The following is a 57671-nucleotide window of genomic DNA, read 5'->3' as shown; positions in this document are numbered from 1 at the left end:
TATTGGGAATACCGGGAGCCGCTGTATGCACCGAACTTGCATGTAGGCGCACATGAATGCCCGGATTTGTTCCGGATGGGAGATTGGTGGTATCTGATTTATTCTTCCTATACGGGGCGATTCGGTACCTTTTACCGGATGAGTCGTTCCTTGAACGGGCCATGGGTTACACCGCCGGAGGAAGCCTTTGATGGACGGGCATATTATGCGGCGAAGTCGGAATCCGATGGAGAGAAGCGGTATTTATTCGGCTGGAATCCGACAAAGAACGACGATCTGTTTGGCTGGAATCCGCCTAAAGCTTCAGGCAAAGATTATGACACATGGGATTGGGGCGGCAATCTGGTTGTGCATGAGATCGTACAGCGCCCGGACGGGACACTAGGGGTAAAGGTTCCGGAGACGATAGACTCTGCCTTTACCAAACAAGTATCCACGAGCTTTCAGGAAATCGCCGGAGATTGGTCGATTACGAACGATGTGCTGCGCAGCGATTCCCCTTATTCCTTTGCAGGCTGCATCACAGAGGAAGAATTGCCCGATCAGTGCAAAATTTCTACAACTGTACGTTTCTCGGAATCAACCCAGGGTCTGGGGTTCATGCTTCGTGCAGGTGAGGCTCTTGATTTTGCCTACTATATCATGCTTGAGCCTCAGCGTGGCAGGATTACCTTCCGGGGGCCGATTATGCAGTCTGAAGAAGGAGGGAAAACCTTCCCTTATGAGGTGGAGCTGGAACGTCCGCTCAAGCTGCTGCCGGATCAGGAGTATGAAATGAAGGTATTCGTGGACAACACGATTTGTGAAATCTATATCGGTGGAGATGTGGCGATGAGTGCCAGAATGTACGACATCCGGCAAGGAAAGCTTGCCGTATTCGTCAGTCAAGGTGCAGCGGAGTTTAAACGGGTCAAGATAGAAACGCTATAAGCGTATTTAGAATAAACACCTGAAATATACTCGTCTATAAAGGGATTAATCTTTTTTTTGTCAACCTTTAGATGCTATGCGAATAACCCCTTCATATTGATAACTTAAAATCGGTATGTCTATAATAAGCGGTATGAAGGGGGGAGCAGACGATTCGCTATTTATACGAATTTATTCAGCATCAGGACGATCTGCCGATGAAGCTCTTCGTGAATTCCGTACAGCATATTGATTTTCATTGGCATAAGGAAGTTGAGATCCTGTATCTTCTCCACGGCTCGATTAACATGTATCTGGACCAGAAGCAATATACGCTCCAGGAAGATGATATTCTCGTGATAAACAGTATGTCGGTTCACAAGATTGAGCGGACCCATCAGGAAAATGTGTTGTTAACCCTGCAGTTCGGACCCGAGCTGCTGCATAATAATGCGTTCATCTCCTGTAACTCTGCCGGTCATTCCGGGCAGGACCCGTCGAGTCTGCACAGCATCAAGCACAACCTTGCACAAATGGTCTGGGAGATTAACAAGAAATCGCCGGGTTATCACAGCTACACGATAGGCCGATTACAGATGTTATGCGGATGCCTGCTGCGATATTTTGCAGACGGTACGAATCCGGCGGTGGCAGAAGGAAGCAGGGACAATGATTATAAAAGACTGAACAGTGTCCTCACCTACATTGACCGCCACTATAATGAAAAGATTACGCTGCAGGATATGGCGGACTCCGAGCATTTAAGCCTGCATTATTTTTCCCACTTCTTCACGGACAAAATCGGCATCCCCTTTCAAAAGTATCTGACGCTTATCCGCCTGGAAAAGGCCCAGCTTCAGCTGGCAGAAAGCGATAAGACCATCTCCGAAATTGCCCTGGATTGCGGATTTGCCAACGTGAAGCTGTTCAACAAATATTTTAAGGAAAAATACGGCTGCACGCCGGGCTCCTACAGGGAAGCTTCACTTGCACCGGAACCGCACCGGCTGAACCGGAACCGCAAGCCCAAAACGTATGAGGAATCCTCAAGCGGGGACTATTATGAGATGGACACAATGAACGCCATAGGGTCACTGTACCGCTATCTGGACGTCACAACGGATAACGGTCAGTCCGGCGTTCCGCTGTCGGCTGCTCTTACGGCTGCCCCTGAACGGATTGAGGTTCGTACAGATCAGACAACGGCTAGCTACAAAAAGCACTGGAATATCACCACAACGGCCGGAAGAGCCGTAGAAGGATTGCGCGAGGATTGGCGGAAGCAGCTGATTGCTTTGAAGGGAAGCATCCCGTTCCGGTATATCCGGTTTCACGGCATTTTTAATGATGAGATGATGGTATACAGTGAAAAGGATGACGGCACACCGGTCTATAACTGGTCTTACGTGGACAAGCTGTACGATTTCCTTCTGGAGCAGGGAGTCCGGCCGTTTGTTGAATTGAGCTTTATGCCGGGACAGCTGGCGAGGTCCAGAGAAACGCTGTTCTGGTGGAGAGGCAATATCAGTCCGCCGGCAGATCCTGCCAAGTGGGAAGCGCTGGTCCGGGCCTTCATCCGTCATTGTCTGAACCGTTACGGGGCGGATGAGGTGAAGCAGTGGTATTTTGAAGTGTGGAACGAGCCGGACCTGGCAGGGGTCTGCTGGGCAGGCAGCAAAGAAGAGTACTTCACTTTTTACGAATCCACCGTTCATGCGATTAAATCAGTGCTTCCGGAGCTGAGGACAGGCGGGCCCGCTATGGGGTACGGCTCAATCTGGAACGATACCTGGGCAGAGGACTTTTTAGCTTACTGCCGCTCGCGGGAAGTGCCGCTCGATTTCTTTTCGTTCCATATTTATTCGGAATATCCCAAGCTAAAGACGGAAGAAGGCCGTTTGACCCGGATCATGCCCCCGGCATTTTTCAAAGAAAGCATTGACCGTGTGCGGCACAAAATGAAGGCAGCCTCCTACAGTGACGTTGAGCTTCATATTACCGAGTGGAATTTTTCGCTGTATGACCGGAATCTGCTGCACGATACGATGTTTATGGCCCCGTTTGTCATCTACCATACAATGAATACGCTCGGGGACGCGGAGGCGATGGCCTACTGGTCCTTTACCGATGTTTTTGAAGAAAGTGTCGTTCCGGCTTCCCCGTTCTATGGAGGCTTTGGCCTGATTAACCGCGACGGGCTGAAGAAGCCCGGGTATTATGCGTTTGAGCTGATGCAGAAGCTGGGTGAGGAGCTGCTGAAGCAGGGGGATGGTTATGTCTTTACCCGGAAAAGCGACGGAAGCCTGCAGTTCCTGTTCTATCACTACGTCCATGTGGATCAGCTGTTTGCGAGCGGAGACTGGTCTGAGCTGTCCGGCTCCACCCGTTATGATGTATTTGAGGAAAAAGGCAGCAAAGCCTTTGAGATCACGCTAAACCAGCTCGCAGGACCCTATAAATGCACCAGCTATCAACTGGACCGGGAGCATGGGTCGGTATTCGATGAGTGGATGACGATGGGATCGCCTGATTTTTTAACGCAGGAGGAAATTCAGTATTTAAACAGCAGAAGCGGCCCGGTCATCCGGACAGAGCTTGTAGTGCAGGAAGGCTGGCGCAAAGACATTGTACTCCCGCCCCATGGGGTGCTGCTGCTCCAGCTCGAAAGACAGTTTTAATTGAAAATACACCGCGCAAACATCCCTTTTTGCTGAAGGGGTGTTTTTTGCTGTTTATTTTGAACAGAAGCAGACAAGCTAGTACAGGAGGCAGGAAGTAGGCAAAATACGAACCCGGATGCGGCAAGTTACAACAAGAAAACGGTATCATAAAACACTATACTAGGGTTGTATCAGCATCAGCTAAGAGAAAGACAGGGGGAATTTAGATGAAGCGTTTCATGAAGTGGATGACAGAATCGTTTGCACCTAGATTGGAGGCGTTTACAAATAATCTCTGGGTGGCATCCATTCAGGAAGCCATTATGGTGGCGATTCCGATGATTTTTATCGGCTCGATTATTACACTCATTTCAATCTTGAAGGATTTCATTCCGGGGATGCCGGATCTTACACCCATCACGACCTTTAGCTTCGGGCTATTGGGGTTGTTTATTGCTTTTTTAACGCCGTATACCGTCATGGAAAAAAGAGAGCGTCACAAAATCAAGCTGCTGGCGGGAATGAGCGGGGTCTCCCTTTTCGTGATGCTGCTTAACCCGACCCTAAATGAAGACGGTACCATCCAGTTCATTCTGGAACGGTTTGGACCTTCGGGGATGATCACGGCACTCCTGGTTGGTGTGTTTGTGGCTCTTGTCATGAATCTGTGCAACAAATTTTCATTCTTCAAAAAAGGCTCCTCCCTTCCGGAGTTCATTATGGACTGGTTTGATTTTCTCGTGCCGATCGCCCTTATCTTAACTACAGGCTGGGTTCTGGTCTATCCGCTTCATTTCGATATTTTTGCACTGATTGTCAATGTGTTCGAGCCGATCAATGCCATGGGTCAAAGTCTGACCGGCTTTGTATTGTTCAACTTTATCGGCGTGGTGCTGTATTCCTTCGGTGTAAGCCCTTGGGTGATGACTCCGATCTGGTACGCTATTTGGATTCCTGCCATTGAACAGAATGCAGCCCTCGTCGCAGCCGGTCAGGACCCGGTCAACATCAATACGTTCGAAACCTTTTTCTCCGGCTGGCTGGGTATCGGCGGGATGGGCGCTACGCTGCCTTTAGTGGTCTGGTTCCTGCTGGCCCGGTCCAAAAAATTGAAGTCTGTCGGCAAAGCGACAATCCTCCCGTCCTTGTTCAATATTAACGAGCCGGTTGTGTACGGGGCACCGATTGCGTTCAATCCGCTGCTTATGGTGCCGATGTGGATTAACGGGCTGATCACGCCGATTCTCGTGTATATCGTCCTCGATATGGGGCTGGTCCGGATTCCAAGCCAAATCTTCCAGCTGTGGTATACCCCGATCGGGCTGTCTACCTACCTGATGAGCGGATTCAACGGGCTCATTCTGCTGGCGGTGGTTCTGCTGATTGTGTTTGCGGTCTGGTTTCCGTTCTTCAAGCTGTATGATGCCCAGGAGCTGAAAAAGGAACAGGAAAATTAATCTGACAATAAAGGATGGAGCAGCATGAATAAATCACCTGATGAATTGTTGAAGGCAATGACCCTTACCGAAAAAGCCTCGCTTGTTGCGGGACTGAATATGTGGATGACCAAAGGGATCGAGCGGCTGAATATCCCGCCTGTTCATATGTATGACGGAACCAACGGGATCCGTAAGACGAACAGTAATGAAGAGATGGGAATTACCACGGAAAATGTACCGGCGACCTGTTACCCGACAGGCTCTGCGATTGGCTCCTCCTGGAACACAGCGCTGCTGCATGAGGTAGGCGTGGCGCTTGGACAGGAGTCCAAGACGATGGAGGTAGAACTGCTGCTCGGTCCTGGCGTCAATATGAAAAGAACACCGCTAGGCGGAAGAAACTTCGAATACTATTCGGAGGACCCCTGCCTGACGGGCGAGCTTGGCGCAGCCTTCATTAACGGTATCCAAAGCGAAGGCGTCGGAGCCTCGGTCAAGCACTTTGCGGGCAACAACCAGGAGTTCGAGAAAATGGTGACCAGCTCGGAAATCGATGAGCGGACACTGCGTGAAATTTACCTGAGTGCCTTTGAACGGATCATCAAAAAGTCCGATCCATGGACGGTCATGTGCTCCTATAACCTGCTGAATGGAACCTATACCAGCGAGAACGAGCATTTATTAAACGATATTCTCAGAGAAGAGTGGGGTTACGAAGGTGTGGTCCTGTCCGACTGGACAGCCGTTAATGACCGGATACGCGGGCTAAAGGCCGGACTTGACCTTGAAATGCCGGGCCCGGCCCACTATAATGCCAAAGCCATAGTAGAGGCGGTTCAGGACGGGAAGCTATCCGAAGAGCAGCTGGACAAGAGTGTGCGCCGTATCCTGAAGCTGGTTGAACGGGTTACCGGAAACAAAGCTATAGAACAAGAGGATACAGATTACCATACGCTGGCCCGTAAAGCGGCGGCCGAAAGCATCGTGCTGCTGAAGAACGATAACGCGATTCTCCCGCTGCGGCCGGAAACGGTTTCGTCGATTGCGGTAATCGGACGGTTTGCGAAGAAGCCCAGAATTCAGGGAGCCGGCAGTGCCAAGGTAACCCCTGCCCGAGTCGATATTCCTTTGGATGAGATCAAAAAGCTGGCCGGTACTTTAGCTACTGTGAGCTATACAGCAGGATACCCGGAAGATGACTCCGTGAATGAAGAGCTTATTAAGGAAAGTGTAACGCTGGCCAAGAACGCCGATGTGGCAGTGCTGTTCGTAGGGCAGCCGGAATATGCCGAATCTGAAATGCATGATTTGAAGGGCATCGAGCTTCCCGAGCATCAGGTCAAGCTGATTCAGGCGGTTGCTGCTGTTCAGCCAAAATGTATCGTGATAACCAGCAGCGGCTCGGCACTGGTCATGCGTCCATGGGTGCAGCATGTTCCTGCCGTTATCCATTCCTGGCTGTCGGGTCAAGGCATGGGCAGATCCATAGCAGAGATATTGTTCGGTTACACCAATCCTTCAGGCAAGCTCTCTGAGACCTTCCCTGTGAAGCTGGCGGATAATCCTTCGCATATGCGGATCCGCGGAGAGAACGGCAAGCTGTATTACCGCGAAGGCCTATTCGTGGGTTATCGCTACTATGACCGTAAGGAGCTGGCGCCGCAATTCCCTTTCGGACACGGCCTGTCCTATACTTCTTTTGCCTATACAGATCTGGAAGTGGTTCAGCACGGTACTTGCGTCAAAGTATCTTTTCAACTGACAAACACAGGCAAGTCCAGAGGGAAAGAAGTCGTGCAGCTGTATGTACACGATGAAGAGTGCAAGTGGACCCGGGCGGAGAAGGAGCTGAAGGCCTTTGCCAAGGTGGAGCTTGATCCGGGCGAACAACAGACGATTGTCTTTGAGCTGGAGGAGAGAGATTTTTCATACTTCAATACCAGGTACAACCGCTGGGCTGCAGACACCGGATATTTTCAGATTCTGCTGGGCAGCTCGTCCAAGGACATCCGGATCACGGAGAGATTGCTCTGTGACTTCGGGAAGGAAGAAATCACCTTCCACAAATTCAGCCTTCTCAGCGAATGGGTCAGTGACCCGGCCGCAAAAGCTGTATTGGAAGAGCGCCTGAATGAAATGAATGAGCATGTCACAGACAAGGTATATCTTAATGAGGAGTTCGTCGGCTTCTGGGAGGACTTCCCGATGATAAAGGTCTTTCAGATGTTCGGCCAGACCTGGATGAACGAGCGCTCACCGGATGAAGTGATTCAGGAGCTTATTGAACGGGTTCACAGCCGATCTTCCCTCTCTGCTGTTCTAGTACCAAATGACACTTGCCTCTAAATATAAATAGTTAAGCAAAATACCCCCATCATGTGGCTTGCCGGAAGGCAGCACAGAGCAGCCATTCTCCTATTGCTGGAGAATGGCTGCTCTGTTGTTCTTTTACGGTTTATGGTTACATTTCAAACCCTTATATTGATTTAGTCAGCGTGATAACCCAGTTGCTGTCCACATTAAAGTTCCAGCCCAGCAGTCCGGTTATGAAGCGCAGAGGCACAACGGTTCTACCGTTCTCATCTGCAAATACTTTGCGCCCTACCGGCTGTCTGGTACCGTTAACTTCCATGTAATCCTTGCCCAGCCAGAAGGTCAGAGTGTCACTGCCTGCCATGACTGTTACAGCATTAGTTTTCTTGTCCCATTTGACCTCGGCACCAATGCCCTCGCTCAGGAAGCGCAGCGGTACGTAAGTGGTGTCACCCCATACACGTGGCATGGTATCCATCTTGGTCATTTTACCGTTCAGCGTCAGATTTTGACTACCAATCTGCATGATGACAGTTGTCATACTGCCGGTGTCCGGATTAGCGGGGACGGGTGTTGGTACAGGCACGGCAGGCTCCTGGAACTTGGAGTTGAATTGATCTACAATTGCACCGCTCAGCAGCTTGCCTACATCGAACATAAGAGCATAGCCCTGGCGCTCTGTCTGATAAGAGCCGGAGTAGTTCTGAACTGCATATTGGTCAAGGACCTGCTGTACCTGATTTTCGTGTGCGGTGAGGCCTTCAAGCGCACCAGCCTCCGGAATACGGCCTTCGGTCGCTGTACTCAGGAAGGAGGCCAGGTCTTTTGTGAATTGTGTGATTTGCATTTTGGCTGCCGCTACTCCCTCCAGGTCTCCGTTTTTCACGGCTGCTGCGTACTGCGCCTGCAGGTTTATGTGGTTGGTTGTCCAGATTTGCTCGAACTGATCAGCTCCTGCACTGCCATAGACAGAGGCGATTGCTGCCTTTAGATCCTGGGTATTGCCGGTTTCGGCTGCAATAAGTGCATTGCTGCTGTTGCCCGCACCATCATATTGCTCCTGCATCTGCAGGGTTGCAAGTGCGAAATGTTCGGCAAGGAGATAGTTCAGGGCAGATCTCAAATCTCCTGCAGGTGTATCGGACTTGGTGTTCTGAAATTTCTCAGGCATTTGTGTCACGATGGCCATTGACAGAGCTTTGCTGATCGTGAACATTTCGTTTAATCCGGCACGGTATGCCGAATAGGAACCGGCATAATCTCCGGATACATATTTATTGAAGGCATCCTGAACCTGATTCTCATGAAGACGGATTACTTTCTCGGCAGCAGCTTGAGGCAGGTTGCCCCCGGTTGCTGTTCCCAGGAAAGCGGAGAATTCCTGGACGAATTTCTCAACATTGGCTTCGGCCGTCTGGCGTGCTGCTGTATCACCGGACTTTGTTGCCTTTACCAGATCATCGGTATACTTGTTGTGGGCGCGGAAGATACGTCCGAATTCTGCTGCGCCTTCCTTACCGTACAACGATTCAATCGCCGGCAGCATATCGGCCGCATTCTGGTCCAATGCCGCATATGCAGCGGATGCATCAGGCGAACCTTCATACGCCTTAATCATAGCGTCTACCGCCAGCTGGAAATGCTCGGAAAGCAAATGATCCAGAGCCGCTCTCAGCTCAACGGCAGGAGTCATAATGGAAGCCTTCATCATAGTCATTTGTGCTGCCGTTACCGCCGTCGGAGCTGCCGCAGCATGTACTGGAGACATACCGGTTAGGGCCGGAACAATCAGAGCCAGGCTGAGCACAGGGACAGCCAGCTTCTTAACATCGAACTTCTTGGAATCCAGATTATTCGTATTGTACATTTTAAACATTGTAATCCCTCCATTGTGTGTGTAACATCAGGTGCGTAGGATTTGTGATTTAAGTTTCATGAAAATTTCATGAGGGGAACTTAAGTTTCAGCTCTCTTTATATAAACCTGGGACATAAGGACCAATCACCAAAAAATATAAAATTTAAAATATTATTTTTTTGGTAATATCCATTTTTATGAGTCTATAGTCATAATATTGAAGTTTTGGGCAAATGGAAGCTAGGTTGGATGGAGGCGCCCCGCTTCTTGTTCGATAATGCAGTCTTATTCTTACTCTCAATCCGCAGCTTGCTCAAGAATTGCCCGATAATCATTCACCCTGTTGCGGCCGGCCGCTTTGGAATAGTAAAGGGCCTGATCCGCCTCTGCAATTAGCTGCTCCGCAGAGGCGCCGGTGTGGGGCAGGCAATGGGATACACCTATGCTTATGGTCACCATACCGCTGATGCGGGAACCTGCATGGGAGAGCTTTTCGTTCTCGACGGCCGCCCGGAGCTTCTCAGCCAGAGCCAGTGCCCCGGTCCGGTTCGTATCCGGCAGGATCACTGCAAACTCCTCGCCTCCGTAACGCGCAATCAGATCGGAGGGGCGTCTTACGGCATCTTTTCCGAGCAGGGCTATTTTGCGCAAGCATTCATCCCCGGCCTGATGCCCGTATAGATCGTTGTAGGCTTTGAAATAGTCGATGTCAAACATAATCAGAGACAAGCCTTCCGGACTGCCGCTGCGCTGCGCACGTTTCCATTCCTTTTCCAGCGTTTCGTCGAAGTATCGCCGGTTGGCAATGTTTGTGAGCCCGTCCATTAGAGACAACTGCTGCAGCGTATTCTCCATTTTTTTTCGTTCTGTAATATCGGTTGCGGTCCCTATGAATCCGGTAATTTCGCCATCCAGCCAAAGCGGCGTGACGACAAGCAGAACAGTCAAGCGTGAACCGTCCTTGTGGATATATGACCATTCCCGTCCTTCCGGAGGCTGTTCCATTGCACAGTATTTGAAAACGTCCAATCCGTTGTAGGGTTTATGCGTTAAGCTGGACAATTCTCCGGCATAAACGGAAATTTCCTCCTTGTCATGGAACAGAAGCGGGGTTTCGCGTCCGATTAATGTATCCGGGGAATAGCCAAGTACCGTCTCCACTGCTTTGTTAATGTGAGTAATTTTCCCTTCAATATTAAAAACCGTAATGACTGTGCCTGCCGAGGACTGGAAAATAGCTTCCTGCAGCATGTGCAATGAACGGTACCGCCGTTCGCTGTTCTCCAGCTCTTGCCCGAGCTGGTTGGAATAAGTAAAGAAGGCAATCAGCCTGGCCGAGAAGAGGCCTCCGGAGCCAATTAGTGCCATATATGTAAATAACGCTGTATACGATACCTTGTCCAAAGAAGGCCCCATAAGCAGTGAAGCAATGGAAATAAGTGTAAGGCTTAACAGCAGCGAAAGGAGCCAGCGCCGCCAGTACTGGTCAATATACTGCATGATCAGACCGCTGCCGATGCCTGCTGTTATGATAGTAATGCACGCAGCAATCGTTGTAAGGGTAAACTCGCCAAACAGGGTTGTTCTGGCGATGACAATAAAAAGTACAGTCATTAAGGAGGCCGGCAGCCCTCCGAAATAAGCAGAACAGATGACTATTATATGCCGGAAATCTATCATGATATTTGGAGATACCTTATAGCTGAACAGCAGGAGAAGAAGGGCGCATAAGCCGTGCAATACACCAATCAGCAGCTTGAACTGCAGAGGACGGCTCGGTTTTTTCAGGTAATGGCGGAACAGCAGATTGAACAAAAAGAGAAATGCGGTCAATAACGCAAAATTGGCTATCATAAATCGGAACATTGGGATCGGCACCGCTTCCATTAAAAGTTAGGGTAGTCTTCTTATTCTACTACGTTTTTTAACGGCATAAGGCTGAGATTTGTGAATGGAAGCTTTTTCAATGGCAGCGGCAGGGGAAAGCTCAACTATGTCGATGTTATGACCTTTCATATAAAGGGCCAGATAGCCAGGGGACGTATTGTTGTACGGAAACAGCTGTTATGGGAAAAGCCGGCGCTGACGCACCGGCCTTTTCGCATTTCATCCCTCTTTACTCAATGCCTTCTTCTTGTGCGTTAGGAAACAGCTTGGTATCAAGATAACTGCAAGCACAACAGCAGACACAAGGAACCCGGCGTGGTACCCTTGTAACCCGTTCGCGACGGTCGGCTGCAGGCCTTGGATGACTGTTGCGACAACAGTGGCGATTACAGCTGAGCCGAAGCTTGCGCCAAGATTCTCGATAATGTTAATCCCGACGCCTGCCTCCGGCAGCTGCCTGCCGTCAAGTCCGGTGTAGGCCTCACTTGTTAGCGGAAGACTGATGCCCCCGATGCTGGCACCGCGGATGAACAGTACGATAGAGATCCAGATCATGCTTGTTGTGCCGGTAATAAAGATCAGCGGTACCGAACCGATCAGGGACAGAACGATGCTGACAAGGACAACGTATCTGGCACCGATTGTATCGATCATTTTGCCGAGGAAAGGCCGGGTAATGAGCATTCCGGCTCCCTGTGGAATCAGGGCAACTGCTGTTTGGATGGCCGTAAAATGACGGAAGTTCTGAAAGAACAGGGGCAGAATCAGCATGGGCCCCATGATGGCAATGTTGGCCAGGAACAGGCCGATGCTGGAGGCAGTGAAGCTTTTATGTGCGAATAAGTTCAGGGGCAGTACGGTCTGATTCTTTCTGATCCGGTTGTAGGCCAGATAGATGACAGCCAAAGCAAGGCCAATCCCGCTCCAGAGTATGGTTTCACCATTGTTGAATGAAGCATGGTCAGCTGCTTGGGTAATGCCGTATATCAACGCCGCACTCATAGAAGACAAAACAATGATCCCGAACAGATCGAGCTTACTTTCTTTGTTGAAGGGTTCGAAGTCAGGGATCTTGTTCATCATCAGCGGTGCAGTGATCAGAACAATGAACACATTGATGAAGAAAATCCAGTGCCAGGACGCTCCTTGAATGATGAAGCCGCCAATTACCGGTCCCAGGATGGGGCCGAAGATCATCGGGGTACTGACAATAGCCATGACCCGGCCCAGGTTCTCCTGACCGGCGGTTTTAACCAGCAGGGTGAACATTAAGGTCGTGATCACTCCGGCGCTAAAGCCCTGCAGCAGACGGAAGCAGATGAAGTTGGAAATGTCCCAGCTGAATCCGACAAGTGCTGAAATGATGCCAAAGGCGGCAACAGCGCCGATGAAAACTCTTTTACCGTTAAATTGATTCATCAGCCAGCCGGATACGGGGACTGCAACCGCCAGGGCCAGAACATAACCTGTAATCGCCCACTGAATGATATGGAGGGATGTGTTGAAATCCCTGGTTAGCTGATCTATAGCGATGTTCACCATCGTGGAGTCAAGCATCGGGGCGATCGCTCCAAGGGCAATGGCCCAGGCCGCCATAAGGATTTCTTTGGGTAATGCTGTTATCGGTACGTTTTCTTGTGCCATGATAGGTGTGCTCCTTTAAAAGCCGTTTGGTTTCCTTGTCAACAAAACAATAACCTTAAAAGGTTTCCTTGTCAACAAAAAAAGAACAAATAAAAAACAGCCCGTTCTTAGTGAATTGGGCTGCTTTTATGTAATGCTGCATGTGGTTTTGATAATCATCACCCGGAGCTGTCAGATGTATGATTATCCAGACCCTGTTTCTTTATTTCTCCATCCAGATGCCGGCTGTACTTCTCAATGAAGCTGAGCATACTGTCGTATTGCTCCCCGGTTACCTGTTCAAATACGGCTTGATCCCGCATGCGGAACTCGTTGTGCAGCTCCTCGTGAATATGAAATATGGTTCTGCCCTGCTCCGTCAGCCGGAAATAAACCTCTTTCTTGTTCTCCGGCTTCTGATAGCTTTCGATTAGACCTCTGTCTGTAAGCTTTTTAGTTAATTTGCTTATGGCACCCTTGGTCATATACAGGGACTCCGCGAGCTTTGTCACATTGGAATCTGCATTTTTCTCAATACATTCCATACAGTGAACCTCAGACGGCTTACAGCCTTTAAGTCCTTCTTCCATCTTTCCTTTGTTAATCCAAGCCAGCTTGTTAAATAAGTCCCTGAACTGCAGCATGACCTGATCCTGTTTATTAATGGCTAGTCGCCCCCATATGCGGTATAAGATATATTTGAGCCGAAAAGATACACTTCATTAGTATACCTAATAGGCTTCCGCGGGAAAAGCTCTGCTGCTGGCGTTATTCTTTAGCCAGAACAATGTAGCTTGTACATAAGCTGCCGGACATAATAAAAAGCCCTACCTCAGGGTAGGGCTGCATGAATCTTGGTTATTCGCGGATTAATGACCCATCCCGTGGTTGTTGATTGTGAATGAGCCTCCTGAGGAACCTTTATTAACGGATACTTCATCAGCGCTTGCAGCAGTAAGTACGGCAAATGAACTAATCAGCAATACGGTGGTCAATAACAAAAGCTTCTTTTTCATCATTGAACTCCCTCTCTATGATTTTTTTCATTATGTAGTGATACTCTTGTTGCTGGGAAGCATCGGCATCGGCGCGGATAAGCTCGTAAAAGGCAGTGGCCTTTTTAAAGCCTGTCTCATCTCTAAGATTACCACTTAATACGATATTTTCCAATGTTAAATTTACTGCATCACTGGATTTCCCGCGTTTGAACATGTAAATAGATAGTAGAAGGATGTAATCTATGTAGTAACGGACATTTTCTCTCGATTCATTGTCTTTAATTAGCTCTACGTCACTCTGCAGCTCTTCCAATGCCCAATCTACTGAATAGTTATGATTCAGCGCGGACTCCAGAATTGTAATTAAACCGGCAAGCAGTTCCTCTTTGCCGTTCTTCTTAATGAACCATACATACTCCGGCAGAACCGTTCGATTCCCCAAAAGAAGCTCGATAACAAAACTGTTTGCAGCTGCGGTATTCTGGTAATATTCTATTTCCGCCAAAGCATCTTCATCCTCAAGCTTAAGCCAGCTTAAATCCGCGTACCGCTGGATACACTCTTTGGCTTCCAGGTAATATCCCAGTTTTTGCAGCGCTATACCCTTGGCGCATAGGCTGAATCCGACATAATAAGCGGATGACCGTCTTGGCCTGCAGGCATCGAAGCCATATGATTTGGTCGCATGAATCACTGCAATGGTTCCGAAAAGCTTGTCTGCAATTTCGATCATTGCTGTCCAGTTATCTAATGAGAATGAAGCCTTTAACATATCTGTTAGTGCATCAGCGCTCATATCATCAAGCTCCAGCAACTCCTAATTCACTCCTTAAAATTACATTATATTACAAACATACTCTCATTTTTTCCAATGGTCAATTAGATTTCATACCTTCTTTCCGCAAAATAGGGTATTTGGTATGCTAGAGTTAGATTGCCGTATTTTTTTATCGCTGATAATTTGATTTACCCGGGAGGGAATATACTAGATGGCCCATATATTAGTAGTCGAAGATGAACAGCCGATCAGCGATCTGATCACAATGAACCTTAAATTGGTCGGGCACACCTATGCCAAAGCATATACCGGTCTGGAAGCGGCGGAGATGCTGGAACACGGGCATACCGATCTGATCCTGCTTGATGTGATGCTTCCGGGACTGGACGGTTTTACGGTGATGCAGCGGATTGCCCACTTGCGGATTCCGGTTATTCTGATTACGGCCAAAAATGCGCTGGCTGACCGGATCAAAGGGTTCGAGCTGGGTGCGGAGGATTATATCATCAAGCCCTTTGAAATGCTGGAGCTGCTGGCCCGCATCAATGTCGTATTGCGCAGGAATGAACAGTCCGCCCCGGCCTTTATCTGCGATGAGGTGGAGGTACGCTTCGCAGAGCGGAAGGTTATGGTGGACCGGCAGCCGGTGGATTTGACCGCCAGAGAGTTTGAGCTGCTCGAAGTGCTGATCCGTAACCGGAATATTGCTCTTTCCAGGGAAAAGCTGCTGGAGCTGGCCTGGGGCTATGATTTTGCCGGTGATACCCGTACTGTAGATGTCCATATCCGCCAATTACGCAAAAAGCTCGGCTGGGAAGATACGATCAGAACCGTATTCAAGCTTGGCTACCGACTGGAGGTTGAGGTCTGACCATGCGCTTCTGGCATAAGAATCTGCTTGCCGTGCTGATCCTTTTCATTGCCGCACTTGATATAAGTGTCATTATGGTGATGAAAAAAAGCTGGCGGCTGAATATGGACAGTGAAACCAGACGGGCCGCCAGTGAACAGATGTTAATCGTAAACAATATATTCGAGAATCTCGATTCGATCCGTGCACGCGGCAGTACGCTTACTCCAGTCCTTCTGGCCAGTGTGGCCCAGTCGAACGGGGATTATTACCTCAGCCAGGGAATCGGCCTTGAGCTGCGTGAGAACGGACGGTTACTCTATCCCAATACAGGCGGGGGACAGAATAGGCAAGTTGGGCAGACTATCGTGCTATCGAAGCCGCTGCCGGCCCCGTATCAGGATATGGAGCTAACCTATAGCAGGGATATCAGCGGGCTGTATGCCCAGCAGCAGGAGCTTAACCGCTTCTTTGTGATGATTAACTGGATTGCCGGACCGGTGCTGGCACTGCTGCTCTATCTGCTGATCCGCCGGCTGACGAAGCCGCTCAAGCAGCTGTCGGAGACTACCCGGACCATTGCCGGAGGGGATTATTCTAACCGGGTAGAGCTGCGCAGCAGGGATGAATTCGGGGAGCTCGCGGTTCACTTTAACCGGATGGCTGCTGCAGTGGAGCAGCGGATGACCGAGCTCTCTGATATGGCTGAGGAGAAGCAGCGGATGGTCGATAATCTGGCCCATGAGCTGCGCACACCGCTGACCAGCATGCAGGGCTTTGCAGAGTTTCTTACCTCGGCCAACATCGGCCGGGAAGAACAGATTAAGGCGGGCCGCTACATCTGGAGCGAAACGGTCCGGCTGAAGAATCTGGCCTTTAAGCTGCTGGATTTGTCTGTTCTCAGGCATCAGCCTATGGTGCTGTCAGAGGTAGGGGTAACCGGCCTGTTTGAAGCAGTGAAGCAGACAGAGGAGCATCAGTTAAAAGAAAGCGGAATCCCGCTGGAGATTGTCAGCTCTATCCCTGCAGTACGGGGAGATGCTGATCTGCTGGCAGCTTTTCTGGTGAACCTGATTGAGAATGCCATTCATGCCTCCAAGCCGGGAAGCCCGGTACATTTGCTCGCCTATGAGCAGAATGGGGAGGCTGTGCTTGAGGTACGGGACAGCGGCAGGGGAATGACGGCGGAGCAAAGTAAACGTGCCTTCGAGCCGTTCTACCGGGCAGACCCGGCGCGCTCGCGCCTCTATGGCAATGCCGGCCTCGGCTTGTCCCTGTGCAGGCAGATTGCTGAGGCGCATCAGGCAAGAGTGGAACTGGAATCGGTGCCTGGGCAGGGGACGGGTATCCGCCTTATTTTACAACTTCCTAACAACTGGCCTCTTACTCTATAACATCCCGGGATTATGCTGAAGACAGATTTAACATCCCAGATCCCGATGGAGGTCATTCAATTGAACAAAAAGAAATGGTATACCGGAGCTGTTGTTGTATTCTCAGGAGGCGTGCTCACGCTAAGCGCTTTTCTCGTTCCTGGTATTGTTAATTCAGAGGTCATTGCGGGGAACGGTTCGGCTGTTCAGACTAATGTTCAGCCTGTTGCGGCCGGAAACGCAATTCCTGTGTTGAAGGTTGAGGCTCCGGCTCCGGTATCCACGGTGTCAGAGGACCTGATTAAAGATATGAGTGATGCAGAGATCAGACGAATTTATGACAGCTTGAATAAGCCGGGCCTGGAACCTACTATCTCCGGCAGGGACATGACGGAAGCAGAAATGAAACGCAGACTGGTACTGGAAGACGAGTATGTGTATGACGGGCTACGCCCGGAGCAGCCGCTTCCGCTAAAGCGGGGGCAAGCGGAACTGTATCTGGATATAGAGACCAACACATTGACCTTCCCGGAGCGGAAACTCACAGATGAAGAGCTTCTGCAGCTGACCGACTGGTCCTACCGGCAAATCTATATGTATGCCAGACTCCATGTGAAAGCACCGTCCCTGGCGCAGGATGTCAGTCAGACGGAAGCGAAGCTGCTGGCGGCAGAAAGTGTGCGCAAGCTGTTTGATGCCGATGTTTCTAAACTAATGACAACCGTTACTTTAAGAGAAATGCAAATGGACATGCAGCCGTCCTGGCTGGTTTCTTATACTCCGTACAGATCACTTACTTTGCAGGCGCAAGGTAAGGAATACTGGCAATATATTGTTATCATTGATGCCAGAACCGGCGATGTGCTGGATACGACTGCCGTGAATTTGGCGTCGAAGCGAACCCCGATCGACACTGCTGCCGCTGCCCGTATTGAAGAGGACGCCAGCTGGATTCACAAAGCCACCCAGATTGTTATGAACAAGCAGGGAGACAAGCGCGCCATCGTCAAAGCGGATTTGACCGATACGGAGGTTAACAACAAGCGCGGGATTGTAGCCGTTAAGCTGCTGCTGGAAGACGGAAGCCATTATACAGCAGAACTCCGGTATCCGGATCAGACCCTGCGCTGCTTGATTTATGAACCTTAATCCTTATGGAGCTACAGTTAAACAAATATAGAGGAGAATAATCGGCCGTTCCTTAACGAAAGGGGGGCCGATTATTTTTTTCTGTTTATAGATGAGAATGCAGCGAAGATATGCGTAAAGTCACTGACTTTCATTACCAATACAAGTATTCTACTGTGTATCAGGACGATAATGATTCTCATTATCTGGCCTAATCCTATTGTTAGGGGAGTAAGGGATGACATCATTAGCCAAAGGCAAGCTAAATACGCCCTACATTGTGGATGCTGTAGCAACAGATCAGGAGGATATCCGCAAATTTCTGTTTACGCTGGGCTGTTATCCCGGTGAGAAAATCATGATTATTTCCAAGCTCGGCTCCAACTACATCATCAGTATCAAAGATGCCAGATACAGCATAGATTCGGATTTGGCAAACTCGATTATTATAGCGGACCGGATGGAAGCTTCAGCCAAAAAGCTGGGCAGATTCTAATAGATTGACGGGGGGCGGGGCGATTATGAAAATTGCATTAGCTGGTAATCCCAATAGCGGGAAGACCACCTTGTTTAACGCAATTACTGGGAAGCTTGAACAGGTCGGGAACTGGGCCGGCGTCACAGTAGAGAAAAAGGAAGCACGTGTGAAGGCGAGTCTTAACCCAAGGAATGAAAATCTGATTGTGGCGGATTTGCCCGGTGCGTATTCCATGTCGCCGTATACCAGTGAAGAATCCATTACGAAGGATTTTGTCCAGAATGAACATCCCGATGTCATTATCAACATTGTGGACTCTACTAATCTAAGCAGAGGCTTGTATTTCACTACCCAGCTATTGGAGCTGGGCATACCTGTCATTGTTGCACTGAACAAATGTGATCTGCTTGAGAAAAAAGGCAACACCATCGATATTACAGCCTTGAGCGATGCGCTGAAGTGTCCTGTTATATCTACTGTATCCACAAAATCCTCCAACAACGGCCTGCCGGAGCTGATTGAAGCTGTAGTAACGGCCGGTAAATCCGGCAAGAAGCAGCTTGCTCCTGCCCTTGGCCGAGCCCGGAAGATCTCTACCAAGGATGAATTTGAACGGAATGATAAGAAGCGTTATGCATTTGTAAATGAAGTGGTTACAGAAGTAGAGAGAAGGAAGGTCAGCTCGGATAAGCAGACGGTACAAGATAGGGTGGACCGGGTGGTTGCGCACAAGTGGCTGGGCATTCCGATTTTTGCAGTCATTGTCTATGTTATCTTCTCGATTTCCCAGAGCTGGGTCGGCCCTTGGATTGCCGATACCTTTGTCGGCTGGATTGATTTGCTGTACGCACAGGTGTCAACCCTGCTCGGTGACAATGTGAACCCGGTGCTGGGTACCTTGCTGCTGGACGGGATTATCGGCGGCGTGGGTGCTGTAATCGGATTTTTGCCGCTGATTATGGTCTTGTTCTTCTGTATGGCTCTGCTGGAAGACTGCGGCTATATGGCCCGTGTAGCGGTTATTATGGACAGGTTCTTCAAATTGGTCGGTTTGTCCGGCAGATCAATTATCCCGATGATTGTCGGAACCGGCTGCGGAATTCCGGGTGTCATGGCAACAAGAACAATCAAAGCGGAAAGACAAAGACGCACTACGGCTATGCTGACGACCTTTATGCCGTGCGGCGCTAAGCTCCCTATCATTGCTCTGTTTGCCGGCGTTTTCTTCGGTGATAACAGCTGGGTAGGAACCTCCATGTATTTCCTTGGTATCTTCATAATCATTATCGGAGCACTGATTGTCAGACGGATTACCGGTGACTACTCCAGATCCTTCTTCATTATGGAGCTGCCTGAATACAGATTTCCGAGCCTCAAGCGTGCAGCAATATCGATGCTGACGAGAGCTAAGGCGTTTATTATTAAAGCAGGGACCATTATTCTAATCTGTAACGCAGTCGTCCAAATTCTGCAGACCTTTGACTGGAATTTCCGTGTGGTTGCCGAGGGGGCGCCGGATAGCAGTATTCTGGCAAGCCTGGCATCGCCGGTTGCCTTCCTGTTTATCCCGCTGGGCTTCGGACTGTGGCAGTTTGCGGCAGCGGCAATAACGGGCTTCATCGCCAAAGAGAATGTTGTCGGAACTCTGGCGGTCTGCTTCGCAATTACCAACTTTATCGATACGGATGAATTGGCGCTTGTCGGAAGCGGTACGGATGTCAGCTCAGTATTCGGTATCGGTGCGGTTGCGGGGCTGTCTTACCTGATATTTAATCTGTTCACACCGCCTTGCTTTGCAGCGATCGGCGCTATGAACTCCGAGCTGGAGTCGCGCAAGTGGCTGTGGGGCGCTATCGGTTTTCAGATGGGCATGGGGTATACAGCCGCCTTCCTGGTCTATCAGATTGGTACACTGCTAACTGAAGGCACATTAGGTAAGGGATTTGTAGGAGGACTGATTGCTGTGGCGATTATAGTAGGGTATGTTGTGTACCTGATGCGAAAAGGAACCAGAGATGCCCGGATTCACGGCGGATTGCAGTCGGTGAAGCTATGAGTACCGTTGATATTGTTGTCATTGCCGTAATTGCAGCAATCGTCTCGCTGGCAGTCTATAAAATCGTTAGGGATAAGAAGAACGGTGTCAAATGCACCGGGTGCAGCGAATGCAATCTGTGTCCTGCCGACGTCCAGAATACGGTTATGGGCAAGGCTGCCAACAAAAGAAAGAGATAAGCCTTCAGAGCTTGCGCCGGCCGCAGGCTATATATAGGAATAAGCCTGAAAGACCTTGAGCAATCAAGGTGTTTTTGGTATGCAGGTATATCTCGTAATCTGTCATTATGCCATAAACAACTGCCATTAGATTATGTCTGCCTTCTGTTCAATCCTCTACAATGGAATAGATGAAGCTAATACAAGGAGGCATAATCAGACATGATTAATATAGAGCCGTTTATACAAAAGGTGCTGCGCACCATTGCTGCCCACCGTTCGGGAGGGCATGGCGGATACCGGAGAATGCTGACAGAGCGGCCGGATGTGGCCGAGCTGTATGGAACAGCGGATACGGCAATTCTGCTGTATACACTCGGAGAGCTGCCGGCCGTTGGAAGTGCAGAACGCGCGGGGCTGGCCCGGACGCTGCAAAGTTTCCAGCAGGCGGAGGACGGGCTGTTCCCCGGGGCAGGGCATCACGCCATTCACAGCACGGCGTTTGCCGTCTCGGCGCTGGAGCTGCTGGATGCCAAGCCGCTGCATCCCTTGAAAGCGCTACACCCGCTGAAGGAGCGCTCCGGCCTGACTGTATTTCTGGACGGTCTGGACTGGAAGCATGAGCCGTGGGGCGAGTCAACCAAGGGCGCAGGAGTCTATGCTGCGCTGGTGCTGGCTGAGGAAGCGGATAAAGAGTGGGAGGACTGGTATTTTGACTGGCTCTGGAATGAGGCAGATCCAGAGACGGGACTATGGCGGCAAGGAGCAATAACGGGCCGGGGGGATGGGGCTTCTGTTGACGGAGCGCCGCTGTTCCATCATCTGGCCGGCTCCTTTCATTACCTGTTCAACCAGAATTTCCGCAAGCGCAGGCTCCGTTATCCTGAGCAGCTGGCAGATACCTGCCTGAAGCTGTTCCAATCCGGACAGATCCCGCTGTCAGCGGGTGATTTCTCTTTTGTGGAGCTGGATGTACTCTATCTCGTAGTCAGCGTAATGGGGCAGACCAGCCACAGGGCTGAGGAAGTGAGGGCGATGGTTCAGGCCATCGGCGGACATCTGCTGGAGTATATTGCAGTGTGCGCTGAAGGACCGGCAGATGAGGTGTATGAAGACCTGCATACTTTATGCGGCAGTGTGTGCGCCCTGGCAATTGTGCAATCTGTGCTGCCGGAGCAGGTTCAGGCGGATCGAACGCTGAACAAAGTGCTGGACCGGCGTCCTTTTATCTGACAGAGATCCATTACACAAAAGGAGGGCAATGACGTTGATACAATGGGCATTCGTTACAGGAGCTGACCGGGGAGTCGGACTGAGTCTGGTCAAGGGTTTGCTGGAAAAAGGCTATCATGTATTTGCCGGACAATATGCCGGCGCCGAAGCCGGAAGTGAGCTGGAGCTGCTGGAGACGGCTTGTAAAGGCAGTCTAAAGTGCATTACACTGGATATCAGCGATGCGGACAGTGTCCGTAAGGCACTGGAAGCAGTGGGGGCGGTTACCGGCAGGCTGGACATCCTGATCAATAACGGGGCTATCTTGGGCGACATGCAGGCGACTGTTGAGGATGAGCTGGATTTTGAGGAGATGGACCGGGTGTTCCGCGTGAATGCGCTAGGGGCGCTGCGTATGTCAAACGGATTGATTCAGACTCTTTTACGGAGTGAACATAAGCTCATCGTGAATATCTCCTCTGAGGCAGGCAGCATCGGCAGCTGCTGGCGGAACGCGTGGTATGCCTATTGCATGTCCAAGGCCGCACTCAATATGCAGTCTCAGCTGATCCACAACCAGATTGCGCCCAAGGGAGGCAAGGTGATGGTTATTCATCCAGGGCATGTCCAGACCTATATGCAGGGCAAGCTGGATACAGCGGGTAAGCTGACCCCGGACGAGTCTGCGGGATGTATCCTGGAGCTTATCGGGAAACGTCTTGATCCGGGATATGCCGGGGAAGGGCTTACGCTGATGGATTATGCGGGGGAAACGCTGCCCTGGTAGAAGCATGAATGAGGTATTAATGAATGATAAGCGGATTAAGGACGGGGAGAACTAATGAATCAGGATGAATTATTCATGAAGGAAGCCATTAGACTTTCTCGACTTGCTGTTGAGCATGGTAACGAACCTTTCGGTGCTGTATTGGTTAAAGACGGTGAAATAGTCTATCGTAACGAGAATCAGATTTATTCAGCGGCTGATCCGACGTTCCATGCAGAAGCGGGCTTGCTGCGGAGCTTCTGTGCAGAAACATACATTACTGATTTACGAGAGTACACGTTATATTCAAGCTGCGAGCCGTGTTTTATGTGCTCTGGTGCAATGGTCTGGACCCGGCTCGGGCGACTCGTTTATGCTGCCAGCGATATCGATCTATGTGAGCTTTTGGATGAGCAGGGCAGTAATGCTTCTAAGATTGTATTTGACAACTCTCACCACAAACCTCAGGTTACAGGCGGCATATTGCGTGAAGAAAGCCTGAAGATATTGTCCAGCTATTTCCCTCACAACCAAAAAGGCTGAGTAGTCAGGCCATGTGTTTGTATTTAACGGACAACTATAGTGCAAGAAGAACAAAGAGACAGCCGTCAATGCGACCGGCTGTCTCTTTGTTAAGTTACAGGGCGCTTTAATCTGGTTATGATTTGATTAGATTTAGAATTTAATACGTTATAAACCTTAATTGGATATTAAATCCGGTCCTATTTTTCTAATACTTCGGTCTTAAAAGTTACAAAAAAGTTACAATAAGGTTACGAATCTGCAAGGGAATATAGTCCTGGTTTTTGCGTGTTTTCAGCTAACTTTCAGGAAAATTTCAGGAAATCTTCAGTAAAACAGGGTACTGGAGGCTTCCTATTACCAGAAAATGACGGATGCGTAACACAAAAAACTGAGCTATGGTTAGACCCGGCGATTCAAAGCTGCCTGTGCTCACGAAAGTCATAGGCACATTTAAGCGCGAAGCCTATACCTATTCCAGAAATAAAAGACGGATGGAGGGGAGTGCATAACTCGGATTGCCGATTAACAAGGACTGTCCGGCAGCTGGACAGACTGGAATGTGCGGACGGGTCATTAGACAGAGACATCAGGAGGAACGACACAACATGAAAGTATCTTTAAAAGTACATGCGGTGATTGCCGCCGCAGCATTGAGCATATCTATACTCGCACCTCTGCAGATGGCGGGTGCATATACCTCCAGGCCATGGATGGACGCCTCGCGTTCACCGGAAGACCGTACGGAGCTGCTGCTGCAGCAAATGACAACTGAGGAAAAAGTTGATTTTGTCACAGGGAATGTGAACAACTATTATGGCTTTTATAACAATCCGCTGGAGCGGCTGGGTATACCCGCATTAAAGATGGCCGATGGGCCGACAGGCGTACGCATTGCCAACCCTGATATTCAGAACAAGGAATCTACCGCTTTCCCGGCACCGATCGCGCTTGCTGCAACCTGGGATACCAAGGCCGCAGCTCTTTACGGTGATCTGGTCGGTGAAGAAGCGTTCAATACAACGCATAACGTGCTGCTGGGACCTGGCCTCGACATTGCCCGGCTGCCATGGGGCTCGCGTAACTTCGAGTCTCTCGGTGAGGACCCGCTGCTGCAGTCCAAGCTGGGCGTGGCTTATGTTAATGCTGTGCAGAGCCATCCGGTGATGGCAACAGCCAAGCATTACCTGCTTAATAACCAGGAGACAGACCGGTTCACAGTTGATTCTGTAGCCAGCGAACGGGCGATCATGGAGATTTACGCCAAGCCGTTCGCAGCAGCTATCAAGGACGCAGCCCTTGCCTCAGTAATGTGTTCGTTCAATAAAATCAACGGCACTCCCGCTTGTGAAAGCGAATATGCGCTGACCGATATCCTGAGAGACAAGCTGAACTTCGGCGGCTTTGTCATGAGCGACTACGGCGCGAATCTCAGCACGGCCAAATCGGCGCTGGCCGGGCTTGATCTTGAAACCCCGGGTGAGCCGTACGGCAAGTGGGGAGGTCAGCTGCTGACAGCTGTTCAGAACGGAGAGGTCAGTGAAGAGCAGCTTGACCTTATGGCTGGCAGAACACTGACACAGATGTTCGGCAAGGGCCTGTTTGACAGCAAGCCGGTGAATGTCCAGATTCCGGCAGAGGAGCACGGTAAGGCCGCGCTGGATATTGCCGAGGACAGCCTGGTGCTGCTACAGAATAAGAATAAGGCGCTGCCGCTGGATGAGGACAAGCTGAAGTCGATTGCGGTCATCGGTCCGGACGCCGACACCTATGCTACCGTCGGGGGAAGCTCACTGGTTACTCCGGCGTACACAGTTACTCCACTGGATGCCATCCGCGACCGTGCCGGGAGCAAGGTTAAAGTCAGCTATGCACCGGGCACAGATCCGGTTTCGACCGGCGATATCGTTAACGGTCCATCTGCGATCCCATCCTCGGTTCTCACTCCGGCGGGAGACGGCGAAGGCACCGGTCTTAGCGGGGAGTACTGGCCTAACAACAAGATGGAAGGCGAGCCTACGCTTACCCGGACTGACGGCCAGATCAATCTCAATCTTGGTTTTTATAACTTTGACGGCTTGAACGGCCAATCCTCTAAGCTGCCGCAGACACCGGGCAATCTGAACAGCATGATGTCAGCGCGCTGGAACGGTTATTTGACTGCCCCTAAGACAGGGAAGTACAATCTTACCCTGACCAGTGCCGGTACCGGCAAGCTGTATCTGGACGGCAAGCTGCTGATTGACAGCGACGGATCCAAGCTGAAGACAGAAAAAGCCGCAGTAACCCTTACCAAGGGCGAACGTCATGAGATCAAAATTGAATATAAAACATACTACAAGGAAGGTGCCTCCACTGACTTCGGCGGTACCGTCCGGCTTGGCTGGGAGCCGCCTGCTGGTGCGCTAGACAGCAAAATGCAGGAAGCCGTTAAACTGGCCCAAAAATCCGATGTTGCCGTAGTCGTTGTCCGCACTTATGAAAGTGAAGGCTACTACGACCGTTCGGATCTGGATCTGCCCAATAACCAGGACCGCCTGATCTCCGAGGTGGCTGCGGCCAACCCGGATACAATTGTGGTGTCCATGAGCGGCAGAGCCATCGAGATGGATGGCTGGCAGAACAAAGTCAAATCCATCGTCCAGGCCTGGTTCACCGGGCAGGAGCAAGGTGACGCTATCGCGCGGGTGCTGTTCGGAGATGTGAATCCGTCCGGTAAGCTGCCGGTTACGTTCCCGGTTAATGAAGACAGCACGCCGGTATCGGCTGCTGCGCAATTCCCTGGGGTAAACGGCAAGGGTGAGTACAGCGAAGGTGTTATGGTCGGCTACCGCGGTTACGAGAATTCCGGAATCAAGCCGGCGTTCGCGTTCGGCCACGGCTTGTCCTACACAACCTTCGACTACCGCAATGTTCATACGAACGTAAGCGGCAAAGGTGCTAACCGCAAAATGACGGTATCCCTGAATCTGCGAAATACCGGTAAAGTTACAGGTTCTGAGGTGGTTCAGGTGTACGTCGGCCAATTGCCAACCAAGGTTGAGACTGCACCGAAGCAACTGGCCGGTTGGGCTAAGGTGGAGCTGAAGCCGGGCAAGCAGCAGCGCGTTCAAATCGTGCTGGACCCTTCAGTGCTATCCTATTGGGATGAAAAAGCGGACAAGTGGGTAATGCCATCCGGTAAGGTGCCGGTATATGTCGGCAGCGCCTCGGATGATATCCGCCTGAAGACCAGCCTGACGGTTAAATAAATTCATTTCAATAAAAAGATCGAACGATGAAGCAAAGATTTCCGGGCAAGGTAAAGCATAGCTGGCCAAGTGTGTGACGGGTAGCATAGCTGTGTAACGGATAATAATGCAGATTCATGGATTGGGCCGGGGGATGAAGCCTCTGGCTTCTTTTTTTCAAAACCTAATTAGCAAAATAATAAGTTTAATTTATAGTGAGAGTGAAGAAAAAATTTCAATAATACTTAGAAATAAAACCATATGATAGTCAAATAGGTGTTATTCTGATTCCCGCGTTTTATATTGTGCCCACTGTCCATCAAATTCGATGTATAAACTATCATCGTCAATTTCATTTTTGTAGATCTTTTTTCCCACCTCTATTGCATCATCAGAATCTGTTTTTTCACCTGTGTAATAGAGAGAATTTTCATCAATATCTAATTCTGATAGGAAATAATAATACTTAATTCCGTCTTTGTTTATCCACGCAACTGGATCTGGCTCATTCGGCAATAGATTATTGTTGCTAAAATTATTATTTGAACTACACCCAGTTAATAGTAATGAAAATAATCCAATAGTAGCAATTAATTGTTTGAAGTTTTTTCTCATTTAAACCTCCTCTTTTTTTGCGCCACAAAACCTTAATCTCATGGCGCAAAAAAATTGAATAGATTAGTTAGTATTACTTCCGTACCATATTTTTCTAGCGTTCAATTGTGTCCAGTGATCGCTGTGCCAGGCTGATGTATTGTACATCGTACCATAATTCATAATACAAATTGGCGTTGAGGCCTCGGGATCGTGTGATAAACCATAGTTATGAGAAAGTTCATGCTGTAATGCATGCCAGTTAGATGAAGGAGATGTTTGATCCAAAACAGTACTGTATGCGGCATAGGTTGGTGCAGAAGGATATTCATAAGCAAGTCCTCCAACTACCTTGCCTTCGTGGGTAAAATCTGGTTCAGCAGTAAATCCAACTACAAAATCATAATTATCTGTTGCACTCCCCGTTAAATTAGCTAAAAGTTCACTGGCATTGTTACCAGAGGAAAACCAATAGCGATATGCTGTCACAGTTAAGTCTATACCGAATTGTGCGTTAAATGCATCGTCTGCAGCTTCGACAGCATTGGTCGTCAGTGTCTGCCAGTCGCTATGCTTTGCACGATATTCTTCATCAACTGCAACTAGCACGGTACATAATTTACCGGATGCAGCAAGTTTAGAATTCTCATTGCTAGTTACGTTCTGTTTAATAGTTACGTTATCGATAACATTACCTACTTCGTCATAGACTGTAGCAACTGAGGAACGTTCAACCTTAGGAGTTGTTTGAATCAAAGATTTTGCCTGTACTGATGTGTCTAATGGTGAACCTCCAGATAATTTAACATCATTTTGGTAGAATACTTTTACTTCATCTGCAATTGAAGATGTTATTGGAATATCTTTACTGACCTCACTTGCAAATCCAGAAGTTGACAAAGCCATAGAACACATCAAAAATGCTGCCGCAAGAACCGAGTACTTTTTCTTGGTATTCATAATTTCATCCTTTAATGGGATATTTATGTAACGATGAAATACTAGCATATAGAAAGTAGAATGTAAATAAAAGGATATTAAGTGTATATTTCAAACCCATACTCTAGTGAAATATACTTTTTATCAGAAAAAGAGGTCTGCATATGCGCAAACGCAAACGGTTACTGACGATTGCCGCTGCAACAGTCGTACTGGGAGCCTGGGCTGCAGTTAAACTATACGATGACAAGCTGGAACAGACGCCGCAGTTGTCCAAGGTAGAGGTGAAGGCCTGGGTAACAACGGGGGATCAGTCCAGCCTGCTTGCTCCGCAGGAGCCGGTTTTTTTCAGGGAGAAGTCATCCTCGCCGGAGGGTGGAGAATTCGTAGATTCAGACGGAGAGGTGGCACAGCCAGCTGCCGGGCTGCCTGTTATTACAATAAATCCTGACCACGAATATCAGACGATGGACGGCTTCGGCGCTTCCGTTACCGGCTCATCCGCTTTTCTGGTCAATAAACGGATGTCTGGTGATCAGCGGGATGCACTGATGAAGGATCTTTTCTCGCCAGAAGGGATACGCCTGAGCTTTGTCCGCCATTCTGTCGGCGCGTCCGACTTCTCGATCGATGCAGATGGCAATCCGGCAAGCTATACCTATGATGATACGGAAGCCGGTGAGGATTACGGGCTGGAGCAGTTCTCCATCGCTAAGGACGGGGACGTGACGGGGCTGCTCCAGCGTATATTGGACGTCAACAGCTCTATTAAGGTGATGGGCACACCCTGGACGGCTCCGCCCTGGATGAAATTCGGGGAGCCGATTCATAACGGCTGGTATTTAAACTATGCGGAGCCGCGTGTATATGCTGCCTATGCGCAGTATTTGGCGCGCTATATTAAGGAATATGAGAAGCTGGGTATCCCTATCTATGCACTGACTATACAGAATGAGCCTGAATTCACGACTGCGGATTATCCGAGTATGAGCATGGGTGCGGAAGAGCAGGCCCTTTTTATCGGGGATTATCTGGGACCGGAGTTCAGCAAGCAAGGCATTACGTCCAAAATTGTGGCATTCGATCATAACTGGGACACCGCGGAGAGCTATACACAAACCGTGCTGGGTGATGCAAAAGCGAACGCCTACACCGACGGTACAGCCTATCATTGTTACGCGGGTTCGCCGGAGGTGATGAGCAAGATACACGAAGCCTATCCCGAAAAAGAGATCCATCTAACGGAGTGCAGCGGAGGTGCTTGGAGCGGGGAGTTCGGCGATAACCTGACCTGGCTGATGTCGAAGCTGATCATTGGCGGGCCCCGCAACTGGGCAAAGAGCGTGCTGCTGTGGAACCTGGCGCTAGATTCCGATGGAGGGCCAACGAACGGAGGCTGCACGAATTGCCGCGGTGTTGTGACCGTAGACGGTCAAGGGGAGTCAGGCTATTCACGGAATGTGGAGTATTATGCCTTGGGGCATGCCAGCCGGTTCACTGATCCCGGAGCGGTCCGCATCGACTCGCCGCAGGCCGGCGGAATCGAAAATGTCGCCTACCGTAATCCGGGCGGCTCGCTTGTACTGATCGCGCTTAATCCTGCGGATGAGGACCGTACTTTCAGTGTGCAGTGGGGAGAGCGTGCGTTTACCTTTACTTTAAAGGCGCGTTCGGCGGTGACGTTTAAGTGGCATCCGTAGGCTGGATGGAACAAAAAAAAGAGACGGGAGGTCCCGTCTCTTGGCAAGCTTTTAACGAATATTAGTGCGAAACAGGCTGCGCTGCGGCGGTAAGAAGCTTTTTCCGCTGCTCCAGCCACTGGGATACCAGAATGCCGCCCACCACCAGCATGGCTCCGATGTAGCCTTGCGTGGTCAGACGCTCACCGGCAAACATAAATGCGATTACCGCGGCGAAGATCGGCTCCAGCGCATACATTAAGCCCAGCTGTACAGGCGGAATATATTTCAAGGACACGGACTGGGCGATAAAGCAGAAGGCACTGCAGACCAGACTAAGCGCCAGTATCGAAGTCCATCCGCTGAAGGTTCCGGGAAGAACCGGAGACTCGAAGAGTAATGAGAAGATCAGGGCAAACACCGCGGTGAAGCCCAGGGACACAATGCCTACGTTTATAGAATCGGTCTTTTTGACTGCCGCACCGGAGATCAGGATGAACAATGCATTGCTGATCCCGCTGGAAATACAGAGAATGTCGCCAGGGTGCATCTGCAGCTTGCTGTTCAAGGTCAGCATTCCAATGCCGGTCATTGCAATCAGTGCACCAACGATGTGGCTCAGCGCAAGCTTTTTACGGAAAAGAAAGACGCTTAATATAGGTACAAAAACAACCGTAAGCCCGACGAGAAAGCCGGCGTTTGAGGTGCTTGTAGTTTTGAGGCCGAACAGAATGGATACGCACACCCAGAGCAATATGGCTCCGAGCACTGCACCGTACCCGAGTGTTATTTTATTGATTTTGCGCAGGCGCCTCCAGAACACCAGTCCGGTCACCAGAAAAGCGATCCCAAAGCGCAGTGCAAGCAGATTGAATTCTTCCATAGAATCGAGGCCCATTTTCATAAACAGATAGGAGGAGCCCCATCCCAGGGTAATGAGCAAAACGAGAAGATTGGCCTTATACTTGTTCAACTTAACACGCTTCCTTTTTATATAGTAGATAGGGAATTTCAGTGTGCAGGAACGCGCATGACCCATTTTCCTCAATCAGTATACTCCAGCGTGACCCAAGACACAACGCCCGCCGGCAAACCGTGTATATTCAAATTTATAAGCTTCTTTTTTAACTTTTCAAAATTTGATTTCAGTCCTCCTTTTGACCCCGGTGCCCGTTATAGAATGAGGGTGCTGATAGATAAACAAGATCAAATTGGAGGGCGAAGAGAGATGAATATTTCAGATATAAAGATTGCCAAGGATACGTACTGGGTAGGAAAAATCGACAACCGCGAGGTGCCGTTCCACCGGCTGATTCTGGCGAAGGGCACGACCTACAATTCCTATTTGCTAAAAACCGGCAAGCCGACGGTTATTGATACTGTGGATATGGAGTTTGGCCGTGAATATGCAGACCGGATGGCAGAGCTGATTGACCCGCTGGATATTGCGTACATCGTAATTAACCATACAGAACCCGATCATTCCGGCGGACTGGCTGCGCTGGCTATGCGGGCAACTAATGCTACTATTGTATGCACAGAGATTGCGGTGCCGGAAATTCAGGAAATGTACAAGCTGCACAGCCGTAATTATCTGGTGGTTCGGGACGGGGATACGCTGGATATCGGCGGCAAAACGCTTCTGTTCAAGGAGACCCCTTATCTGCATACAGCTGAAACGATGATTACTTATTGTATAGAGGATAAAATATTGTACCCGTGCGACATTTTCAGCACCCATGTTGCTGTGGAGAAGCTGTTCAGCGATGAGGCCGGTTTTGATATCACTGAGGATTTCAAAGGCTACTACAGCGCCATTATCCACCCGCACAGAAGATATGTAAGAACGCTGATGGAAGCCGTGAAGGATCTGGAGATTGAGATGATCGCTCCTTCGCACGGGTTCCTGATCCGTAAGGACGTCCGCAAGTATATTGACCTGTACGCCGAGCTGAGCCGGGAAACGACTCAGGGCAAGAAAGCGGCCATCGTCTACACCACCATTAAGAATAATACGAAGAAAATGGCCGGCATTCTGCAGGCTACACTGCAGGAGAATGGGATCGAAGCAACCGTATGGGATGCGGATAAAAGCGATGTGAACGACATTATCGAGAGCATCGAGGCGGCGGACGCTGTCTTCATCGGCAGCTCCACCCGTTACGCCGATATGATCGGCAATCTGGAGCCGCTGCTCAGGGAGCTGCAGCTCTTGAATCTGAAAGGTAAGCTGGCAGCAGCTTTCGGCTCCTACGGTTGGAGCGGTGAAGCGATCGAGGTTATCCAGGATTACCTGAACGGCACCAATATGACCGTACAGAGCACTTCGGATGTAATCAAGTCCACCGGCATGACGCATGTGGAGTTCCCAATCCGCGTCCGCTTCTCTCCGAAAGAAGCCGAGAAGACGCAGAAGATCAAGAACGCCGCTGAATTTGTCTCTGACCTGCTGCTGAGCGCAATCTAAGGAGGCTGACAGAAATGAATAGACATTATGTCATTGTCGGCAGCGGTGTAGCGGCGGTTCATGCCGCTAAGGCAATCCGCGATCAGGATGCGGAGTCGGAAATTACGATTTTTGGTGAGGAGGATCACCTGCCCTATAACCGGATCAAGCTGACCAAGGGCTTGTTCAGCGACCTGCACAGCGACAAGGTGCTGATTAAGAAGGAGAAGTGGTACCGCGATAACCGGATCACTCTGCACACTGCCAGCCGGATTGCTTCGATCCATCCGGAGGCGCAGGAGGTTGAGACGGCAGATGGGCGCCGGGTGACCTACCATAAGCTGCTGCTCTGCATGGGTGCCCGCAACCGGGCGCTGGCTGTAGGCGGTGCCGGACTGCAGAACGTGCATACGATCCGGGATCTGGGCGATGCCGACCGTTTAAAGGCAGAACTGGCCGCCGGGCAGCGCGCCGTTGTTATCGGGGGCGGGGTGCAGGGGCTGGAGACAGCCTGGGCGCTGCATGAAGCCGGTTATCCGGTAACGATTGTTGAGGCAGCTCCGCGCCTGATGGCCCGGCAGCTCGATGAAGCTTCGTCGGAGCGGCTGCGCCAGATTCTTGAACAGGCCGGTGTGGAGGTTAAGCTGCATGCCGGAGTCACTGCGATTAACGGAGCTGCAGCAGTCTCCGGCGTCACACTGGACGATGGAACGGAGATTCCTTGCGGGCATGTCGTGTACTCCATCGGCATCGTACCGAATACGGAGCTGGTGCAGGAGACCGGGATACAGATCCGTTCCGGCGTGCTGGTGAACCGTCACCTGGAGACGAGTGCTCCCCATGTCTATGCCGCCGGCGACCTTGCTGAGCTGGATGGATTAGTTGAAGGCTTGTGGGGCGGAGCGATTGAGCAGGGCAAAGTTGCCGGTATGAACATGGCTGCGGCAGATCCGGCAGATTACCGCCGGCCGGTTCCGGTGACGCTGTTTAACGCTTTTGGCAGCTCACTGTTCTCCATCGGAAACACGGATGAGCGGCAGTGTGACCTGTCAGCGGCAGGTGAAGTAGATGGCGTCTACACGCGGATCTACATCAAGGACAACCGGCTGGCCGGGGCGCTTGCCTGGGACGGTGCGGCAGCGTCGCTGCTGTATAAAGCAGCGGTGGAGCGGGGCGTGAGCCTGGAGGGGCTGGATGTGGCGGGCAGCAGTCTTGAGGCGGTTGTCGCCGGGATTGCGGCGCTGGTGGAGTAGTTAGTAGTCGGAAAGTTGGTAGTACGGAAAAGAGTAGTACGGAGTGAGTAGTGCGGAAGTGAGTAGTACTGAGTGAGTAGTGCAGAAGTGGGTAGTGCGGAAATGAGTAGTGCTGAGAGTGGGTAGTGGAGTAGTTAAGTAGCGGGAAGCGAAATAGCGAAATAATGGATGCGTAGTGTTACGGGATTCCGGAGGTGTGTGGTAGCAGTGTTCTGGAGTATCAGAATAGTTTATATAGATACCCAGCGCTACCGCACTGTCCAAACTTTAAGTGTATTTCGTACAACTATACCCAGCCATATTATACGTTTCTAAACTTTAGATGTATTCCGTGCAACTATAATGGGCTGTTTCGGGTGAAACGGACTTTTTCAGGAGATTTAAGTGTACCGAATACAACTAACTGTCCGCTCTGGCCGGTAATAGGAGTTTTAAGTGTACAGAGTGCAGCTATGCCGGTTATCTAGTGTGCGGGAATGCTCCTACGAGCGGCTGCTGAGCACACTAAGTGGAAATTCGCCACCTAATTCAGGGCTAACTACCGGTATTAGAAGTTTAGGTGGAATAGTGCCAACTAATTATATTGTTTTGGCTCGAACGGGGGGGTTAGCTCAAAATAAGTGGCGATTTTCCAACTAATTATAGTAAAAGATGATAAATAATAGAATTAAGTAACATAAATCCAACTAATTCAATTCACTGGAGGAATAGACAATGACCAAATACATTTGCAAGCCATGCGGCTATATTTACGATCCGGCGCTCGGAGATCCGGATGAGGATGTGGAGCCGGGTACGGCGTTTGAGGACCTGCCGGAGGATTGGTTATGCCCGGTGTGCGGAGAAGACACCACTCATTTTGAGCCGGTGGCACAGAAACGGATCGTTTCCTAAAAAACAAGGAGGGATACAGAAATGCCGGAACATTCCTGTAAGAACGCTGCGGAGCCGTGTACCCGCAAGGTGCCGATCTTCGCCTCGCTCAGCGGCGGCGAGCTCTCGCGGATCAGCGCGATGATCAGGCACCGCAAATATGCCAAAGGCCAGGTGCTGATTCTGGAAGAGCAGCCGACAGACACGCTGTTCATAATCCAGCAGGGACAGGTGAAGCTGTCCAAAATGACGCCGCAGGGCAAAGAGCAGATTCTGCATGTACTGAGCAGCGGGGAATTTTTCGGCGAGCTGAATATCCTGAGCAGCGAAGAGCTGAGTAACTTCAGCGCCTACGCGCTGACCGAGACGGCCATCTGCCTGCTGACCCGTACAGATATGGAGCAGCTGATGGCGGAGAATCCGGACATTACGATTAAGCTGCTGAAGACCGTCGCCAAGCGGCTGGCCCATACCGAGAATCTGGCGCAGAGCCTGGCGACCAAGGACCCGGAAATCCGGATCGCCCATATGATTCTGGAGCTGGGCGATAAGTACGGCAAGCCGCGCAGCAGCGGCCTTGCGATCAAGCTCCCGCTCTCCCGTGAGGAGCTGGCAAGCTATGTGGGCGTCACCCGGGAGACGATCAGCCGCAAGTTCGCCCGGTTCGAGGACCTGGGCCTGATTGAGCTGGTCGGCAACAAGCAGCTGATCGTAAAGGACCGGCTATCCTTAGAGAAGTATGCAGATTAATTTCACTAGTTTTGCTCCCAGCCTTGAGGAATCAAGGACACACATGAACCGAAATCCGGATCACGAACTGCTCCGGATTATCCTCGGTGAAATAATTGTACAGATCCATTTCGTAAGCGTCGCCGCACACGGAATGGCCTTCGCTCTGGATGAACTCTTTTAATGCTGCATAGGTGTGTTCTAAAGTTTCGTATGATCCCTTATGGTCCATGACCGCGTATAGCCCGTGCAGCTTCATAATGATATTGTCGCCCTGGGCGGGTCCAGGCAGCCTGCTGGCAATATATCTTGGATAATATTCTCCTGACTGAAGCTGCTGCAGGTCAACGATGGACCAGTACGGCAGCTCATGTATGATCAGATGCTCTTCGCAGTAGCAGCGGTGTTCGCTGTATTTGCGGGCATATTCATGATCGCTGATGTCAGGCCCGACAGGGGTCGTTATAAAGTAAGCTGTCTGCTGCTCTTCAATAGCCGGTGTATTCCGCGGCGTCTTCTGTGCGTTTTCGGTCATTTGCAGGGCACCGTCAAGAAAGCTCTGTATCCGCTGCATCCGGTTCAGCTCCAGTTCAAGCTCGCGCTGCTTCTGGCGGATGAGGCTGACAAACCGGTCAGTATTCTGATTGTCGAGGAAATCCTTGATCTCCTTCAGCGAACTGCCGGCCTTCTTGAGCACGCTGATCATTTCAAGAGTGTAGCACTGCTGGAGCGAGTAGTAGCGGTACCCCTTTGCGTTAACAAATTCCGGCTTCAGCAGACCTATTTCATCATAGTGAAAAAGCGTATGCTTGGTCACTCCGCAGGTCCTGGCAATTTCGCTCGTTGTAAAAAGTTTGGACGGCATACCGGACATAGCAGTGCTCCCTTTCCCTGGTTTAATGATCTTGACTATCGGGTTACCCTATAGTTTACAGTCGTTATACTGACAAAGCAAATGTCAAAAACCAGCCAGGGGTGTCTCATGAACAAACTTATCAGAAATAGAGTATTTCTTATTGTCGCCACAGCCGATCTGCTGCAGCAGACAGGAATATGGATCCGGAATATGGCGTTGCTGTTCTACATTATGGATCAGACCGGGAATAATCCAACTGCTGTATCCATGCTTACTGCGTTAGAGTATCTGCCGATCTTTGTGTTCTCTCTAATCGGAGGAACCTTTGCCGACCGCTGGAATCCGAAAAAAACAGTCATCCTCGGCGATGCCCTAAGCGCATTATCAATGCTGCTGATTCTTGGGCTGATTGCCGGCGGAGTATGGCAGGCGGTGTTCGCGGCCACCGTAATCTCGGCGATTGTCAGCCAGTTTTCCCAGCCGTCTTCTGCAGTGCTTTTCAAAAAGCATATCCCTGCGGAGGAGGTTGGAACGGCCGTCGGGATTAACCAGAGCCTGATGGCCTTGTTCACGATCTTTGGACCGATGCTCGGAACCCTAGTCTATACCCGGCTCGGAATCCAGTCTTCGATTATTGCCTTGTTCCTGATCTTCACGCTGGCCGCCGGAATCCAGCTGTTCCTGCCGTCATCCGGCAGAGAGCAGCGGGCAGAGAGGACCTCACCGCTCAAGGATATCAAGGAAGGCTTCCGTTATGTGCTGGGCCATGCCAACCTGAAGCTGATTGCGGTTATGTTTCTCATCTCGGGTCTGGCGATGGGATTGACTCAGCCTCTGGATGTCTTTGTTACGATGAACCGGCTGGGTCTGCCAAAGGAAAGCGTGCAGTGGTTCGCAGCCGCTGAGGGTGTGGGGATGCTTACGGGCGGTCTTTTGGCCGCCATGCTTACAGCACCAATAACCCGCTATAGACGAGGCGTCTTTACAATAATCATGATTATATGGGCGGCAATCACCGTCATAGAGGTGTTGTCGGTTTGGCCTGTGCTGACAGGAAGCGCGAGAGTGCTGTCCGGGATAGCCACAGCCTGCTTCCAGGTCTCCTTCAGCGCAATGATGATACAGGAGATCAGAGAGGAGTATATCGGCAGGACCAACGGGATTATTATTCCGCTGATGATGGGAGGGATGCTGCTGGGCAGCGCCTCCTCCGGTTTTATCGTGGCTCAGATCGATCTGATGGGAGCCTATTTTATAGCGGCGGCTCTTACGCTGGGCTGTGTTGTTTTTACATCGCGGTTAAAGTTTGGTTGAAGCATGCGCCGCCGCAACCCTTTTGCATCAGGGCAAGCTTCTTTGCCAAGTGACATTATTCGTCCCGCGTCGAAAAACGTTTCTCTAGACCCACTCAAATTGCGTCTGCTAGTATGAAACAATGCAATGTAAGGCGAGGGGAGAATTTGGAAACATGGAGCAGCAGCAGCGTTATGAGAACTTGAAAATGGGCGAACGCGGGGCCGTTATAAGCATTATTGCTTACATCTGTCTATCTGCACTTAAGTTAATAATCGGCAATGTGTCGGGCTCGGAAGCCCTTAAGGCAGACGGTCTGAACAATGCAACGGATATTGTGGCTTCCATCGCGGTGCTGATCGGACTGAAGCTGGCACAGCGGCCGGCAGATGCGGACCATCCGTACGGCCACTGGAAGTCGGAAACAATTGCTTCATTAATAGCTTCCTTTATAATGATGGCGGTCGGACTGCAGGTTCTGATCACGGCGGTTGCTTCTGTCTTTAAGGGCAGAGGAGAAGCGCCGGATCTGATCTCGGTGTGGACAGGGCTGTTCTGTGCAGTCGTGATGTATTTTGTCTACCGGTATAATAAACGGCTTGCGCTTGCAATCAAAAGCCAGGCTGTAATGGCCGCCGCCAAGGATAACTATTCGGATGCCCTGGTCAGTATCGGTGCGGTAATCGGGATCGTCGGCTCCCAGTTTAACCTTCCGTGGCTTGATCCTGTAACGGCGGTGCTGGTCGGCTTCATCATCTGCAAAACAGCGTGGGACATCTTCCGTGATGCCTCCCACCACCTATCGGACGGGTTTGACGAAACGATTATTCTGACATTCAGGGAGACTGTTGAGCAGGTTGAGGGTGTTGAAGAGGTCAAGGAGCTGCGGGCCAGAAATTACGGCAGCAATGCTGTAGTGGATGTTGTCTTGTCGATCAAAGGCAGCCTTGGCTTTCAGGAAGCCCATAACGTTGCGACCAATGTGGAGAATGAGCTGATGAAATCCGACGAAGTCATTGAGGTTCATGTACATTATGAGCCGTCGAAGTAAGCCCCGGAAGGGGTTTTTTTTAATGGAAAAAAAACGGGCCGATCTTAATGCAATCTTAATACTGAAGGCGAAATCCTAACACTAGCTTAATCCGGCAGGTGATATGCTTTCAGGACAATAAGACTATGTGCAAAGCGAGCGTGAAACCCGTGATTTCCTTTTTAAAAAGGTTTTTGATTGGCAGGCCCTTGAAGTCGACTGAGCTGGGGGAGCAAAAGTTAAATAAAAAGAAAGCACTGGCGATCTTATCATCAGATGCCTTATCATCAGTTGCCTATGGTCCTGAGCAAATATTGATAGTACTGGTTACAGTCGGTACGATGGCTTTCTGGTATTCCATACCGATTGCTATAGGGGTATTAGTGCTGCTCACTGCATTGATCCTGTCCTACCGGCAGATCATTTTTGCCTATTCGCATGGCGGGGGAGCCTATGTGGTCTCCAAGGAAAATCTGGGCAGATACCCCGGACTGATCGCCGGCGGTTCACTGCTGGTGGACTATATTCTGACGGTGGCGGTAAGTGTATCGGCCGGGACAGATGCCATTACATCGGCTTTTCCGAGCCTGCATGATCATAAAGTGCTGATTGCCATTATCTTTGTCTTCCTCATTACAATATTGAATCTAAGAGGGGTGACGGAATCTGCATCCGTGCTGGCCTATCCGGTTTACCTGTTCGTACTGGCCCTGTTCATTCTGATCGGCACCGGTCTTTATAACATCTTAACGGGGAATGTTCCGGCGGAGCTGCATACCTCACTTGGTACTCCGGTGGCCGGGATCAGTCTGTTCCTGCTGCTGCGCGCCTTTTCTTCGGGGAGCTCGGCGTTAACCGGGGTTGAAGCGATCTCCAATGCCATTCCGAATTTTAAAAGCCCTGAAGCCTCCAATGCGGCTAAAACGCTCGCGGCAATGGGGATTTTATTAGCGGTCCTGTTCTCCGGGATTGTTACGCTGGCCTATTACTATGGAGTTGCGCCCCGTGCTGACGTTACTGTCGTGTCGCAGATTGCCGAGCAGACCTTCGGCCGGAATGCGATGTACTTTTTCATCCAGGGGACAACGGCATTAATTCTGATTCTGGCGGCCAATACCGGATATTCGGCGTTCCCGCTGCTGGCAGTCAATCTGGCTAAGGACAAATTTATACCACGTATGTTTACGATGCGCGGTGACAGACTGGGGTATTCCAACGGGATTATTATCCTGGGCGTGCTCTCGATGCTGCTCATTTATGTATTTGAAGGGGAGACGGAGCAGTTAATTCCTCTGTATGCGGTAGGGGTGTTCATTCCCTTTACGTTATCCCAGACGGGGATGATGGTGAAATGGCTCCGTCAAAAGCCTGCGGGCTGGATGCCGAAGTTCGTGATTAACACCGTTGGCGCGCTGATCAGCTTCATCGTCACGATGATGTTCTTCCTGACCAAGTTCACGCAGGTATGGCCTGTGTTTGTCTTCCTGCCGATTCTGCTGTTCGTCTTTCATAGAATTCATAAGCATTATGAGGCGGTCGCCGACCAGCTTAGAATTACAACCTGTGAAGCCACGGTTAAAATCGAAGGCAATGTCATCATCGTACCGGTGGCCGGAATCACCCATGTCGTGGAGAATTCGCTGGAATACGCCAAATCGCTGTCACCGCAGCAGATTATCGCCGTATATGTTCCTTTTGAGCGGGAAGACGAAGCGGCATTCGAGGAGAAGTGGAAAAAGTGGCAGCCGGACGTGCGCCTGGTGACCCTCTATACTCCATACAGAAGCATCATCCAGCCGTTGACCAAGTTCATTGATACAATCAACTGGAAAGCGGCAGAGCTAAACCATAGAGTCACAGTCATTATCCCGCAGTTCATTCCGAAAAAAGGCTGGCACAACATCCTGCACAACCAGTCGAGCCTGCTGATCCGCGCCCGTCTGCTGTTCCGCAGCGATGTGATTGTTACTACGGTGCCTTATCATTTGAAGAAGTAATGGAGCTTGAGAGGCTGTCCCAAAGTCATGTAAGTGGCTTGGGGCGGCTTTTTTTGCGTGGGAAAGGCTGAATGAAATGAGAATATTCAAGGGATAGTTTAATCACTTCGCGAATACTTCAGGCAGGTATGGAGCGTTTGCGAAGTTCGTAGATAGATAAGTAGGGTATGTGCCATTACCGGGAAGTATTATCCATCAGGGAAAGAAAAATGCAATTATTTGAATATCGTTATTTGTTAGATAGAACGTAATTAAGGTTATAACCTGACGAGGAGGCGATCTACCGCTACCATCGCCAAATTCCTTCGCTGGGGTTACGGTTTGGGCTAACGTGGTAAACCTGGCTGTTCTTCAACAGTAAAGCTATTTTCTACTAGGCTAAGCAGAGAGATGAGATCTGTAAAACTAATTAAAGGCGGCAGTGTCCCCGTTTCTTCTTCTCGGTGATGCACTTGACCTGTTTTATAGTTAATGGCACCAAATAATGAATGAGCCGAGCCGAAATAACTGTACTTTCTGCAACTAAACCTGACTAACTTAATCCGCTGCAGGGTTTAACTGCACTCTGTACACTTATATTTGGTAAAAACGCCCGAAACCGGATTTTTCGAGGAGAATAGATGTACAGAATACCATTATTTACTTAAAATGATTCATTTCCGCTATTTTAATTGTACAAAGTACACTTAACCCGATATGACTCTGGGAGAAAAGGATGGATTATATGTGTACCTATTCGAAGTAGACTCGAAATTAGGGAATACCCCACTACAAAAAACTAGAGAAGGAATTCTCGACTGGAAGAAAATCGATTGGATCATGAATCCAGGCAACTTAGGGATTGCTGAAATGGTAGTTCAGTACTTACCTGTTTATTAGAAAAAGAAAGTGATCATCTATTCGAGTACAAAGAAGGTATAGTACAGCAAATATAAGGAGGAATGGGAACGAAATGAAGTTCGATCTTCGTGAATTGGCGTTGTTTGCAGAACAGGCTGTAACAATAGCGGGTAACAGGATTTCCGAACTGCGCAGCCAGGAAAAAGTTGAATTGAATTACAAGGATGCGGGTGAGCTGGTCACATCTGCTGACCTGCTGTCGGAAAGAATCCTTCAGGAAGCCATAATGGGGACATTTCAAGGTCATCGAATTCTTTCGGAGGAAGATGGAGTACATAGCTGGGATCAGTTCAAGTTCGACGGTCCCGTTTGGGTAATGGATCCCTTAGATGGAACCGTTAATTTTTCCCGGAATCTGCCGCATTATGGTGTTTCATTAGCATTTGCCCTTGATGGCGTAGTGCTCGCAGGAGCCGTGTATGCGCCGGATCTGAACTGTACTTATGTTGGAATTAAAGGGGAAGGCTCTTATTGCAATGGGGAACGTTTACAAATCCGTAAATGTACTTCACTATCAGATGCCGTTATCGGCACAGGTTTTCCGCATGATCCAGCAAAAGTCCAGCCGGCAATTGAAAGAGTGAACCGGCTCCGAAGAAGCTGCCGTGACATTAGGCGTTTTGCCGCACCGACAGTTGACATTTGTTATGTGGCATCCGGAAAATTAGATGCCCATACGGAAAGTCTTTCACCGTGGGATGTAGCCGCTGCAGGCTTGATTGCACGTGAGGCGGGAGCCATGAGCTGCCATGTACAGGCGGTGCCAGACGGCATCCCTAATGAACTCTATGGTGAAGAGGTCGTATTCACGACACCTGGGATCTTCGATGATCTCTTGACATTATTGCGGATGGAATCTGAATAATAATACTGCCAAGTTTTGAACTAACGGGAAACGATAACCCAATAACTCACGAAAGCAGCCGATCACATCGATCGGTTGCTTTTGTTCATCTGACAGGCGATTATTGAACCAACGTCCCCCGTTAGCTTGAAGACCTGTAGTCATATAAACTTCTTCTAACCGGGAGGGTCTTCGTACGGAACCATTCGGCCGCTTGCTGCACCAGCGGTGAAGAATTTAAGGGTGTAACCTTATCAATTGAAATCCAGTCATAACCATCAGAGTCTTGTCCCTCGAATTGAACTACGGAACCACCAATTTTTTCGGCGACAAGTACTTCATACAAAATTGCAATATGATGCAAGAATTCAGTCGAGTCATTCGGTAGAGTCCATAGCACAGAAAAATCACAAACGCCAATATTGTAGAGTTCTTTAACCGAGTGTCCTGTTTCTTCGCTAAATTCCCTTTTTAAGCCTTGCTCTAAGGACTCTGATTCTTCTAGCCGTCCACCAGGCAAGTCAAATTGACCCGTGTAAGGGCCTAAGCTTTTTCGAATAACTAAAATTTTCTCGTTAACCATACATATTCCGTAAACCCCTATGTGGCGATGGAACTTTTCCTTCATTGAACTTAATCCCCCTGTTACTTGAACAAAAGATAGATAAGAACTGATAGACTTATAAAAAAATAATACCACCACATACCACATATTGGAACTCTCCTGCCTGTTAGCTTCATGCCATCGACAGTGTAATACTTTTTTCTTTTGACAGAGATTGTTCCGTTAGAATGTTGAGGTGCGAAGTATATTAATCCACCTTGGCACCATGTGAAAGCGTATATAAGATAGCCTGTTCTTTATCTAATCTCATACCAGAGATAGTGAAGGCCTTAAAGTCTACTCCATTCATGTTCGCCCCTCTTACATCAGCACCATGCAATTTAGCTTTGGAAAAGGAAGCCAAAGTAAGATCAGCACCTCTTAAATCTGCTTTCTCCAGGTTTGCTCCCGAAAAGTCTACTTCCAGAAATCTCACCTCTCTTAAATCTTGCCTTACTAGTCTTGCATTTCTCAATATGGTATATGACCAGTCTCCTTTTGAAATTGAAAATCCATCCAATGTAGAATCTGTAAAATTCGAGCCGGTCATTTTGCAGGTAACAAATTTTGAAGAAAAGAGATTTGATCGACTAAAGTTGCAGTTTTCAAAAGCTGATTCAGTATGAATAGAGCCATTCAATGAAGCACCTTGAAAATCGCACTCGATAAATCGGCAGTTAATTGAATTTATTTCGTCCAGCGTCCCGTTAGTGAAAGAGCAACGCGTAAAGGTACAGCCAATTAGTTCACCGTATCTCATGTCCTGTCCACTAAAATTCACCTCTGAGTAATTCTGTTTATGATGTTGAAGCATTTTTTTACCTCCAATGAAAAATTTAAATAACCGACTTTATGTGAACAACTGGTCAGCAACAATAGTGGATATGGCATGCTTATAAACCATGTTTAGTATTCTTCTTTCGGAACGGATTAAGATCACATAGCTATCCAAAAGTTCGATGACTCCTTTAATACGTACTCCTTTAGTAGTTATAATTGTGCATTCCGTTTTATTTTTCCTTAAGGCGTTCAGTAGAAAGTCTTGACTCATAGATAATTGCTCTTCTTTTTCTTTCATCTGCTCCAACCTTTCCAAGGATATATTGTATTGCAAATGTAAATAGCGGTCATTTTAATATAGCATACGGCTGTCAAGGCCCCGGTTATTTTTTTTATAAAGTCAAGTGCTTTTATTAAAAAAATGATAGATATAAGCAAGTTGAAAAATAGAAAAAGAGTTTTTGCAAATACAGAAAACTATTTACAAAAAAAATATCTATACATATAATAAGTATACTTATTAAAATTCAAGAAAGGAATTTGCCAAGTGACTACTCAAAAGCAATTACAAACGCTGGGCTACTGGTTACACCACACCTCTGCACTTCATAGAAGAGCTTTTTCGACGGAAACTAAAAAGTTTGGTCTAACGACGGAGCAGTATGGATTACTACTTCAACTGTGTGACTTTGAGCGAGTCAGTCAGAAAAGACTGGCTGGTCTCATACACAAGGATCAAGCGACAACAGGAAAAATTGTTGAGAAGCTTGAGGTCAAAGGATTATTAAAACGCCAGCCTGATCCATCGGATCGTCGCGCTTTTCAGCTATACATTTCTGATAACGGCAGAGATGTGCTAAATAAGCTTATTCCTGTTGCCGAGGCCCTCGAAGTGCAAGCATGGGAGGGAATATCTGCTGAAGAAATGCACTTTTTTGAGAATATAATGCATCGGCTGCAAGAGAACTTACACAATAAAAATGTAAATGAGGATGAATAAATGAAATTTATATCGGAGTTTTTGAAAAAAAAGCCAGCCAGAATGGGAATTATCTTTTCTCTTTTTTTGCCGTTTCTCTTTTTATTAATTTGGATGACAGGCTACAACGGTGCAACTGAGCGAATTGACCAGCTTCACGTTGGATTAGTTGTAGAGAATGAGGAAAGTAGGAGTATTGCCGAATTTTTGGCTACAGAAGCTCCTTTTCAAAGTGTGGTGACATCATCCAAAGAAGACGCACTATTAAATATGGACAATGGAAACACGGATATGGTTATTGTTATTCCAGGTAATCTGCAATCTTCGTCGGCTGATGGTACTGAAAAGCTGATTTATTATATAAATGAACGTAATTCAGAGGTTGTTAAGTCTGTGATGGAAGGCTTATCCCGGAAGTTAACGGAACAACTAAATACCATTCTTGTTTCCAATGTGCAGCCACTACCGATTCAGGCGGAAGTTATTAAGGTTAACGAAGTATCAAATTTTTCCTCCTCAATGCTGCCTATGATTCTTGGTTTTATACCTTACATAGCAATGATGACAATGAATATTCAATTTAATATAGCTTCTATGATCTTGAAACGACAGTTTGGTAAGTGGGAATTGTTTTTCGGACGTCAAATGGTACTTGCCGTTATCTCTATAATTGTCCCGCTGTTACTATCAGCAGCGATAAAAATATTCCTAAACGTTGAAGCCTCTTTCTGGCAGTTATGGGGCTTTGAAGTACTCGTCTTTGCAGCAAGTATTTGCATGACCCAACTCGGATTCACATTATTTGGAACCTTCGGGCCATTATTTAATGTCCTCTTCGTTCCTTTCCAGCTCATGACGGCCGGTAATGTTATTGCAGCTTCAATGCTGACCCCGTTTTATCGTAATCTTGGAACATTCCTGCCGGCACCGAATGGTATTCAGGGAGCAATGCACCTTGTGTATGGAGGGGGAACCGTGGGGGATTATGCCGTCAACCTCGCTTTTATTGCAATAGTTACATGGGGGCTCACTATTTTGCGGCTTGCTTTGCCAAGTAAGGCAGGAGTAGTTCAACAAAATATAGGACATAAAGCAGCATAAAGCATAAGGTAGCTAATACTTCATTTTCTGGTTTGTTTCGTTTTTAGGCACTCATGGCGGGCCGTGCTCCTTTCCTGCTAAGCGACCTGCGGTGAATCAACGGTCGGCGTACGGTGAGTCCACTGTCTTGGGCGGTGCTTCTTGTAGAATCGTGACCGGAAGGACATAATTGAAAGACATAGATTTGTAGAAGGAAAGGCGTGATACAGCTTGGAGTACCTGCGCAGGCAATCGTTCCGCAACAAGCTCAAAGTCGCATTTCTGGCCGTTATCCTCCTTTCGGTGCTGATGACCGGAGGGCTGTCTTACTATATTTCGGCCGCTACCCTGGAGAAGAACGCGCTGAAGCTGACGCAGGATACGGTAGTGCGGTCTGCGCAGATTGTGGATGAGAAGCTGAACAAGCTGATGCTCATTATGATGACGTTTATGATTAGCCAGCCCTTTTACGATATGCTGAAGGATGCCGCGTCCGGGGACACACAGGAATATTACACGCATTTGAACGATCTGGACAATGTGTTCTCGCAGGCGCGGATCGCTGAGCCGCTGATCCAGTCCATTTATGTGACGACCCCGATCGGGGAGTTCTACCCGTCGTCCATGAACCGCAACCGGCTCAATGCGTTCAAGGATACTTTTCTTTACGACCGGATTGAGCAGGAAAAAAAGAACATCTGGGTGGAGGGCCACGAGGATATGCTCTTCTCCGGCAAGGAGCGCGTCATTTCGCTGATTCTGGAGCCGATCTTTGACACACCGGTCAACGATGTTTACATCGTAGTGAACATCCGCGAGGACGGCTTCCGCAAGCTGGTGCAGGGAGATACCGGACAAGGGGCATCCAGCTTCTTGCTGAATACGGCGGGAGAGACGGTATATCGTACGAAGGACCCGCTGGTCCGGCAGGCGGTAGACGCCGGGAATTTGCGGGAAATTATGAGCCGGCCGGAGGGCAGCCAATCCTTTGATCTGGACGGCAAGGCGTATTTGCTCAACTATGCCAAGCTTGGGATTGCCGATTGGACGATGACGACCATCCAGTCTCAGGCCGGGGTGCTGAAGGATATGGTGTATGTCAAATGGCTCATCGCCGGGATTGCACTGGCGGCGTTTACTGTGACCTCGCTGATTTCCGGCGCCTTTACACGCTATCTGCTGAAACCGCTTCAGGGGCTGCTGAAGGTGATGAAGCGGGTGGAGAACAATGATCTGTCCGCCCGCTTCGAGAGTACCAGCGGAGATGAGCTTGGACAGGTGGGCTTCCGGTTCAACCGGATGCTGGAGCAGATTGTAGTGCTGATTGGCGAGGTTACAGAGGCGCAGTCGCATAAGCGGGCGACGGAGATTAAGGCGCTGTCGGCGCAGATGGACCCGCATTTTTTGTACAATACCCTTAATACCATCTACTGGAAGCTGAATTTAAAGCAGGTCGAGCCGTCTCAGAAAATGGTCCTCTCGCTCTCCCGCCTCTTCCAGCTTGGGCTGAACAACGGCCGGGAGATTACAACCCTGTCCAAAGAGCTGGAGCATGTGCGCCAGTATCTGGAGCTGCAATCCAGCTGCTACGAGGGCTTGTTTACTTATGAATTCAAGGTGCAGGAGCCGGAGCTGTGCGGGCTTTCGATTCCGCGCATTATTCTCCAGCCGCTGGTGGAGAACAGTATCCTTCACGGCTTCCGGGACCGGGAGAGCGGCGGAATCATCGGGATCGAAATGGCCGGGGATGGGGAACGATGGACGATTTGTGTACGTGATAACGGCAGCGGTATGGAGGAGGACCAGGTGCGCGCCCTCTTTTGGCTGGAGTCGGATAAAGGCTATGCCGTGTCTAATATGATCCGGCGGCTCCAGCTGTATTACGGGAGCAGTGCGGAGTTTCAGGTCAACAGCGCACCCGAGTGCGGAACGGAAATACGGATTTCTTTACCGAAGAAAGGGGAGCATTCGGATGAGCCAGCATGAGCCGGTCAGTCTCTGCATTATCGACGATATCAAAAGCGTGGTGGACGGGCTGACCGCGATGAACTGGGAGGAGCAGGGAATTCACGTCGCGGGCGTTTCAAGCAACGGGGAAGAGGGGCTCCGGCTCATTCAGGCGCAGAGGCCGGATCTTGTCATTACCGACATCCGCATGCCGAGAATGGACGGGCTGAGCATGCTGCGGGCGGTGCTGGAAGAGAACCGGGGCTGCAAGGTGATTCTGATCAGCGGCTATGCCGATTTCGAGTATGCACAGCAGGCGGTGCAGCTGGGGGCATTCGATTTTGTGGTTAAGCCGTTTTCGCAGGAGGACATCATGTCGGCGGTGCTGCGGGCCAAGGCGGAGATTATGGAGGAGCGCTCCAAGCGCTTAAGCCTGCAGGAAATGGAGAATAAGCTGCGGGAGAGCATGCCGGTGCTGCGGCAGGAATATTTTGCGCTGCTTGTGAGCCACCGGACTTCATGGGAGGAAGCTGCAGGACGGTGGGATTTTTTGAATATCAGGCTTGAACCGAGGGGCTTTGTGGTGATGCTGATTGAGATCGACCGCTTCCGGGAGCAGCTTGCCGAGCGGTCCATCCGCGAGATGGAGCTGATCCGCTTCTCCCTGCTGAACATTATGCAGGAGACGCTGGCAGACCATGCACAGAGCGTGGTTTTCCGGGCCCGCCATGACCGTTTTCTGGCCGTAATGAATGTAACAGGGACGGGCAGTCCCATTGAAATAGCCGAGCAGTGCTGCCGGAATATTGAGCAGTATACGAAATTTACGGTTTCGGTCGGAGTCGGCGGCCCGGTGGAGGAAATCAGCGAGCTGCCCGATTCCTACCGGCAGGCTCAGCGTGCGCTCTCCCATCATCTGTTCACCGAAGGGAATGCGGCAATCAAGTACGAGGATATCCAGCAGGAAGGAAGCCAGGAGCCGCTGGCGCTGGAGTATAAGGATGAGCTGCTGCTGGCCCTGCGCTCCGGGAATGCCGGGCGGACGGAGGCTATTTTGTCCGCCATATCGCAAACGCTGCAGAAGGGGATTTCCCGGCACAATCCCGATTATCTCCTTAGCCTGTACGATGAGCTGGCCGCTTCAGCGATCCGCGCCTTTTACGAAATGGTGCCCTATCCGGATATTCACCCGCTGATCCAGCGTTTCCGGGCCGTGCAGGGAACCGCGGGGCTGCCGCTGGCCTCTCTGCAGCGCCAGCTGCTTGCCCTGTGCACGGATGGGGCCGAGATGGTGCGCCGCAACAGCTTGTCCGAAGGGCAGAAGGTGATCTATGAAGCTATTGATTATATCAGGAGCCGCTTGTCCGAGGATATCACGGTCGGGGAATGCGCTGCCCATGTGCATCTGAGCGCCAGTTATTTCTCCAGCCTCTTCAAACGGGTGACGGGTATGACGGTTACCCAGTTTACGACCGCGGAGCGGATCCACAAGGCAAAGCTGCTGCTGGTGGAGGGGGTACAGGTGCAGGAGGTGGCTTCAGCTGTAGGCTATGAGGAGCGCCGGTATTTCAGTGAGATGTTCAAGAAGATCACCGGCCAGACACCTTCGGAGTTCAGGGCGGGCTACCACCCGGACCGGCCGGAGGGATGGGGCTAACGCTAACGCTGTGCAGACTGTATAGCCGGAGGGTGCTCTAAATCAGCCGCGCTGCAGAACAATAAAAGAGATCCGCCGCCGCCGGTCCGGATCTCTTTCCACTGCCCTCATTACGAAAAAAATCTATAATCGGTGCACAACCGCTATTCCCGGGAGGAGCCTTGCAAATGAACCATTCCGCTCCGCAAGGAGCCTGCGTGATTTATGCCAATTATTCCACACATCTGAAGCCCCACTCCGCCCGGTTTAGGGACGGACTGACCTTCTACCTGTTCCGTCTGCAGGCGGAGGGAAGCTGCCGTGCGCTGGTGGAGGGGAAATACGAGACGATCATCCCGGGGGACCTGCTGCTTTATCCGCCCGACCAGCCCTATGAGCTGATCGTGCAGCCCGGGAGGCTTCCGCAATCAGAAACCGTGCAGCCTGTTGCAGATTATTTTTTGGCCGGCAGGGGGGAGTGGCTGGATGCCTGGTGGAAGGACAGAAGCCTGCCGGCCAAAACCAATATCGGCTTCGATGATACGGTCATTACCTTGTGGAAGCACATTATCGGCGAAAAGAAAAAGGTGATGCAGAATCAGGACGAAATGATGGACTACCTCCTGAGGGCGCTGTGTCTGACACTGGAGCAGGCGGCCGGCGCCGGAAAGCGAACCAAGGGATCGGATACGGCACACCAGCTGAAACGATTCATTGAAAATCATGCCCATGAGCCGCTCAGTCTGGAAAAAATAGCAGCCTCTGCGGAATTAAGCATCTCCCGCTGCTCTTATCTGTTCAAGGCAGCCTTTGGCCAATCGCTGTTCGCCTACTGCATCGATGTCCGGTTAAAGCTTGCCGAGCAGCAGGTGCTTTACAGCAATCTGGCGCTGGAGCAGGTTGCCGAACACACGGGGTTCCAGAGCTATGCCCATTTCTGCCGGGTGTTCCGTGAACGGTTCGGACATCCTCCAGGAGAATACCGCCGCAGGTATGGCTTTGGTTTTACTCCTGATTAAAGGTAACGATCAGATATCCGTATATAAAACCTGATGCTCCTGAACGAGTATAGCCTGCAGCTCGTCACCCTTTACATTTTGAACAACGCCGTCCGCCTCAAGCGCCAATACAGCCGCCGCCGCAGCTGACTGTCCCAGGATCATAAAGACGGGCTCCATCCGGATGGAGCCGTATGCCGCGTGGGTAGCGGAGACACACACCGGCACAAGCAGGTTGGCGCATTCCTTCCGCTTCGGTACAAGCGCCCGGTAGCTTATCGGATAAGGGGCAGCCAGACGGATATAAAAACCTCCCTCCGTGCTGACATGCCCGTCTTCATTCACATAGTACTGGGTATGGTGCGAATCCATGGCAAAGGAGCCCATGCCCACGGAATCCGGTACCGGATTCTCCAGTCTGACGTCATGCTCAGTCACCACATAATCGCCAATCATGCGGCGGGATTCCCGGATATACAGCTGGGGCGTCCAATGGCCGCTTTCGGTGAATTCATCGAGCGGCAGGCCCCACGGCCGGTATACCGCCCGGATTTCCTCCGGCACCCGCGGATGGTTTTGGATAGTCCACACATAGCCCTGCTGGTAGATGCGGTGAGCTTCCCACATTTGTTCCCGCGTCTGGTAATCCGCCTCCGCATAGCCATGGTTCATCCCGTTGTAGTCAGTGGATATGCCGCTGTTGTTGTTGGAATCCGTCTTGTCCGGGGTCACCCGGTTCAGCTTAAAGAAACGCGAGTCCTGTCCTTGTTCGATGGCCCTGAACAGAATCTCGTAATCGGCTTCGTTATAGCCTTCCGGCTTTTCAATGTCTACGCGGTTGTCCGGATTATTGGTCAGGCACATGCGGAAATTGTAGGCCTGGAGCTTATCGTCGCCATCGCCGATGTCTCCGCCGCGGTGCGGCAGAACACGGTCAAGCAGGCCGCTGGCAGGTACACCCTTCACCACATAAGGATCTATACCGCCGGGCAGCTCATTGCCGGGACGGATACCGTTCAAGGTCTCCCCGTACTGCGCATTTGATTCCCTGCCAACGAAAAAGGAGACGCCGGCTTTGCCCATCAGATCGCCTTCGTAGCCGGCATCGATGAACATGCTGCCCTTGAAGATGCTGCCGGATTCCATGCGGATGGAAACGATGATATCCCCCTGCTTGGTCACACCGTCCGCCAAGTCCAGCCGCTCTCCGTAAACGACTTCGATGCCATACTCCGTCACCCAGTCCTGCAGCACTTCCAGCGCAACCTTGGGCTCAAAGAGCCAGCAGGCCTCTTCCTGTGCATATTCCCGGGCCCCCCGCCAGTAGAACTCCATGGACAAGCCGCCAACGGCTTCCTTCATCCCCACATCCGTATCGCCCAGCCCGCCGCTGGTCAGCCCTCCGATCCGCCGGCCCGGTTCAATCACCACCGCGCTTTTGCCCATTTTCCGGGCTTGAACCGCTGCGGCGATACCGGCGGCCGTACCTCCGTAAATAACAATGTCATACGTTTTATCCTGATTCACACTGTTCTCCTCCATTCGCATTACGTCTGCAAAAACGATTATAAACCGTTCAGCGGTGCTTATAGAATGATGCATCTTCCTTTTTTAATTGATGAATCTTACTGTTTTTCCGGAATGCCGTTTTTATGGGAAAAGGCTTTTGAAATCAGAATCGGCTTATGATAAGGTGATTTCCGAACGACGCCGACAAGCGCGTTAATCCCATACCATGATCTAAATTAGGAGGAACTATGAAACCCCAATTCCGCTATTTGAGCAAGCCGGCCCTTGAGCCTGTCCCGGGCTGTGACTGGGCCGACAAGATGGTGCTGAACCCGGCCATTGTCAAAGACCCAGACTCCGGCGACATCCATATGCTATTCCGGGCGACGGGCCCGTGGCCGCAAAAACGAAGAGAAGGCTGCCATGATCCCTATCCGATTTTTCTGGGTTATGCCAAAAGCACCGACGGGGGGGAAACCTGGAATGCAGACTTTTCACGGCCCGCCCTGGCGCCTGCCCTGGGGTATGAAGAGCATGAGCTGTACATTACGGATATCCATGGAAAAAAAGTGCGGAATTACGCCAACGGCTGCGTGGAGGACCCGCGTATTTTTTACCTGGAGAATGAGCTGTATGTAACGGTGGCCTGCCGCGCTTTCCCCCCGGGCCCCTATTGGCTCAGCAGCCAGCATCCCCCCGTTCAGACACGCTTTGAATATGTGCCGGATTGGATATTTGAAGGCGACGGCGAGGACCCGTTCATGAAGACAGCCCGGTCCAACGATACGGTCAGCGTTCTCTACAGGCTGGATTTGAACAAATTGAAGCAAAGGGAGTATGAAAGCGCATTCCAGTATGTAGGCCCGCTTACCGAAGGACATGTCAGTGACAACCGTGATGTATTCTTCTTTCCCGGAAAAATGGCGATTGCAGGCAAACAGCAGTATCTCATGCTGCACCGCCCGATGAATGTCCTGCCCTTTGAAGGGGGAGAGCAGGCCGGGAAGCCCTCCATCTATATGGCGGCGGCCGAATCGCTGGAGGCTTTTGCCTCATCCAAAGCCACCCATAGGCTGCTGGCCCATCCGGTATTTGACTGGGAGGAGAACCGCATCGGTGCGAGCTGGCCGCCAATCGCCCTGGGGAACAAGGAATGGCTGGTTTCGTACCATGCAAAAAAAGATGTGCAGGTTGGGTACACGCAATCCTTTATGATCGTCCGGGAACAGGAAGATGACTTCCCGGCGGTTGTTCACCGCTGCTCTGAACGTCTGATGTTCGCGGAGCGGGAGTGGGAAATGCCGCAGGACTATCCTACACCCTGCCTGTTTACGACCGGAGGAATCGTTGTAGACGGGGAGCTGATTATGTCGTATGGAGCTGCGGACCAGAAGGTTGGTATCGCCCGTGTCCATTTTAAAGAATTGGTGGCTTATGTCCGGGAATATGACGAGGATGGAAGACGGGCCGGCAGACCATAGAATTCTGTCCCTGAACAGTGAGTCTGCCGCACTCCTTTTCCGGAGACGAGGGCCTATAATAAAAACGAGCTCACAATACAAATGTTAATCAAAGGGGTAGAAGGTATGCAAAAGAAATGGTTCGGTCTCGGGCTGAGCATCATGCTGGCAGCGGGAATCGCAGGCTGCGGCGGCAACAACAACGGCAACAGCAGTGCGGCAACAGAAGCGCCGGGCACAGCAGCTCCATCGGCCGATGCGGGCGGAAACACGGCGGCAGGCGAGCCTGTACAGCTTAAATATTGGACGGATGACCGTCATGACCAGGAGTATATCAAGGAACTGATCAATACGTTCAATGAAACCAACGGCGAAAACATCCAGGTAGAACTGACAGTTATGTCCGAGAACTATGCGCAGAGCGTTGATATTGCCTTCTCCAGCAACCAGGCGCCTGATGTGCTTCGCCTGAAGAGCGGCAACGCCTCCGAATTTGTCAAAAAAGGCTACCTTGCTCCGATCGACGGCTATCTTAACGAGGATATAAAAACGAAATTCGGCAGTCTGCAGCTTGACAATGTGAACCGTTTTGACGGCAAGCTGTACTCGCTGGCCAATACCGGCCTGACCCTGCGTCTGGTTTACAACAAGGACCTCTTCGCCAAAGCGGGCATTGAGAGCCCTCCCGCCTCGCTGCAAGAAATGGTTGATGACGCCAAAAAAATCACCGAGGCCGGCAAATCCGAGGGCATTTACGGCTTTGCATTGAACTTCAAGAGCCCGAAATCGGCATTTGACCGTTCCATCCGGGAGATTCTCTCCCTGAGCGGCTATCAGGGACTTGGTTTTGACATGAAGACTGGTAAGTTCGACTTTGCGCCATACTCGGAGGTTATTGAATACTTCAAGCAAATGTATGAGGACCGCAGTATCCTTCCCGGAGCGGAGACGCTCGACATTGATCCGCTGCGCGCCCAATTTGCAGCCGGCAAAATCGGCATGTACCTGTCCTTCTCGACGGAACCGGGTGTGTACAAGGACCAGTTCCCGACGGAAATCAACTGGGCGGGCGCACTGGCCCCTACGCTGGACGGTCAAATCAAAGGAACCTCCGAAATTGTATCCGCCGGTACCTGGCTCGGTATCAGCGCCAAATCGGCCCAGCAGGATGCAGCCTGGAAGTTCATGGAGTATATGTACGGCGACGATGTTCTGAAGACCTACCATGAAAAAGGCTTCGGCATCGCTGTAGTGCCGCATATTGTGGAGCAAGCCCAAAACCCGGATATCAAGGGTATGGAAGGCTTCCTGGTCGGTGAACACGACTCGCTCTGGCCGGCTTCGCCGACCGTTACTCCGGAGGGCACTAATTATGCCGACGCATTCTTCAAGTACATGCTTAGCGGCGGGGATGCACAAGCCATCACTACGGATTTGAACACCAGATACAATGACGCATTGTCCAAGGCTGTGGAGAAAGGCGAAGTAACCGTAAAACCGGATGCCGCCTTTGACCCGAGCAAACCTCAGGGAGAATAACAGGTAAAGACGGGACTGCCGCGCACTTCCTGGCGGCCGCCCCTTTTCTTTCCCCGAAGGAGGAACGAAGGATGGAATTTAAGTGGAAACGGCTGGGGGAGAATACCCTTTTTTTGATCCCAAGCATCATTTTAACGGCAACCCTGGGCATCTATCCCCTGATCTGGATGCTGCGCTATATGTTCTATGATTATGCCGGCTACGGCGAGGCGCTGTTCGTTGGCCTGGACAACTTCAGCCGTCTGCTGCGCGATGAATTGTTCTGGGAGTCGGTAGGTAACACCTTTATCTTTGCCGGGGGAAAGCTGCTGCTGACGCTGCCCTTGTCCCTGCTGCTGGCAGTCATCCTGAACGGCCGGCTGCGCGGCGGAAATCTGCTGCGGGGGATCTATTTCATGCCGACGGTCATCAGTACCGCAGTCATATCGGTTGTTTTTTATAACATCTTTAATTCCTATAACGGGATGGTTAACACACTTTTGATGAAGCTGCATCTGGTCTCCCAGCCGGTTGACTGGCTCGGGCCGAAGCACGCGATGCTCACCGTCATTCTGGTCGCGGTATGGGGTGCGGTCGGCAACTATATGCTGCTGTTCCTGGCCGGACTGCAGAGCATTCCGCAGGATCTGTACGAGAGCGCGGCCATCGACGGCGCGAACGCCGGAAGGCGGTTCTGGAATATCACGCTTCCGATGCTGGCTCCGGTAGCCCAGATGGTCGTTATGCTGGCGATTATCGCTTCCTTGAAGGGCTATGAGAGCATCATGGTCATCACGGAAGGCGGGCCGATCGGCAAAACCGAGGTTATGTACCTCTATCTGTACAAGCTTCTGTTCCCGGTATCCACGGGATCGCCAGTTGTGCAGCAGCTTGGATACGGCAGTGCTGTGGGCTTCGCAAGCGCCATTATCGTCGGCGGCATCACCGGCCTGTACTTCTTCCTGAGCCGCAAAATGAGCAAGGTATATTAAACGCATGGGAGGTCCAGCAATGAACGAGCAAGTGTTATCCCAACAGCCGGACAGGCGCGGGAACATCACGGCCCGCCCGGTTCCGGGCCATGCAGGCAGGATTGTGGCCCGTACGCTCATGTGGCTGTTCTTATTGGCGACGGCGGTACTGACCCTGTTCCCCCTTTTTATGACGCTATCCGGCTCTCTCAAGACCGGCGCCGAAATGATGACCGGCGGCAGTCTGCTGCCGGCTAAGCTGCAATTCTCCAACTACGCGGAAGCCTGGAAGCAGGCCAACTTCGCGCGCTATACCTGGAACAGCGCCTTTGTCAGCATTATGGTTACGGCAGGCACCCTGCTGGTCGCAGCTATGGCAGCTTATGTGGTTGACCGGCGCGATTTTCCCGGCAGATCCCTATACGTGACGGTTCAGGCTTCAATGATGTTCATTTCCGTCGGCGCCATCGTGCTGCGCCCGCAGTTTGACCTGATGGTCGCGCTGCATCTGAACACCTCGCTTTGGGGTGTCATCCTGATTCTGATCAGCGCCCATTCCAGCACGTTTTTCATGCTGCAGGGCTTTTTCAAGGCTATTCCCAGAGAGCTGGACGAAGCAGCTATGGTTGACGGCTCCGGCTTCATCCGTACGTTCTTCCGCATTATTTTGCCGCTCCTGACGCCGGGACTGGGCGTGGCCGGATTGTTCGCCTTCCGCCATGCGTGGAACGAATATATCCTGCCGCTGGTGTTCACAATGACCAATCCGCAGCTGCAGACGCTGACCGTCGGTCTGGCCAACCTCCGCTACGGCTCTTCCGCGGCCATGCAGATCCATCTGATGATGGCGGGGGCGTGCCTGTCGATCCTGCCGATGCTGCTCGCTTATATTTTGGCCAACAAGACGTTTATTCAGGTAACGGCGGGCTCAGTCAAAGGTTAGATTCAATTCCATATACAAGGAGCATTATGATATGAGCGATTATACAGTTGGACCTTTATTCTCCAGTCCGGTAATCACCCGGCATCCTGCGAACCCGATTCTGTCGCCGGGCAATGTGCCTTACGGTCCCGCGATGGTCTTCAACGCCGGGGTCGCCAGATTTAAAGGCAAATATGTGATGGTTTTCCGCAATGACTATGGCGATGAACACAAGGGGATTGTTGCCCCTCACCATACAACCAATCTCGGTCTGGCCTTCAGTGAAGACGGAATCAAGTGGGAGGTTCAGCCGCAGCCCTGCTGGTCCTGGCATGACGAGGAGGTTATCCGCGTGTATGACCCGCGGCTGACGGTAATCGGCGAGCAATGCTACATGTGCTTTGCGGTCGATACGAAGCATGGCCTGCGCGGCGGCATTGCCGTAACGGAGGATTTCCGCTCCTTCGAGGTGCTGAGCCTGTCGCTGCCGGACAACCGTAATATGGTCCTGTTTCCGGAGACGATTGGAGGCCGTTATGTGCGTCTGGAGCGTCCCATGCCTGTATATAGCCGGGGCGGCAAAGACCGCTTCGACATGTGGATGAGCGACTCCCCCGACCTGAAATACTGGGGGAACTCCAGGCTGCTGCTGGCGGTGGAGGATGTGGCCTATGCCAATGACAAGGTAGGCCCGGGTGCCCCGCCCGTCAAGACGGACAAAGGCTGGCTGACCTTATTTCACGCCGTGGACCTGGACCGCAGCCGCGGCAAAAACGGCTGGGAGGACAGCTGGAAGAAGCGCTATACCACCGGCATTATGCTGCTGGACCTTGAGGACCCCAGCCGGATTATCGGCCGGGCGAAGGCGCCGCTGCTTGCCCCGGAAGCCGGTTATGAGACCGCAGGGGGGTTCCGCAATGACGTTATTTTTCCGGGAGGCATGATTCTGGAGGATTCCGGGGAAGTCAAAATCTACTACGGCGCTGCAGATACGGTGGAATGCCTGGCTACTGCGCATGTGGATGATCTGCTGCGTCTTTGTCTTGAAGGCGCGGTCAAGTAATTAGCCGTAGGGAAAGGTAAACCTATATAGATTGGAGAGGTTTCTATGAATAACGGATATATTACACTGCCTTCCGCCGTCATTCCGGTTACCCGCGAGGTGGATGTGCTGGTTATCGGCGGCGGGGCTTCCGGCATCGCCGCAGCCATTGCCGCTGCGCAGGGGGGAGCAAGTACGATGCTGGTGGAGCAAAGGGGCTTCCTCGGCGGCATGGGCACGGTTGCGCTCGTCCCTGCCTTCTGCCCCTTTACGGATAAACAGAAGCCGATTGTCCGCGGCCTTGGTCTTCAGCTGATGGAGCAGATGAAGGAGGCTTGCGGCCCTGCTTTCCGCAAGGAATATCAGGATATGCTGGATTGGGTGCCGATTGATCCGGAGGTACTGAAACGGGTCTATGACGATGCCGTTCTGGAAAGCGGCGTGACGCCGCTATACCATACTTTTGTCTACGATGTGGTACTGTCCCCGGACCGCAAGACGGTTGAGGGCGTCATTGTCGTCAACAAAACCGGACGCTCCTTCATCTCCTGCCGG

Annotated in this window: 47 protein-coding genes (1 of these 47 running past the window's edge); 34 read left to right on the top strand and 13 right to left on the bottom strand. The window is 50.6% G+C overall.

Annotated elements, in window-relative coordinates; all coding sequences use genetic code 11:
- From BN3772_RS01110 to BN3772_RS01095, 4 genes are all read left to right on the top strand, one after another.
- Positions 1 to 930, top strand: the 3' portion of a protein-coding gene (locus BN3772_RS01110; RefSeq protein WP_042195776.1) for a glycoside hydrolase family 32 protein. 492 nt of this gene lie to the left of the window's left edge; the window shows 930 of its 1422 coding nt (coding positions 493-1422); the start codon falls outside the window, past its left edge; its stop codon occupies positions 928 to 930.
- A gap of 197 nt (positions 931 to 1127) precedes the next feature.
- Positions 1128 to 3587 (top strand): GH39 family glycosyl hydrolase, encoded by a 2460-nt coding sequence (locus tag BN3772_RS01105; RefSeq protein WP_244444648.1) that lies wholly within the window; start codon positions 1128 to 1130, stop codon positions 3585 to 3587.
- A 209-nt stretch (positions 3588 to 3796) separates the two neighbouring features.
- Entirely contained in the window at positions 3797 to 5026 is a 1230-nt protein-coding gene (locus BN3772_RS01100; protein WP_042195771.1) for a PTS sugar transporter subunit IIC, read from the top strand.
- 24 nt (positions 5027 to 5050) lie between these two features.
- Positions 5051 to 7354, top strand: coding sequence for a beta-glucosidase family protein (locus BN3772_RS01095; protein WP_042195768.1), 2304 nt, complete (start codon positions 5051 to 5053; stop codon positions 7352 to 7354).
- 130 nt (positions 7355 to 7484) lie between these two features.
- Here BN3772_RS01095 and BN3772_RS01090 read toward each other — a convergent pair whose 3' ends face one another.
- From BN3772_RS01090 to BN3772_RS01070, 5 genes are all read right to left on the bottom strand, one after another.
- A complete protein-coding gene (locus tag BN3772_RS01090; protein WP_086074336.1) occupies positions 7485 to 9197 on the bottom strand; it encodes a copper amine oxidase N-terminal domain-containing protein in 1713 nt (570 codons plus the stop codon).
- Positions 9198 to 9475: 278 nt separating this feature from the next.
- Entirely contained in the window at positions 9476 to 11044 is a 1569-nt protein-coding gene (locus BN3772_RS01085; protein WP_042195821.1) for a sensor domain-containing diguanylate cyclase, read from the bottom strand.
- A 240-nt stretch (positions 11045 to 11284) separates the two neighbouring features.
- Positions 11285 to 12709 carry an MDR family MFS transporter gene (locus BN3772_RS01080; protein WP_042195766.1) on the bottom strand — a complete coding sequence of 475 codons (1425 nt, stop codon included), beginning with the start codon at positions 12707 to 12709 and terminating at the stop codon, positions 11285 to 11287.
- A 158-nt stretch (positions 12710 to 12867) separates the two neighbouring features.
- Positions 12868 to 13353, bottom strand: coding sequence for a MarR family transcriptional regulator (locus tag BN3772_RS01075; protein ID WP_042195764.1), 486 nt, complete (start codon positions 13351 to 13353; stop codon positions 12868 to 12870).
- A 307-nt stretch (positions 13354 to 13660) separates the two neighbouring features.
- Positions 13661 to 14500, bottom strand: a complete 840-nt coding sequence (locus BN3772_RS01070) for a hypothetical protein (RefSeq protein WP_052380325.1) — start codon at positions 14498 to 14500, stop codon at positions 13661 to 13663.
- 175 nt (positions 14501 to 14675) lie between these two features.
- On the opposite strand from BN3772_RS01070, the gene BN3772_RS01065 reads away from it, so the two are divergent.
- The 10 genes from BN3772_RS01065 to BN3772_RS01020 all read left to right on the top strand — a co-directional run bounded on the left by BN3772_RS01065 (position 14676) and on the right by BN3772_RS01020 (position 26258).
- On the top strand, positions 14676 to 15335 hold the full coding sequence (locus BN3772_RS01065) for a response regulator transcription factor (protein WP_042195762.1): 660 nt from the start codon (positions 14676 to 14678) through the stop codon (positions 15333 to 15335).
- Positions 15336 to 15337: 2 nt separating this feature from the next.
- Positions 15338 to 16708 (top strand): HAMP domain-containing sensor histidine kinase, encoded by a 1371-nt coding sequence (locus BN3772_RS01060; RefSeq protein WP_042195760.1) that lies wholly within the window; start codon positions 15338 to 15340, stop codon positions 16706 to 16708.
- 60 nt (positions 16709 to 16768) lie between these two features.
- A complete protein-coding gene (locus tag BN3772_RS01055) occupies positions 16769 to 17836 on the top strand; it encodes a hypothetical protein (protein ID WP_052380324.1) in 1068 nt (355 codons plus the stop codon).
- Positions 17837 to 18053: 217 nt separating this feature from the next.
- Entirely contained in the window at positions 18054 to 18311 is a 258-nt protein-coding gene (locus BN3772_RS01050; RefSeq protein WP_042179175.1) for a FeoA family protein, read from the top strand.
- 25 nt (positions 18312 to 18336) lie between these two features.
- A complete protein-coding gene (gene feoB, locus BN3772_RS01045) occupies positions 18337 to 20349 on the top strand; it encodes a ferrous iron transport protein B (protein ID WP_042195758.1) in 2013 nt (670 codons plus the stop codon).
- Positions 20346 to 20528 carry a FeoB-associated Cys-rich membrane protein gene (locus BN3772_RS01040; protein ID WP_042195756.1) on the top strand — a complete coding sequence of 61 codons (183 nt, stop codon included), beginning with the start codon at positions 20346 to 20348 and terminating at the stop codon, positions 20526 to 20528. Before feoB ends, BN3772_RS01040 begins: the two co-directional genes overlap by 4 nt.
- Before the next feature lie 201 nt (positions 20529 to 20729).
- Positions 20730 to 21740, top strand: coding sequence for a hypothetical protein (locus tag BN3772_RS01035; protein WP_042195754.1), 1011 nt, complete (start codon positions 20730 to 20732; stop codon positions 21738 to 21740).
- A 28-nt stretch (positions 21741 to 21768) separates the two neighbouring features.
- On the top strand, positions 21769 to 22506 hold the full coding sequence (locus BN3772_RS01030) for an SDR family oxidoreductase (RefSeq protein ID WP_042195752.1): 738 nt from the start codon (positions 21769 to 21771) through the stop codon (positions 22504 to 22506).
- A 54-nt stretch (positions 22507 to 22560) separates the two neighbouring features.
- On the top strand, positions 22561 to 23028 hold the full coding sequence (locus tag BN3772_RS01025; RefSeq protein WP_042195750.1) for a nucleoside deaminase: 468 nt from the start codon (positions 22561 to 22563) through the stop codon (positions 23026 to 23028).
- A 587-nt stretch (positions 23029 to 23615) separates the two neighbouring features.
- The gene (locus BN3772_RS01020; protein WP_042195747.1) at positions 23616 to 26258 is read left to right on the top strand and encodes a beta-glucosidase H; all 2643 of its coding nucleotides are present in this window, start codon (positions 23616 to 23618) and stop codon (positions 26256 to 26258) included.
- 258 nt (positions 26259 to 26516) lie between these two features.
- On the opposite strand, the gene BN3772_RS01015 is transcribed toward BN3772_RS01020, so the two are convergent.
- Positions 26517 to 26852: a hypothetical protein gene (locus BN3772_RS01015; RefSeq protein ID WP_042195744.1), complete on the bottom strand. Its 336-nt coding sequence runs from the start codon at positions 26850 to 26852 to the stop codon at positions 26517 to 26519.
- Between the two features lie 63 nt (positions 26853 to 26915).
- A complete protein-coding gene (locus tag BN3772_RS01010; RefSeq protein ID WP_052380323.1) occupies positions 26916 to 27791 on the bottom strand; it encodes a M12 family metallo-peptidase in 876 nt (291 codons plus the stop codon).
- 143 nt (positions 27792 to 27934) lie between these two features.
- Here BN3772_RS01010 and BN3772_RS01005 point away from each other — a divergent pair, with 143 nt between their 5' ends.
- Positions 27935 to 29470, top strand: a complete 1536-nt coding sequence (locus tag BN3772_RS01005) for a glycoside hydrolase family 30 protein (RefSeq protein WP_042195742.1) — start codon at positions 27935 to 27937, stop codon at positions 29468 to 29470.
- 61 nt (positions 29471 to 29531) lie between these two features.
- Here the strand turns inward: BN3772_RS01005 and BN3772_RS01000 are convergent, their stop codons facing one another.
- Complete coding sequence (locus tag BN3772_RS01000; RefSeq protein ID WP_042195739.1) at positions 29532 to 30422, bottom strand: DMT family transporter; 891 nt, start codon at positions 30420 to 30422, stop codon at positions 29532 to 29534.
- Between the two features lie 255 nt (positions 30423 to 30677).
- Here BN3772_RS01000 and BN3772_RS00995 point away from each other — a divergent pair, with 255 nt between their 5' ends.
- From BN3772_RS00995 to BN3772_RS00980, 4 genes are all read left to right on the top strand, one after another.
- On the top strand, positions 30678 to 31916 hold the full coding sequence (locus BN3772_RS00995) for an FprA family A-type flavoprotein (protein WP_042195736.1): 1239 nt from the start codon (positions 30678 to 30680) through the stop codon (positions 31914 to 31916).
- Positions 31917 to 31930: 14 nt separating this feature from the next.
- Positions 31931 to 33148 carry an NAD(P)/FAD-dependent oxidoreductase gene (locus tag BN3772_RS00990; protein ID WP_042195733.1) on the top strand — a complete coding sequence of 406 codons (1218 nt, stop codon included), beginning with the start codon at positions 31931 to 31933 and terminating at the stop codon, positions 33146 to 33148.
- 714 nt (positions 33149 to 33862) lie between these two features.
- Positions 33863 to 34042 carry a rubredoxin gene (rd, locus tag BN3772_RS00985; RefSeq protein ID WP_042195730.1) on the top strand — a complete coding sequence of 60 codons (180 nt, stop codon included), beginning with the start codon at positions 33863 to 33865 and terminating at the stop codon, positions 34040 to 34042.
- Between the two features lie 21 nt (positions 34043 to 34063).
- Complete coding sequence (locus tag BN3772_RS00980) at positions 34064 to 34771, top strand: Crp/Fnr family transcriptional regulator (RefSeq protein WP_042195728.1); 708 nt, start codon at positions 34064 to 34066, stop codon at positions 34769 to 34771.
- A gap of 31 nt (positions 34772 to 34802) precedes the next feature.
- Here BN3772_RS00980 and BN3772_RS00975 read toward each other — a convergent pair whose 3' ends face one another.
- The gene (locus BN3772_RS00975; protein WP_042195725.1) at positions 34803 to 35624 is read right to left on the bottom strand and encodes a MerR family transcriptional regulator; all 822 of its coding nucleotides are present in this window, start codon (positions 35622 to 35624) and stop codon (positions 34803 to 34805) included.
- An 81-nt stretch (positions 35625 to 35705) separates the two neighbouring features.
- Between BN3772_RS00975 and BN3772_RS00970 the strand changes: the two genes are divergently transcribed.
- The 4 genes from BN3772_RS00970 to BN3772_RS00950 all read left to right on the top strand — a co-directional run bounded on the left by BN3772_RS00970 (position 35706) and on the right by BN3772_RS00950 (position 41691).
- On the top strand, positions 35706 to 36920 hold the full coding sequence (locus BN3772_RS00970; RefSeq protein ID WP_086074334.1) for an MFS transporter: 1215 nt from the start codon (positions 35706 to 35708) through the stop codon (positions 36918 to 36920).
- A 154-nt stretch (positions 36921 to 37074) separates the two neighbouring features.
- On the top strand, positions 37075 to 37950 hold the full coding sequence (locus tag BN3772_RS00965) for a cation diffusion facilitator family transporter (protein WP_042195717.1): 876 nt from the start codon (positions 37075 to 37077) through the stop codon (positions 37948 to 37950).
- Between the two features lie 149 nt (positions 37951 to 38099).
- Entirely contained in the window at positions 38100 to 39926 is a 1827-nt protein-coding gene (locus BN3772_RS00960; protein WP_042195813.1) for an APC family permease, read from the top strand.
- A gap of 952 nt (positions 39927 to 40878) precedes the next feature.
- Positions 40879 to 41691 carry an inositol monophosphatase family protein gene (locus BN3772_RS00950; protein WP_042195715.1) on the top strand — a complete coding sequence of 271 codons (813 nt, stop codon included), beginning with the start codon at positions 40879 to 40881 and terminating at the stop codon, positions 41689 to 41691.
- A 121-nt stretch (positions 41692 to 41812) separates the two neighbouring features.
- Here the strand turns inward: BN3772_RS00950 and BN3772_RS00945 are convergent, their stop codons facing one another.
- From BN3772_RS00945 to hfq, 3 genes are all read right to left on the bottom strand, one after another.
- The gene (locus BN3772_RS00945) at positions 41813 to 42382 is read right to left on the bottom strand and encodes an NUDIX hydrolase (RefSeq protein WP_425280404.1); all 570 of its coding nucleotides are present in this window, start codon (positions 42380 to 42382) and stop codon (positions 41813 to 41815) included.
- A gap of 100 nt (positions 42383 to 42482) precedes the next feature.
- Positions 42483 to 43088 carry a pentapeptide repeat-containing protein gene (locus BN3772_RS00940; RefSeq protein WP_042195711.1) on the bottom strand — a complete coding sequence of 202 codons (606 nt, stop codon included), beginning with the start codon at positions 43086 to 43088 and terminating at the stop codon, positions 42483 to 42485.
- Between the two features lie 36 nt (positions 43089 to 43124).
- Complete coding sequence (hfq, locus tag BN3772_RS00935; protein ID WP_042195710.1) at positions 43125 to 43352, bottom strand: RNA chaperone Hfq; 228 nt, start codon at positions 43350 to 43352, stop codon at positions 43125 to 43127.
- A 249-nt stretch (positions 43353 to 43601) separates the two neighbouring features.
- On the opposite strand from hfq, the gene BN3772_RS00930 reads away from it, so the two are divergent.
- The 5 genes from BN3772_RS00930 to BN3772_RS00910 all read left to right on the top strand — a co-directional run bounded on the left by BN3772_RS00930 (position 43602) and on the right by BN3772_RS00910 (position 49715).
- Positions 43602 to 44054 carry a MarR family winged helix-turn-helix transcriptional regulator gene (locus BN3772_RS00930; protein WP_042195708.1) on the top strand — a complete coding sequence of 151 codons (453 nt, stop codon included), beginning with the start codon at positions 43602 to 43604 and terminating at the stop codon, positions 44052 to 44054.
- Entirely contained in the window at positions 44055 to 45134 is a 1080-nt protein-coding gene (locus BN3772_RS00925) for a YhgE/Pip domain-containing protein (RefSeq protein WP_042195707.1), read from the top strand.
- A gap of 210 nt (positions 45135 to 45344) precedes the next feature.
- Positions 45345 to 47099: a sensor histidine kinase gene (locus tag BN3772_RS00920; protein WP_042195705.1), complete on the top strand. Its 1755-nt coding sequence runs from the start codon at positions 45345 to 45347 to the stop codon at positions 47097 to 47099.
- Complete coding sequence (locus tag BN3772_RS00915; RefSeq protein ID WP_042195703.1) at positions 47086 to 48717, top strand: response regulator; 1632 nt, start codon at positions 47086 to 47088, stop codon at positions 48715 to 48717. The genes BN3772_RS00920 and BN3772_RS00915 overlap by 14 nt, the downstream gene beginning before the upstream one ends.
- A 167-nt stretch (positions 48718 to 48884) precedes the next feature.
- Positions 48885 to 49715, top strand: coding sequence for an AraC family transcriptional regulator (locus tag BN3772_RS00910; protein ID WP_042195701.1), 831 nt, complete (start codon positions 48885 to 48887; stop codon positions 49713 to 49715).
- Positions 49716 to 49724: 9 nt separating this feature from the next.
- On the opposite strand, the gene BN3772_RS00905 is transcribed toward BN3772_RS00910, so the two are convergent.
- Positions 49725 to 51221 carry an FAD-dependent oxidoreductase gene (locus BN3772_RS00905; protein WP_052380322.1) on the bottom strand — a complete coding sequence of 499 codons (1497 nt, stop codon included), beginning with the start codon at positions 51219 to 51221 and terminating at the stop codon, positions 49725 to 49727.
- Positions 51222 to 51451: 230 nt separating this feature from the next.
- On the opposite strand from BN3772_RS00905, the gene BN3772_RS00900 reads away from it, so the two are divergent.
- The 6 genes from BN3772_RS00900 to BN3772_RS00875 all read left to right on the top strand — a co-directional run.
- Complete coding sequence (locus BN3772_RS00900; RefSeq protein ID WP_042195699.1) at positions 51452 to 52684, top strand: glycoside hydrolase family 130 protein; 1233 nt, start codon at positions 51452 to 51454, stop codon at positions 52682 to 52684.
- A gap of 105 nt (positions 52685 to 52789) precedes the next feature.
- Entirely contained in the window at positions 52790 to 54202 is a 1413-nt protein-coding gene (locus tag BN3772_RS00895) for an ABC transporter substrate-binding protein (RefSeq protein WP_042195698.1), read from the top strand.
- Positions 54203 to 54273: 71 nt separating this feature from the next.
- Positions 54274 to 55173, top strand: coding sequence for a carbohydrate ABC transporter permease (locus tag BN3772_RS00890; protein WP_042195696.1), 900 nt, complete (start codon positions 54274 to 54276; stop codon positions 55171 to 55173).
- Between the two features lie 19 nt (positions 55174 to 55192).
- Entirely contained in the window at positions 55193 to 56095 is a 903-nt protein-coding gene (locus BN3772_RS00885) for a carbohydrate ABC transporter permease (protein ID WP_042195694.1), read from the top strand.
- A gap of 31 nt (positions 56096 to 56126) precedes the next feature.
- Positions 56127 to 57137, top strand: a complete 1011-nt coding sequence (locus BN3772_RS00880; RefSeq protein WP_157643518.1) for a glycoside hydrolase family 130 protein — start codon at positions 56127 to 56129, stop codon at positions 57135 to 57137.
- A 45-nt stretch (positions 57138 to 57182) separates the two neighbouring features.
- The coding region (locus BN3772_RS00875; protein WP_157643517.1) for an FAD-dependent oxidoreductase at positions 57183 to 57671 on the top strand (489 nt) is incomplete at its 3' end.

It is taken from the genome of Paenibacillus camerounensis, assembly GCF_000723885.1.
Lineage (GTDB): Bacteria > Bacillota > Bacilli > Paenibacillales > Paenibacillaceae > Paenibacillus_AQ > Paenibacillus_AQ camerounensis.
This window is presented reverse-complemented; position numbering and strand designations above follow the sequence as displayed.

Excerpts from the sequence above, each read along its gene's own strand:
- BN3772_RS01105 (WP_244444648.1), top strand. The coding sequence starts at position 1,128 with ATGAAGCTCTTCGTGAATTCCGTACAGCATATTGATTTTCATTGGCAT.
- BN3772_RS01100 (WP_042195771.1), top strand. The coding sequence starts at position 3,797 with ATGAAGCGTTTCATGAAGTGGATGACAGAATCGTTTGCACCTAGATTG.
- BN3772_RS01095 (WP_042195768.1), top strand. The coding sequence starts at position 5,051 with ATGAATAAATCACCTGATGAATTGTTGAAGGCAATGACCCTTACCGAA.
- BN3772_RS01090 (WP_086074336.1), bottom strand. The coding sequence starts at position 9,197 with ATGTTTAAAATGTACAATACGAATAATCTGGATTCCAAGAAGTTCGAT.
- BN3772_RS01085 (WP_042195821.1), bottom strand. The coding sequence starts at position 11,044 with ATGTTCCGATTTATGATAGCCAATTTTGCGTTATTGACCGCATTTCTC.
- BN3772_RS01080 (WP_042195766.1), bottom strand. The coding sequence starts at position 12,709 with ATGGCACAAGAAAACGTACCGATAACAGCATTACCCAAAGAAATCCTT.
- BN3772_RS01065 (WP_042195762.1), top strand. The coding sequence starts at position 14,676 with ATGGCCCATATATTAGTAGTCGAAGATGAACAGCCGATCAGCGATCTG.
- BN3772_RS01060 (WP_042195760.1), top strand. The coding sequence starts at position 15,338 with ATGCGCTTCTGGCATAAGAATCTGCTTGCCGTGCTGATCCTTTTCATT.
- BN3772_RS01050 (WP_042179175.1), top strand. The coding sequence starts at position 18,054 with ATGACATCATTAGCCAAAGGCAAGCTAAATACGCCCTACATTGTGGAT.
- feoB (WP_042195758.1), top strand. The coding sequence starts at position 18,337 with ATGAAAATTGCATTAGCTGGTAATCCCAATAGCGGGAAGACCACCTTG.
- BN3772_RS01040 (WP_042195756.1), top strand. The coding sequence starts at position 20,346 with ATGAGTACCGTTGATATTGTTGTCATTGCCGTAATTGCAGCAATCGTC.
- BN3772_RS01035 (WP_042195754.1), top strand. The coding sequence starts at position 20,730 with ATGATTAATATAGAGCCGTTTATACAAAAGGTGCTGCGCACCATTGCT.
- BN3772_RS01030 (WP_042195752.1), top strand. The coding sequence starts at position 21,769 with ATGACGTTGATACAATGGGCATTCGTTACAGGAGCTGACCGGGGAGTC.
- BN3772_RS01025 (WP_042195750.1), top strand. The coding sequence starts at position 22,561 with ATGAATCAGGATGAATTATTCATGAAGGAAGCCATTAGACTTTCTCGA.
- BN3772_RS01020 (WP_042195747.1), top strand. The coding sequence starts at position 23,616 with ATGAAAGTATCTTTAAAAGTACATGCGGTGATTGCCGCCGCAGCATTG.
- BN3772_RS01015 (WP_042195744.1), bottom strand. The coding sequence starts at position 26,852 with ATGAGAAAAAACTTCAAACAATTAATTGCTACTATTGGATTATTTTCA.
- BN3772_RS01010 (WP_052380323.1), bottom strand. The coding sequence starts at position 27,791 with ATGAATACCAAGAAAAAGTACTCGGTTCTTGCGGCAGCATTTTTGATG.
- BN3772_RS01005 (WP_042195742.1), top strand. The coding sequence starts at position 27,935 with ATGCGCAAACGCAAACGGTTACTGACGATTGCCGCTGCAACAGTCGTA.
- BN3772_RS00995 (WP_042195736.1), top strand. The coding sequence starts at position 30,678 with ATGAATATTTCAGATATAAAGATTGCCAAGGATACGTACTGGGTAGGA.
- BN3772_RS00990 (WP_042195733.1), top strand. The coding sequence starts at position 31,931 with ATGAATAGACATTATGTCATTGTCGGCAGCGGTGTAGCGGCGGTTCAT.
- rd (WP_042195730.1), top strand. The coding sequence starts at position 33,863 with ATGACCAAATACATTTGCAAGCCATGCGGCTATATTTACGATCCGGCG.
- BN3772_RS00980 (WP_042195728.1), top strand. The coding sequence starts at position 34,064 with ATGCCGGAACATTCCTGTAAGAACGCTGCGGAGCCGTGTACCCGCAAG.
- BN3772_RS00975 (WP_042195725.1), bottom strand. The coding sequence starts at position 35,624 with ATGTCCGGTATGCCGTCCAAACTTTTTACAACGAGCGAAATTGCCAGG.
- BN3772_RS00970 (WP_086074334.1), top strand. The coding sequence starts at position 35,706 with ATGTCAAAAACCAGCCAGGGGTGTCTCATGAACAAACTTATCAGAAAT.
- BN3772_RS00965 (WP_042195717.1), top strand. The coding sequence starts at position 37,075 with ATGGAGCAGCAGCAGCGTTATGAGAACTTGAAAATGGGCGAACGCGGG.
- BN3772_RS00950 (WP_042195715.1), top strand. The coding sequence starts at position 40,879 with ATGAAGTTCGATCTTCGTGAATTGGCGTTGTTTGCAGAACAGGCTGTA.
- BN3772_RS00945 (WP_425280404.1), bottom strand. The coding sequence starts at position 42,382 with ATGTGGTATGTGGTGGTATTATTTTTTTATAAGTCTATCAGTTCTTAT.
- BN3772_RS00940 (WP_042195711.1), bottom strand. The coding sequence starts at position 43,088 with ATGCTTCAACATCATAAACAGAATTACTCAGAGGTGAATTTTAGTGGA.
- hfq (WP_042195710.1), bottom strand. The coding sequence starts at position 43,352 with ATGAAAGAAAAAGAAGAGCAATTATCTATGAGTCAAGACTTTCTACTG.
- BN3772_RS00925 (WP_042195707.1), top strand. The coding sequence starts at position 44,055 with ATGAAATTTATATCGGAGTTTTTGAAAAAAAAGCCAGCCAGAATGGGA.
- BN3772_RS00915 (WP_042195703.1), top strand. The coding sequence starts at position 47,086 with ATGAGCCAGCATGAGCCGGTCAGTCTCTGCATTATCGACGATATCAAA.
- BN3772_RS00910 (WP_042195701.1), top strand. The coding sequence starts at position 48,885 with ATGAACCATTCCGCTCCGCAAGGAGCCTGCGTGATTTATGCCAATTAT.
- BN3772_RS00900 (WP_042195699.1), top strand. The coding sequence starts at position 51,452 with ATGAAACCCCAATTCCGCTATTTGAGCAAGCCGGCCCTTGAGCCTGTC.
- BN3772_RS00895 (WP_042195698.1), top strand. The coding sequence starts at position 52,790 with ATGCAAAAGAAATGGTTCGGTCTCGGGCTGAGCATCATGCTGGCAGCG.
- BN3772_RS00890 (WP_042195696.1), top strand. The coding sequence starts at position 54,274 with ATGGAATTTAAGTGGAAACGGCTGGGGGAGAATACCCTTTTTTTGATC.
- BN3772_RS00885 (WP_042195694.1), top strand. The coding sequence starts at position 55,193 with ATGAACGAGCAAGTGTTATCCCAACAGCCGGACAGGCGCGGGAACATC.
- BN3772_RS00880 (WP_157643518.1), top strand. The coding sequence starts at position 56,127 with ATGAGCGATTATACAGTTGGACCTTTATTCTCCAGTCCGGTAATCACC.